At 67.3% G+C, this 57,671-nt stretch carries 52 protein-coding genes (1 of these 52 running past the window's edge); 28 read left to right on the top strand and 24 right to left on the bottom strand.

Annotation, left to right across the window (positions count from 1 at the left end; genetic code table 11):
• Positions 1-183, bottom strand: partial view of a SelT/SelW/SelH family protein gene (locus NWF34_RS19460; RefSeq protein ID WP_096273035.1) — the 5' portion only. The gene continues 96 nt to the left of window position 1, outside the view; the window shows 183 of its 279 coding nt (coding positions 1-183); the start codon lies at positions 181-183; its stop codon lies beyond the left edge, outside the window.
• Between the two features lie 61 nt (positions 184-244).
• Between NWF34_RS19460 and NWF34_RS19455 the strand changes: the two genes are divergently transcribed.
• A complete protein-coding gene (locus tag NWF34_RS19455) occupies positions 245-1,144 on the top strand; it encodes a phosphoribosylaminoimidazolesuccinocarboxamide synthase (RefSeq protein ID WP_258325854.1) in 900 nt (299 codons plus the stop codon).
• Positions 1,141-3,297 (top strand): S9 family peptidase, encoded by a 2,157-nt coding sequence (locus NWF34_RS19450; RefSeq protein ID WP_258325853.1) that lies wholly within the window; start codon positions 1,141-1,143, stop codon positions 3,295-3,297. Before NWF34_RS19455 ends, NWF34_RS19450 begins: the two co-directional genes overlap by 4 nt.
• 71 nt (positions 3,298-3,368) lie before the next feature.
• Here the strand turns inward: NWF34_RS19450 and NWF34_RS19445 are convergent, their stop codons facing one another.
• The 4 genes from NWF34_RS19445 to NWF34_RS19430 all read right to left on the bottom strand — a co-directional run bounded on the left by NWF34_RS19445 (position 3,369) and on the right by NWF34_RS19430 (position 7,426).
• On the bottom strand, positions 3,369-4,916 hold the full coding sequence (locus tag NWF34_RS19445) for a DHA2 family efflux MFS transporter permease subunit (protein WP_258325852.1): 1,548 nt from the start codon (positions 4,914-4,916) through the stop codon (positions 3,369-3,371).
• Positions 4,917-5,057: 141 nt separating this feature from the next.
• Positions 5,058-5,582 (bottom strand): MarR family winged helix-turn-helix transcriptional regulator, encoded by a 525-nt coding sequence (locus NWF34_RS19440; protein WP_159404501.1) that lies wholly within the window; start codon positions 5,580-5,582, stop codon positions 5,058-5,060.
• 108 nt (positions 5,583-5,690) lie between these two features.
• On the bottom strand, positions 5,691-6,494 hold the full coding sequence (locus tag NWF34_RS19435) for a CoA-transferase subunit beta (RefSeq protein ID WP_258325851.1): 804 nt from the start codon (positions 6,492-6,494) through the stop codon (positions 5,691-5,693).
• Complete coding sequence (locus NWF34_RS19430; RefSeq protein WP_258325850.1) at positions 6,491-7,426, bottom strand: CoA transferase subunit A; 936 nt, start codon at positions 7,424-7,426, stop codon at positions 6,491-6,493. Before NWF34_RS19430 ends, NWF34_RS19435 begins: the two co-directional genes overlap by 4 nt.
• A 29-nt stretch (positions 7,427-7,455) precedes the next feature.
• Here NWF34_RS19430 and NWF34_RS19425 point away from each other — a divergent pair, with 29 nt between their 5' ends.
• Entirely contained in the window at positions 7,456-8,361 is a 906-nt protein-coding gene (locus NWF34_RS19425) for a LysR substrate-binding domain-containing protein (protein WP_258325849.1), read from the top strand.
• Here the strand turns inward: NWF34_RS19425 and NWF34_RS19420 are convergent.
• Positions 8,304-9,773, bottom strand: a complete 1,470-nt coding sequence (locus NWF34_RS19420) for an MFS transporter (protein ID WP_258325848.1) — start codon at positions 9,771-9,773, stop codon at positions 8,304-8,306. The two genes, NWF34_RS19425 and NWF34_RS19420, sit on opposite strands and share 58 nt — an antisense overlap.
• A gap of 169 nt (positions 9,774-9,942) precedes the next feature.
• Between NWF34_RS19420 and NWF34_RS19415 the strand changes: the two genes are divergently transcribed.
• The 4 genes from NWF34_RS19415 to NWF34_RS19400 all read left to right on the top strand — a co-directional run bounded on the left by NWF34_RS19415 (position 9,943) and on the right by NWF34_RS19400 (position 12,701).
• Complete coding sequence (locus tag NWF34_RS19415; RefSeq protein ID WP_006435809.1) at positions 9,943-10,425, top strand: glutathione peroxidase; 483 nt, start codon at positions 9,943-9,945, stop codon at positions 10,423-10,425.
• Positions 10,426-10,492: 67 nt separating this feature from the next.
• Positions 10,493-10,732 (top strand): phosphoribosylformylglycinamidine synthase subunit PurS, encoded by a 240-nt coding sequence (purS, locus tag NWF34_RS19410; protein WP_006435808.1) that lies wholly within the window; start codon positions 10,493-10,495, stop codon positions 10,730-10,732.
• A gap of 5 nt (positions 10,733-10,737) precedes the next feature.
• Positions 10,738-11,418 (top strand): phosphoribosylformylglycinamidine synthase subunit PurQ, encoded by a 681-nt coding sequence (gene purQ / locus NWF34_RS19405; RefSeq protein WP_006435807.1) that lies wholly within the window; start codon positions 10,738-10,740, stop codon positions 11,416-11,418.
• A complete protein-coding gene (locus NWF34_RS19400; RefSeq protein ID WP_258325847.1) occupies positions 11,415-12,701 on the top strand; it encodes a M18 family aminopeptidase in 1,287 nt (428 codons plus the stop codon). The genes purQ and NWF34_RS19400 overlap by 4 nt, the downstream gene beginning before the upstream one ends.
• 27 nt (positions 12,702-12,728) lie before the next feature.
• Here NWF34_RS19400 and NWF34_RS19395 read toward each other — a convergent pair whose 3' ends face one another.
• A complete protein-coding gene (locus NWF34_RS19395; protein ID WP_258325846.1) occupies positions 12,729-13,496 on the bottom strand; it encodes a lytic transglycosylase domain-containing protein in 768 nt (255 codons plus the stop codon).
• Between the two features lie 183 nt (positions 13,497-13,679).
• Positions 13,680-14,990, bottom strand: coding sequence for a PQQ-like beta-propeller repeat protein (locus NWF34_RS19390; RefSeq protein ID WP_258325845.1), 1,311 nt, complete (start codon positions 14,988-14,990; stop codon positions 13,680-13,682).
• A gap of 52 nt (positions 14,991-15,042) precedes the next feature.
• On the opposite strand from NWF34_RS19390, the gene NWF34_RS19385 reads away from it, so the two are divergent.
• Positions 15,043-15,519 carry an anthrone oxygenase family protein gene (locus tag NWF34_RS19385; RefSeq protein ID WP_258325844.1) on the top strand — a complete coding sequence of 159 codons (477 nt, stop codon included), beginning with the start codon at positions 15,043-15,045 and terminating at the stop codon, positions 15,517-15,519.
• Between the two features lie 9 nt (positions 15,520-15,528).
• Here the strand turns inward: NWF34_RS19385 and NWF34_RS19380 are convergent, their stop codons facing one another.
• The 4 genes from NWF34_RS19380 to NWF34_RS19365 form a co-directional block, all read right to left on the bottom strand.
• Positions 15,529-17,133 carry an HNH endonuclease signature motif containing protein gene (locus tag NWF34_RS19380; protein WP_258325843.1) on the bottom strand — a complete coding sequence of 535 codons (1,605 nt, stop codon included), beginning with the start codon at positions 17,131-17,133 and terminating at the stop codon, positions 15,529-15,531.
• A 226-nt stretch (positions 17,134-17,359) separates the two neighbouring features.
• Positions 17,360-18,685 carry a VOC family protein gene (locus NWF34_RS19375; RefSeq protein WP_258325842.1) on the bottom strand — a complete coding sequence of 442 codons (1,326 nt, stop codon included), beginning with the start codon at positions 18,683-18,685 and terminating at the stop codon, positions 17,360-17,362.
• A complete protein-coding gene (locus tag NWF34_RS19370) occupies positions 18,682-19,215 on the bottom strand; it encodes an RNA polymerase sigma factor (protein WP_096273049.1) in 534 nt (177 codons plus the stop codon). Before NWF34_RS19370 ends, NWF34_RS19375 begins: the two co-directional genes overlap by 4 nt.
• Positions 19,216-19,255: 40 nt before the next feature.
• Entirely contained in the window at positions 19,256-20,143 is an 888-nt protein-coding gene (locus tag NWF34_RS19365; RefSeq protein WP_096273051.1) for an alpha/beta fold hydrolase, read from the bottom strand.
• Between the two features lie 69 nt (positions 20,144-20,212).
• Here NWF34_RS19365 and NWF34_RS19360 point away from each other — a divergent pair, with 69 nt between their 5' ends.
• Positions 20,213-20,815: a TetR/AcrR family transcriptional regulator gene (locus NWF34_RS19360; protein WP_258325841.1), complete on the top strand. Its 603-nt coding sequence runs from the start codon at positions 20,213-20,215 to the stop codon at positions 20,813-20,815.
• On the opposite strand, the gene NWF34_RS19355 is transcribed toward NWF34_RS19360, so the two are convergent.
• Genes NWF34_RS19355 through betT form a run of 3 tightly spaced genes read right to left on the bottom strand, consistent with a single transcriptional unit; the run spans position 20,812 to position 26,104 of the window.
• A complete protein-coding gene (locus NWF34_RS19355; RefSeq protein WP_258325840.1) occupies positions 20,812-22,389 on the bottom strand; it encodes a GMC family oxidoreductase in 1,578 nt (525 codons plus the stop codon). The genes NWF34_RS19360 and NWF34_RS19355 overlap by 4 nt on opposite strands.
• Positions 22,386-23,900, bottom strand: coding sequence for an aldehyde dehydrogenase family protein (locus NWF34_RS19350; RefSeq protein WP_258325839.1), 1,515 nt, complete (start codon positions 23,898-23,900; stop codon positions 22,386-22,388). Before NWF34_RS19350 ends, NWF34_RS19355 begins: the two co-directional genes overlap by 4 nt.
• The gene (gene betT / locus NWF34_RS19345; protein WP_258325838.1) at positions 23,897-26,104 is read right to left on the bottom strand and encodes a choline BCCT transporter BetT; all 2,208 of its coding nucleotides are present in this window, start codon (positions 26,102-26,104) and stop codon (positions 23,897-23,899) included. The genes NWF34_RS19350 and betT overlap by 4 nt, the downstream gene beginning before the upstream one ends.
• Before the next feature lie 99 nt (positions 26,105-26,203).
• Here betT and NWF34_RS19340 point away from each other — a divergent pair, with 99 nt between their 5' ends.
• The 4 genes from NWF34_RS19340 (at position 26,204) to NWF34_RS19325 (ending at position 31,582) form a co-directional block, all read left to right on the top strand.
• Positions 26,204-26,962 carry a VOC family protein gene (locus NWF34_RS19340; protein WP_258325837.1) on the top strand — a complete coding sequence of 253 codons (759 nt, stop codon included), beginning with the start codon at positions 26,204-26,206 and terminating at the stop codon, positions 26,960-26,962.
• A 285-nt stretch (positions 26,963-27,247) separates the two neighbouring features.
• A complete protein-coding gene (locus NWF34_RS19335) occupies positions 27,248-29,794 on the top strand; it encodes an ATP-dependent Clp protease ATP-binding subunit (RefSeq protein ID WP_024500160.1) in 2,547 nt (848 codons plus the stop codon).
• Between the two features lie 106 nt (positions 29,795-29,900).
• On the top strand, positions 29,901-30,767 hold the full coding sequence (locus NWF34_RS19330; RefSeq protein ID WP_191834719.1) for an enoyl-CoA hydratase-related protein: 867 nt from the start codon (positions 29,901-29,903) through the stop codon (positions 30,765-30,767).
• Between the two features lie 317 nt (positions 30,768-31,084).
• Positions 31,085-31,582: an HNH endonuclease gene (locus NWF34_RS19325; RefSeq protein WP_024500158.1), complete on the top strand. Its 498-nt coding sequence runs from the start codon at positions 31,085-31,087 to the stop codon at positions 31,580-31,582.
• Positions 31,583-31,610: 28 nt separating this feature from the next.
• On the opposite strand, the gene NWF34_RS19320 is transcribed toward NWF34_RS19325, so the two are convergent.
• Entirely contained in the window at positions 31,611-32,303 is a 693-nt protein-coding gene (locus tag NWF34_RS19320) for a DUF305 domain-containing protein (RefSeq protein WP_191834720.1), read from the bottom strand.
• Entirely contained in the window at positions 32,300-33,778 is a 1,479-nt protein-coding gene (locus NWF34_RS19315) for an LVIVD repeat-containing protein (RefSeq protein ID WP_248664847.1), read from the bottom strand. Before NWF34_RS19315 ends, NWF34_RS19320 begins: the two co-directional genes overlap by 4 nt.
• Before the next feature lie 280 nt (positions 33,779-34,058).
• Here NWF34_RS19315 and NWF34_RS19310 point away from each other — a divergent pair, with 280 nt between their 5' ends.
• Complete coding sequence (locus tag NWF34_RS19310; RefSeq protein WP_191834721.1) at positions 34,059-34,310, top strand: hypothetical protein; 252 nt, start codon at positions 34,059-34,061, stop codon at positions 34,308-34,310.
• Positions 34,311-34,317: 7 nt separating this feature from the next.
• Here NWF34_RS19310 and NWF34_RS19305 read toward each other — a convergent pair whose 3' ends face one another.
• Positions 34,318-35,550 (bottom strand): MFS transporter, encoded by a 1,233-nt coding sequence (locus NWF34_RS19305; RefSeq protein WP_258325836.1) that lies wholly within the window; start codon positions 35,548-35,550, stop codon positions 34,318-34,320.
• A 25-nt stretch (positions 35,551-35,575) separates the two neighbouring features.
• On the bottom strand, positions 35,576-36,472 hold the full coding sequence (locus tag NWF34_RS19300) for an alpha/beta fold hydrolase (protein WP_258325835.1): 897 nt from the start codon (positions 36,470-36,472) through the stop codon (positions 35,576-35,578).
• 105 nt (positions 36,473-36,577) lie between these two features.
• Between NWF34_RS19300 and NWF34_RS19295 the strand changes: the two genes are divergently transcribed.
• Positions 36,578-37,270, top strand: coding sequence for an SDR family NAD(P)-dependent oxidoreductase (locus NWF34_RS19295; protein WP_258325834.1), 693 nt, complete (start codon positions 36,578-36,580; stop codon positions 37,268-37,270).
• An 8-nt stretch (positions 37,271-37,278) separates the two neighbouring features.
• On the opposite strand, the gene NWF34_RS19290 is transcribed toward NWF34_RS19295, so the two are convergent.
• Together NWF34_RS19290 and NWF34_RS19285 are read right to left on the bottom strand one after the other, a co-directional pair.
• Positions 37,279-38,694 (bottom strand): amidohydrolase family protein, encoded by a 1,416-nt coding sequence (locus NWF34_RS19290; protein WP_258325833.1) that lies wholly within the window; start codon positions 38,692-38,694, stop codon positions 37,279-37,281.
• A complete protein-coding gene (locus tag NWF34_RS19285) occupies positions 38,691-39,932 on the bottom strand; it encodes a CoA transferase (protein WP_258325832.1) in 1,242 nt (413 codons plus the stop codon). The genes NWF34_RS19290 and NWF34_RS19285 overlap by 4 nt, the downstream gene beginning before the upstream one ends.
• Positions 39,933-39,979: 47 nt before the next feature.
• On the opposite strand from NWF34_RS19285, the gene NWF34_RS19280 reads away from it, so the two are divergent.
• From NWF34_RS19280 to NWF34_RS19260, 5 genes are all read left to right on the top strand, one after another.
• Positions 39,980-41,044 (top strand): enoyl-CoA hydratase/isomerase family protein, encoded by a 1,065-nt coding sequence (locus tag NWF34_RS19280; protein ID WP_258325831.1) that lies wholly within the window; start codon positions 39,980-39,982, stop codon positions 41,042-41,044.
• Between the two features lie 261 nt (positions 41,045-41,305).
• Positions 41,306-42,067, top strand: a complete 762-nt coding sequence (locus NWF34_RS19275) for a crotonase/enoyl-CoA hydratase family protein (RefSeq protein WP_258325830.1) — start codon at positions 41,306-41,308, stop codon at positions 42,065-42,067.
• A gap of 62 nt (positions 42,068-42,129) precedes the next feature.
• A complete protein-coding gene (locus NWF34_RS19270; protein WP_258325829.1) occupies positions 42,130-42,900 on the top strand; it encodes an SDR family NAD(P)-dependent oxidoreductase in 771 nt (256 codons plus the stop codon).
• 99 nt (positions 42,901-42,999) lie between these two features.
• Positions 43,000-44,010, top strand: coding sequence for an alpha/beta hydrolase family protein (locus NWF34_RS19265; RefSeq protein ID WP_258325828.1), 1,011 nt, complete (start codon positions 43,000-43,002; stop codon positions 44,008-44,010).
• Complete coding sequence (locus tag NWF34_RS19260) at positions 44,007-44,468, top strand: MaoC/PaaZ C-terminal domain-containing protein (protein WP_258325827.1); 462 nt, start codon at positions 44,007-44,009, stop codon at positions 44,466-44,468. Before NWF34_RS19265 ends, NWF34_RS19260 begins: the two co-directional genes overlap by 4 nt.
• 21 nt (positions 44,469-44,489) lie before the next feature.
• Here the strand turns inward: NWF34_RS19260 and kstR are convergent, their stop codons facing one another.
• The gene (kstR, locus tag NWF34_RS19255) at positions 44,490-45,140 is read right to left on the bottom strand and encodes a cholesterol catabolism transcriptional regulator KstR (RefSeq protein ID WP_258325826.1); all 651 of its coding nucleotides are present in this window, start codon (positions 45,138-45,140) and stop codon (positions 44,490-44,492) included.
• Positions 45,141-45,276: 136 nt separating this feature from the next.
• Here kstR and NWF34_RS19250 point away from each other — a divergent pair, with 136 nt between their 5' ends.
• The 7 genes from NWF34_RS19250 (at position 45,277) to NWF34_RS19220 (ending at position 54,212) form a co-directional block, all read left to right on the top strand.
• The gene (locus tag NWF34_RS19250) at positions 45,277-47,463 is read left to right on the top strand and encodes an acyl-CoA dehydrogenase (RefSeq protein WP_258325825.1); all 2,187 of its coding nucleotides are present in this window, start codon (positions 45,277-45,279) and stop codon (positions 47,461-47,463) included.
• Positions 47,464-47,582: 119 nt separating this feature from the next.
• Positions 47,583-48,713 carry an acyl-CoA dehydrogenase family protein gene (locus NWF34_RS19245; protein WP_258325824.1) on the top strand — a complete coding sequence of 377 codons (1,131 nt, stop codon included), beginning with the start codon at positions 47,583-47,585 and terminating at the stop codon, positions 48,711-48,713.
• A 4-nt stretch (positions 48,714-48,717) separates the two neighbouring features.
• Complete coding sequence (locus NWF34_RS19240; RefSeq protein WP_258325823.1) at positions 48,718-49,881, top strand: acyl-CoA dehydrogenase family protein; 1,164 nt, start codon at positions 48,718-48,720, stop codon at positions 49,879-49,881.
• Positions 49,878-50,900 carry a bifunctional MaoC family dehydratase N-terminal/OB-fold nucleic acid binding domain-containing protein gene (locus tag NWF34_RS19235; protein WP_258325822.1) on the top strand — a complete coding sequence of 341 codons (1,023 nt, stop codon included), beginning with the start codon at positions 49,878-49,880 and terminating at the stop codon, positions 50,898-50,900. The genes NWF34_RS19240 and NWF34_RS19235 overlap by 4 nt, the downstream gene beginning before the upstream one ends.
• Positions 50,897-51,355, top strand: a complete 459-nt coding sequence (locus tag NWF34_RS19230; RefSeq protein WP_309148649.1) for a MaoC family dehydratase — start codon at positions 50,897-50,899, stop codon at positions 51,353-51,355. The genes NWF34_RS19235 and NWF34_RS19230 overlap by 4 nt, the downstream gene beginning before the upstream one ends.
• Entirely contained in the window at positions 51,355-52,527 is a 1,173-nt protein-coding gene (locus NWF34_RS19225; RefSeq protein WP_006435764.1) for a lipid-transfer protein, read from the top strand. The genes NWF34_RS19230 and NWF34_RS19225 overlap by 1 nt, the downstream gene beginning before the upstream one ends.
• Before the next feature lie 53 nt (positions 52,528-52,580).
• Entirely contained in the window at positions 52,581-54,212 is a 1,632-nt protein-coding gene (locus NWF34_RS19220) for an acyl-CoA synthetase (protein ID WP_258325821.1), read from the top strand.
• An 87-nt stretch (positions 54,213-54,299) separates the two neighbouring features.
• Here the strand turns inward: NWF34_RS19220 and NWF34_RS19215 are convergent, their stop codons facing one another.
• Positions 54,300-55,565 (bottom strand): SLC13 family permease, encoded by a 1,266-nt coding sequence (locus tag NWF34_RS19215; protein WP_258325820.1) that lies wholly within the window; start codon positions 55,563-55,565, stop codon positions 54,300-54,302.
• Positions 55,566-55,583: 18 nt separating this feature from the next.
• On the bottom strand, positions 55,584-57,248 hold the full coding sequence (locus tag NWF34_RS19210; protein WP_258325819.1) for an MFS transporter: 1,665 nt from the start codon (positions 57,246-57,248) through the stop codon (positions 55,584-55,586).
• A gap of 192 nt (positions 57,249-57,440) precedes the next feature.
• Between NWF34_RS19210 and NWF34_RS19205 the strand changes: the two genes are divergently transcribed.
• The gene (locus NWF34_RS19205; RefSeq protein ID WP_258325818.1) at positions 57,441-57,638 is read left to right on the top strand and encodes a hypothetical protein; all 198 of its coding nucleotides are present in this window, start codon (positions 57,441-57,443) and stop codon (positions 57,636-57,638) included.
• Positions 57,639-57,671: the final 33 nt, after the last annotated feature.

Here is a 57,671-nt window from a genome sequence, read left to right as displayed (position 1 = left end):
CTTGCGCTCCCAGATCTGCTTCCCGTCGACGTCGATGTGGAACACGCCTCCGGTTCCCGGGATCAGGGTCACCGAGCCGAGTTCGGTGCCGAAGGTGTTCAGCAACTCCGAGGCCATCCACGACGCCCGCAGCAGCCAGTTGCACTGGGTGCAGTAGGTGATGGTGATGTGTGGTGCGCTCATCGGTCAAGAATGTCAGAGGCTGCCGCCCCCGGTGGACCGGTGACCCTCTAGGGTCGAGTCCATGCGTCCTGAACTGCAGTCCTACCGGCATCTGGCGTCGGGGAAGGTCCGGGAGATCTATGAGATCGACGCCGACACCCTGCTGTTGGTGGCCACCGACCGGATCTCGGCCTACGACCACATCCTGAGCCCCGCGATTCCCGACAAGGGGCGCATCCTGACCGCGATGAGCTTCTTCTGGTTCGACGAGCTCGGCGTCCCCAACCATCTCGCCGGTGGTCCCACCGACGAGCGCATCCCGGGCGAGGTCGTCGGCCGCTCGATGGTCGTGCGTCGACTCCCGATGGTCCAGGTCGAGTGCGTCGCGCGTGGCTACCTGACCGGGTCGGGACTGCTCGACTACCAGGCGACCGGCGCGGTGTGCGGCGTCGAGCTGCCCGCGGGCCTGACCGAGGCCGGCAAGCTGCCGGAGCCGATCTTCACCCCGGCCACCAAGGCCGAGCAGGGTGAGCACGACGAGAACATCAGCTTCGAACGGGTCGTCGAGCAGGAGGGTGCCGAGTTGGCCGAGGCGCTGCGGTCGGCGACCCTCGACATCTACGGACGCGGCGCGGCGGTGGCCGCCGAACGCGGGATCATCCTTGCGGACACCAAGTTCGAGTTCGGACGCGGCCCCGACGGTGAACTCGTACTCGCCGACGAGGTCCTGACGCCCGACTCGTCCCGGTACTGGGAGGCCGCGACCTACGAGGCGGGCAAGGTGCAGCCCAGTTTCGACAAGCAGATCGTTCGCAACTGGCTCACCAGTGCCGAATCCGGTTGGGACAAGGCATCCGACGAGGCTCCGCCGGCCCTGCCCGGCGATGTCGTCGAACGTACGCGGCAGCGGTATATCGAAGCCTACGAATGGATCACGCAGAAGTCCTTCGCCGACTGGCCCACCGCGGAGGTGGTTTTGTGATCGACGAGCGCGAGACCCCGACACCGCCGGTCGCCAAGAAGGTCCCGGCGGAGCGCACCCATCACGGCGACACCTTCGTCGACGACTACGAATGGTTGCGCGACAAGGACGACCCGGAGGTCACCGCCTACCTCGAGGCGCAGAACGCGTTCACCGAGGCGCACACCGGCCATCTGTCGGATCTGCGCAAGCAGATCTTCGACGAGATCAAGAGCCGTACCAAGGAAACCGACATGTCGGTGCCGGTCCGGCGCGGACGCTACTGGTATTTCGCCCGCACCCACGAGGGCAAGCAGTATTCGACGTCGTGCCGGTGCCCGATCGCCGCGGACGACGACTGGACCCCGCCGAAGGTCGACGACGGTGTGGAACTGCCCGGTGAGGAGATCCTGCTCGACAGCAACGTCGAAGCCGAGGGACACGACTTCTTCAGCCTGGGCGCACTGACCGTCAGCGACGACGGGAACTGGCTGGCCTACAGCACCGACGTCGTCGGTGACGAGCGATATACGCTGCGCATCAAGGATCTTCGCACCGGTGAGGTCCTCGACGACGTGGTCACCGACACGTCGGGCAGCGCGGTGTGGTCGGCCGACGCCCGCCACATCTTCTACTCGACGGTCGACGCGGCGTGGCGTCCGGACACGGTGTGGCGCCACGACATCGGCGCCGGCACCGAGGACGTCAAGGTCTTCCACGAGCCAGACGAGCGGTTCTGGGTCGGCATGGGCACCACCCGCAGCGACAAGTACCTCGTCATCGGGGTCGGCTCCAAGATCACCTCGGAGAGCTACGTTCTCTCCGCCAACGACCCGACGGGCGAATTCCGCAGTGTCGCACCGCGGGTCGATGGCGTCGAGTACAGCGTCGAACATGCCGTCATCGGTGGCGACGACTACTTCGTGATCGTGCACAACGAGGTCGTGGACGGTCAGAAGGCGGAGAACTTCGCCATCGACATCGCGCCGGTCGACAACCCGTCGGACCGGCGTCCGCTGATCGCACACGACCCGGCCCGCCGAGTCGAGGACCTCGACGCCTTCGCCGACTACCTGGTGCTGTCGTACCGCCGAGAGGCGTTGCCGCGTCTGGCCATCGCCGATCTTCGTCAGATCGAGGGCATCCCCGCCGAATCGGATTTCCACGAGGTCGAATTCGAGCAGGAGCTGAGTACGGCCGGACTCGGTGGAAACCCCGAGTGGTGGTCGCCGAAGCTGCGCATCGGATACGGCAGTTTCATCGAACCCGCGGAGCTGTTCGAACTCGACGTCGCGACCGGCGAACGCACGTTGCTCAAGCGGCAGCCGGTGCTCGGCGGCTACGACCCCGCCGATTACGTTCAGTCCCGCGAGTGGGCGGTCGCCGACGACGGCACCCGGATTCCGCTGTCGGTGGTGCGCCGCAAGGAGACCGACGCCGCCAAGCCCGCTCCGTTGCTGCTGTACGGGTACGGCTCCTACGAAGCGAGCATCGACCCGTACTTCTCGGTGGCCCGTCTGTCCATGCTCGATCGCGGCATGGTCTTCGTCCTCGCCCACATCCGCGGCGGCGGCGAGATGGGACGCTACTGGTACGAGAACGGCAAGGAACTCAGCAAGAAGAACACCTTCAACGATTTCGTCGCGGCGGGACGGCATCTCGTCGAAACGGGGTGGACGACGCCGCAGCAGATGGTCGCCGAGGGTGGTTCGGCCGGTGGTCTCCTGGTGGGTGCGGTCGCCAACCTCGCGCCGGAACTGTTCAACGGGATCCTGGCGTCGGTGCCGTTCGTCGACGCCCTGAACTCGATCCTCGACCCGTCGCTGCCGCTGACGGTCATCGAATGGGACGAGTGGGGCGACCCGTTGCACGACCCGAAGGTCTACGAATACATGAAGACCTACACGCCCTACGAGAATGTCGACGCGAAACCGTATCCGCCGATCCTCGCGCTGACGTCGCTCAACGACACCCGGGTGCTCTACGTCGAGGCGGCGAAATGGGTTGCGCGACTTCAAGAGAATTCGACGTCGGACAATCCGATCCTGCTGAAGACGGAGATGACGGCCGGTCACGGTGGCGTGAGCGGACGCTACAAGCAGTGGGAGGAAGTCGCGTTCGAGCTGGCGTGGATCCTGCAGCAGTCGGGTGCGCTGGAACGGTCCGGAGACTGACCCCGTGACCAGAAGAGCCCCACCGACCCGCAAGTCGGTGGGGCTCTTCCGGTCAGGTCGCCGAAACCCGATCAGTGCATCATGATCGGTCCGCGGTCCAGATCCTCTTCGGTCAGGGGTGACGCGATCTTCTTGCGGGGCAGGAAGAACGCCGGGATCAACGTGAGCACGATCAGCACGACCGACACCACGAAGGTGTTGGAGAACACGTCGGCCGCGGTGTCGAAGAACGACTCCGGCAGCGGGTTCGGGACTCCCGGCGGCAGCGGCTTGTCGGAGGTGTTCGCCATGATCGCGAGACCCGCCTCCGGCTTGTTCGCGAGACTGCTGGCGAGGATCACCGAGATCACCGCGGTGCCGATCGAGGTGGCCGCCTGCTGGATGACATTCATCAGCGTCGAACCGTCGGGCACCTGCGCATTGTTCAGGGTGGCGAGCGCCGCCGACATGATCGGCATCATCGTCATACCCATGCCGAGACCCTGCACGAACAGCGAACCGCAGATCAGCCAGTACGAGGTCTCGGCGCCGAGCATGGTGAACGAAGCCATGCCGACGAGGATCAGCACGATGCCCACGAGCACGAACTTGCCCGGGCCCATCTTGTCGGTGAGCTTTCCGGCGATCGGCATGGTCAGCATGGCGCCGAGTCCCTGCGGTGCCAGCAGCAGGCCGGCCATCAGGGTGGATTCGCCGCGCACACCGATGAAGTACTGCGGGAACAGCAGCGCCGCACCGAAGAACGCGATCATGAACAGCACCATGGTCAGCACCGCGATGCTCAGCGTGCGGTTCTTGAAGAGCTTCAGGTCCAGCAGCGGGTTCTTCTTGCGCAGCGCGTGGAAGATGAAAGCCACGATCAGCAGTGCGCCGATGATCGTCGGAATCAGCACCTGACCGCTCACGAAGGTTCGGTGCTCGGCACTCGAGGAGATGCCGAACAGGAACAGTGCGAGGCCCGGCGACAGGAGCAGCAGACCGACGACGTCGATCGACGAGCGCGTGGTCTCCGCGTCGTCGCGAAGGACGATCCAGGAGAAGATCAGGGCGCCGATTCCGATGGGGACGTTGATCAGGAAGATCCAGTGCCAGCTCAGCTGCTCGATGAGGACGCCGCCGAGGATGGGGCCCGAGATCGGGCCGAGCAGCATCGGGATGCCGAGGACTGCCATGACCGAGCCCACTCGTTCCGGACCGGCGGCCTTGGTCAGCATCATCATGCCGACGGGCATCAGCATGCCGCCGCCGAGACCCTGGATCACGCGGAACGCGACCAGCGCGCCGATGTTCGGGGCCAGCGCACACAGCACGGAACCGAGGGTGAACAGCACCAGTGAGACGAGATAGACCTTCTTGGTGCCGAAACGCGATGCCGCCCAGCTCGACAGCGGGATGACCGCGGCCAGGGCAAGGGTGTAACCGGTCGCGGTCCATGCCGCACCGGCGGCGTCGGTGTTGAACTCCTGCTGGAAGGTGTTCTGTGCGACGGCCACGACGGTGACATCGAGAATCGACATGATCGCGCCGAGCACGACCACACCGGCGACCATCAGGACGTTGCGGTCCAGCTTGGTGTCCGGCGGACCTTCGTGGAGGTGGCCTCCGGTGGATGATGTCATGCGTGTTCCTATCGGTCGGTCGAGAGACGGCCCTGCGCAAGGGCGGTCTCGATCTACTACGTGCGGGCGACGAGCGGGTGTCGGGAGTTGTTCGCGGTCAACGGGCGAGGAGATTGCCGTGGGGGCGGCCCCGGGTGGGGGTCACGACGCCTCCTGCCTGGTCGGGACCGTCAGGCAGAAGTGGTCGACGGCGTCGTCGACGATGGGTCGCAGCGCCGAACACAGGTTGTCCCGGAGTTCGGCGGGCAGGCCGGCCACGAACCGTCGTACGGTGTCGTGCTGCAGTGCCAGGTGTGTCTCGAGGTAGCGCACGCCGTCGTCGGTGAGCGAGACCCGCTTGATCCGACGGTCCGCCGAGTCCTCACGACGGTCGGCGAAGCCGCTGCAGACGAGCTTGTCGACCGTCCGGCCCGCGGCCGCGAGGGACAGCTGAACCTGCTCGGCGATGGCGTTGACCGGCATCGGACCGTCATGGCTGCCGAGCGCGCAGAGCACCCTCAGCTGCGAGAAGGTGATGTCGGTGGCGGCGAGACTCTCCATTGTCTCGGGCCTGCCGAGGTCGAGGAGCCGGTCGAGGAATGCGACGAGGGCCGCCGAAGCGGACTCGATCGATGCAGAGTCGATCGGGTCGGCGGCGCCGTAGGCGCACGAGGTTTCCTCAGACACCCGAAAATGCTAACTCCGATGCAACTATTGCGGAAACGCAATAGGCGTGACATCGCACATAGTTCTCGACTCGGTGTGGCCCGCGTCTCACCGAGTAGGCCGAACGGGTCAGCGCAGGTACAGACGCACCCGATCGATCTCCTCGCGCAGGAGGCGGACCTCCTCCGCCGACGGTGCCGGGGTGACCGTGACCTCCTCGGCGACCCGTAGATCCCATCCGGTCGCAGCGACGGCGTCGTCCACGGAGACGCCCGCATGCACGCTGGTGAGTTCGAGTTCGCCGAACCGGTCGGGTCGGTGCAGGACGCCGAGGGGCGTGAACACATGGCTGACGCCGTGCCCGCGCGGTTGGATGCCGCGACCCGCGACACGTGCGCGGACCGGGCTCGGCGACGTGCAGAAGTCCAGTTCCGCGGGGAACGACTCGTGGTCGTGGCGCCGCATGATGACGAAGACCTCGTCAGCGTTGGCCATGATCTCAGCGGCGCCGCCGGCGCCGGGCAAACGCACCGCCGGCTGCCGCCAGTCGCCGATGAAGCTGGTGTTGAGGCTGCCGTGGCGGTCGATCTGGGCCGCGCCGAGGAAACCGACGTCGACGTTGCCGCCCTGCAGGACGTAACCGAAGAGCGCTGCCATCGAGAGGACCGACTCGGCGCCGGAGACGAGAACGGAGTCGGCGATGCCCTCGGCCATCTCCGTCGGGTGCGCCCCACAGACGCCCGACTCGTAGACGAGTTCGACGGACGGGTTGTACATCCGCAGTGCGAGATCGACGGCGAGCGTGGGCAGTCCGACGCCGGCGAAGACGCGGCGTTTGCCGGCGAGCTGCCGCGCGGCCACGGAGACGATGGTCTCCGTCGTCGAGGGGATCTCGATCGATTCGATGTGGTGGGGGATGTCCTGGATGGTCACAGTCTGCTCCCGTAGTCGACAGAGCCCGAGGGGCGGGAACCCACTGCGAGGCCGGCCCAGTGGTCGTCGCCGAGTCTGGCGAGATACTCCTCGTGGTCGCGTGTGCCGCGAATCCACTCGTCGATCCAGTTCTGCAGTGCGGCGGGATCTTTGGAGATCGGGGTCCAGTTCCGGTAGAAGGCGCAGTCGCGGTCGTAGTACCCCTGTGCGTAGGACGGGTGGGCGCCGCGCGGGCACACCACGATCGCGTCGACGGCGTGTGCGGGCAGCAATGTGCGATTGGGGTCGGAACGGACGACCTCGTCGTCGACGATCTCCTCCACCAGCACGATCGCGGTCCGTGCCGCGTACACCGCCTCCTGCTGGACGCCGGTGATGCCCCAGACCTGTACGTTCCCGGCGCGGTCGGCGCGCTGCGCGTGGATGATCGTGACGTCGGGAGTGAGTGGCGGCACGACGTAGACCGAGTCGCCGGTGTACGGGTCGGTGGTGAGCCGGATGCGCGGATTGAGCTCGGGCAGATCGCTTCCCGCATACGAGCGCAGCGGGAAGAACGGCAGTCCGGCAGCACCTGCCTGGTAGCGGCAGACCATCCCGTAGTGGCTGTACTCCTCGACCTCGAGGGGTGCCGGATCGTGACGCTCGATGCGACGCCGCAGTTCATGGAGCGAGCCGGCCGAACCGCTGGCGAAGAACGAGGCCACCAGCTTCGACACGCAGCCCGCCGCGACCAATTGGTCGGACACGATGTCCGGGGTCATCCGGCACAGGGTGAGATCTCGACGGCCCTGTCGGATGATCTCGTGCGCCGCCGCGAACGGGATGAGATGCGAGAAACCCTCGAGGGCGACGGTCATTCCGTCGCGGACGTGCGCCGAAATGGCCTCCGCGAGTGTGGTGACCTTGTCGGTGACGGGGACCGTCGTTGTCACGGTCGGACCTTTCGTATCAGGATGGGGTCGTGGAGATCGCGCAACTGAGGGCCTTTCTCGCGGTGGCCGAGGAGTTGCATTTCGGCCGGGCCGCGCAGCGGCTGCATTTCGCGCAGCCCCATCTGAGCCGCACGATCCAGCAGCTCGAGAAGGATCTCGGTGCCGACCTGTTCGTGCGCACGACGCGGAGCGTGCAGCTCACCGCTGCGGGGGTGTCGCTGGTCGAGCCGGCGCGTGCCGTGCTGGATGCGTGCCGCCTCGCCGAACTCGCGGTGGGAACGGCCGGCCGCGGACACACCGGCCGGGTGCGGCTGGGATTCGCCGGCTCGTCGTCGCATGTTCTGGTCGGCAGGTTCGCGAAGCTGGTCCGGCGCACCCATCCGGGCATCGAGTTCGAGCTCGACAGCACCACCTACGCCAGCGAGGCGCTGGCGGAACTGCGTGACGGCAGTGTCGACCTGGTGCTGGCGCGATGGCTCTACCCGCCGCCCGGCATCGCGACGCGCATCGTCCTCGAGGAGGACGTGGTGTGTGCGCTGCCCCGCGAACACCGTCTGGCCGATCGACAGGCCTTGCGGATGGAGGAACTGGCCGACGATCCCTGGGTGGCTCTCCCGGCGGAACCGGGCTCGACGCTGCGCGACTACCTGCATCGTCTCGCCCACGACGCGGGCTTCGCGCCGCGGATCGTGCAGAGCGCCCCGGACTCGGTGTCCGTCTTCGCCCTGGTCGCCGCCGAGGTCGGTTGCGCGCTGACCCTCACCAACGTGGCGCGCAACATCTCCAACCCGGAGGTGGTGGTCCTGCCGATCGAACCGCGACCGGACCCTCTGCAGTTGCGCCTGGCGTGGCGCGCCGACACCCATGATCCCGCGGTTCACGAGGTGCTCCGCTTGTCCGAAGAGGCGCTTCCCACGCCGGCGGGGGTCGACTGAACCTCGACCGCCGGGACGTCGAACTCCGATGTGGCCGCCCGGGTGCCGGCGGTCGCCGTGTCGCCGTGGATGGCCGGGCCGAGTTCGTTCTCGTCGCTGCGTTCGGCGACCGACAGTTCACCCGCGGTGTAGCCGGTGCGCTTGAGCAGTGCGAGCGTGCAGGCCAGCGAGACCACCGCATAGACGCCGCCGGTGATCGCGACCCAGGTGATGCCTCCGGTGGAGTTGAGGATCCACTGCGCGAGAACCGGTGTGGCGCCGCCGACGACCAGTGAACACAACTGGTAGGCGAGGGACAGTCCGGTGTACCTGATGTTGGCGGGGAAGGCGCGGGCCAGCAGGCCGGCGATCGCGCCGTAGAACATCGAGTGTGGGATCGTGGCCAGGCACATGCCGAGTGTCGCGATCGCATAGTTGCGGGTCTCGATGGCGAAGAACATGGCCGGCATCAGGATGAACTCCGGGATCACCATGAGGGCGACCGCTTTTCGCATGTCCATCTTCGAGACGAGCACCGCCCCGAAGGGTTGCACGATGAACTGGACGACCAGCGCGATCGCGATCATCGCCAGGAACGAACCACGTGAATAGCCGAGATCGCTCGTGGCCCAGGACAATGCGAAGGTGTTCTTGAAGTAGGTGACCTGGACCAGCGGCAGCGCGCCGGCACCCAGCAGCACCAGGACCCAGTGCTTGCGCAGCACTTCGGCGATGGGGAGCTTCACGGTCTTGTCCTGCTCGATGACCGCCTTCATCGAGTTCGACTCCTCGAGACGCAGGCGGATGAACAGGCCGAGCCCGATCAGTACGACGGAGGCGAGGAACGGGATTCGCCAGGCCCACGACATGAAGGCGGGGGTGGGGACCGCGGACAGTGCGAAGAACGCGAGCGTGGCCAGGAGGTTGCCGGTTGGCGAACCCTGTTGCGCGAAGGCCGAATACAGGATGCCCTTACCCTTGGGTGCGTTCTCGCTGGCGACGAGGACCGCACCACCCCATTCGCCGCCCACCGCGATGCCCTGGATCACGCGGAGGACCACGAGGAGTATCGGGGCGAGGATACCGACCTGGGCGTACGTCGGCAGCAGGCCGATGCCGAGGGTCGCGACACCCATCATGACGAGCGTGATGATGAGCGTCTGCTTGCGGCCGATGCGGTCACCGAGGTGGCCGAACAGGATTCCGCCGAGCGGCCGGGCTAGGAAGCCGGCCCACAGTGTCACGAAGGCGAGGAGCGATCCGACGCCCGGCGCCAGGTCTTCGGGGAAGAACACGTCGCCGAACACCAGTGCCGCGGCGGTGCCGTAGATGTAGAAGTCGTACCACTCGATCGTCGTGCCGATGTACGACGCGATGCCCGCTCGCCGCGCCTTGCGTTGGGCCTCTCGGGCCTCGGTGTCTGTGTGTGCCATGTCCCGCCTCGTCGCCGGATGTGATCTGGATCTCGACGTGAGATTGCCAGCGCTCACCGTTGCCGTCCAATGCCGAATCCGGCCGGGATTACATGCCTGATTGCATCAATGAATCTGACCAGGATGTGCGGCGGATCACAGGCGTCGGCGCACCCGCTAATCTCTCCCCATGGGCAACATCAAAGACATCCCGGTCACCTCTCTCGACGGCTCCGACGTCTCGCTGAAGGACTTCGGTGGGCCGCTGCTGATCGTCAACGTCGCCAGCAAGTGCGGTCTCACCCCGCAGTACGAAGGTCTCGAGCAGCTCGCCAAGTCCTACGGCGACAAGGGGCTGACCGTCGTGGGCGTCCCGTGCAACCAGTTCATGGGCCAGGAGCCCGGCACCGCCGAAGAGATCGCGACTTTCTGCTCGACCACCTACGGAGTCACGTTCCCGCTGCTCGAGAAGACCGACGTGAACGGCGACGGGCGCCATCCGCTGTACGCCGAGCTGACCCGGCACGCCGACGCCGACGGTGAGGCCGGCGACATCCAGTGGAACTTCGAGAAGTTCCTCGTCAACGCCGACGGTGAGGTCGTCAACCGTTTCCGTCCGCGTACCGAGCCGACCGACCCCACCGTCGTCGCCGCGATCGAATCCGTGCTCTGAGCCGATTTGGGGCACCCGGTAAGCTGACCAGGCAAGAACTGATCAGTAGACATTGAGGAGCGGTGCCATGGCGCGAGTGGTGGTCGACGTGATGCCCAAAGCCGAGATTCTCGACCCGCAGGGGCAGGCCATCGTCGGCGCACTGGGTCGGCTCGGTTTCACCGGGATCGGCGACGTCCGTCAGGGCAAGCGCTTCGAACTCGAGGTCGACGACACCGTCGACGACGTGACCCTGGAGCGGATCGCCGAAGAGTTGTTGACCAACACGGTCATCGAGAACTTCAACGTCTCTCGGGTCGCGGAGTAGGCGGCATGACAGCTCGGATCGGTGTCATCACCTTCCCCGGCACCCTCGACGACGTCGACGCCGCGCGCGCGGTCCGGCTCGCGGGTGCCGAACCCGTTGCGCTGTGGCATGGCGACGCCGACCTGAAGGGCGTCGACGCGGTCATCGTGCCCGGCGGCTTCTCCTACGGCGACTACCTCCGTGCCGGCGCCATCGCGCGTTTCGCGCCGGTGATGGGCTCGGTCGTCGAGGCGGCCGGCAAGGGTATGCCGGTTCTCGGTATCTGCAACGGATTCCAGGTGCTGTGCGAGGCCGGCCTGCTGCCGGGCGCGCTCACCCGCAACGAGGGCCTGCATTTCATCTGCCGCGACGAGTGGCTGCGCGTCGAGAACAACACCACCGCATGGACGACCCGGTTCGAGCGGGGTGCGGAGATCCTCATCCCGCTGAAGTCCGGCGAAGGTCGCTATGTGGCGTCGGAGCGCAAGCTCGAAGAGCTCGAGGGTGAGGGCCTGATCGTGTTCACCTACCCGGAGCGCAATCCGAACGGGTCGGCACTCGACATCGCCGGGATCTCCAGCCCCAACGGGCGGATCGTCGGGCTCATGCCGCATCCCGAGCACGCGACCGAACCGCTCACCGGCCCCAGCGACGACGGCCTCGGACTGTTCTACTCGGTGATCGACTCGGTGCTCGCCTCGGTATGACCGGACCGAGGATCCCGACCAGCGCCTCGGCGTCCGGGCTCGGCGGGTTCATCGACGCGTCGCCGTCGCCCTTCCACGTCTGCGCCACGGTCGCCCGCGAGCTCGAGAATGCGGGATACACACGGCTTTTCGAGGATCAGGCGTGGCCGTCCGCGGTCAGTGCGGCGTCGTCGAAGTCCTATGTGATCCGCGGTGGCTCCATCATCGCGTGGGAAACGGGTGGAGGTCCGGCGTTTCGTATCGTCGGCGGGCACACCGACAGTCCCAACCTCCGGCTGAAACAGCATCCCGACCGTTCATCGGCCGGTGCGGCGATGATCGCGCTCGAACCCTACGGCGGCGCGTGGCTCAACTCTTGGCTCGACCGTGATCTCGGACTGTCCGGGCGACTCGCCTATCGGGCGGGAGATCGCGTGGCGCACACGCTCGTCCACGTGACCGAAGCAGTGGTGCGGGTGCCGCAGCTGGCAATCCACCTGTCGGAGGACCGGAAAGGCGTCTCGCCCGATCCGCAGCGGCACGTCGACGGACTCTGGGGCCTCGACGACGGCGCCCCCGATGTCCTCGGCTGGGTCGCCGAATATGCGGGGATCGACCCCGACACGCTGCTGGGCTGGGAACTGATGACTCACGACATCGCGCCATCGGCGCTGATCGGTACGGCGGAGAATCTGCTCAGCGCACCGCGTTTGGACAATCAGGGCACCTGTTACGCGGGACTGCGGGCGCTGCTCGACGGCTCGTCGTCGGCGAATACCCGCATGCTGGCGCTGTTCGACCACGAAGAGGTCGGCAGCGGCTCCGAGCGCGGTGCCGCATCGGACTTCCTGGCCTCGGTGTGCGAGCGGATCGTGTTGGCGCGCGGCGGTTCTCGCTCCGACTATCTGCAGGCGATGGCGGCGAGCGTGTGCCTGTCCGGAGACATGGCCCACGCGACGCACCCGAACTATCCCGAGCGACATGAACCCGGCCATCGGATCTCGATCGGCGGCGGGCCGGTGCTCAAGGTGAACCAGAATCTCCGCTACGCCTCGGATGCTCTGGGGGAGGCCGTCTTCGCGATGGCCTGCGACGACGCCGGCGTGCCGATGCAACGCTACGTCCATCGGGCGGATCTGCCCTGCGGTTCGACGATCGGACCGATCACCGCGACCCGCACGGGACTGGCGACGATCGACGTCGGGGCTCCGCAGCTCGCGATGCACTCCGCGCGCGAACTGATGGGTGCCGCCGACGTGCCGATGTACTCCGCTGCGCTACAGGCATTCCTGGCGCAGGTCTGACAGCGGCCGCGTCGGCGGCGGTGCGGATCAGTACGACCGGGCGAACCCGAGGACGTTGTTCACGTACTCCATCGAGTTGTTGTACCGCAGGATCGCGGTGGTCAGCGACGCAGGGTTGCGCAGGTCCAGGTGGTCGTCGCACAGGTAGCGCGCAGTGGTCAGCGCCGCGTCGAAGATGTTCTGCGGGTCCGACTTTCCGTCACCGTTGCCGTCGGCGGCGTAGGCCTTCCAGGTCGACGGCAGGAATTGCATGGGGCCGACCGCGCGGTCGTAGGTCGCGTCGCCGTCGAGCTCACCGCCGTCGGTGTCGCTGACGACCTCGTTGCCGCCGAGCGAGCCGTCGAGGACGGGGCCGAAGATGGCACTGCGCAGCACGCCGTCGGGATTGACGTTGCCCTGGTCGGCGTGATGGGACTCGACCTTGCCGATGCCGGCGATGACCTTCCAGTCGGTCCCGCAGCGCGGGTTGGTGTCGGCGATGGTCTTCGCTGCCTTCGTGTAGGCGTCGTAGTTGGTCACGGGGACCGCGCCGGAGGTGACGCTCGCCGGTCGGATGACCGGGGCGGGTGCCGGCTTCGGTGCGGGGGCGACCGGGTGGACGTTCGCCGCGGGGGTGAGGGCCGGGGCCGCCGTGGCCGTCACGCCCTTGGCGGGGATGCTGGGCTCCGGGGCGGCTGTCGGGTGGGACAGCTCGGCTCCTGCGGTTGCCGCGCCCGCCAGGACCCCGACGGGGAGGAGGGCGGTGGCCCACAGCGGTGTGCGTGTTTTCTTCCGTGGCTTGGAATGCTTACCCAAAACTCTGACCTCGCGTGTACTGCTGATGGTTCGTGCTTTCGGAACCGAGCCGACCGTACACGTGGTCGTGAGCAAAGCGTTATCTGTCCGTGACCAATCTAGGTCTGGACAGTTGGACGACTGTGTGTCTTCGCAGGTAGCCGCGGGCGCACTCGCGTCGATGTGAGACGGCCCACACGAGCCTCAATTCGGACGCAGAACGGACATCGTGGCGCCCTCGCTGAGGACGATGTAACCCTCGACGACTTTGATCAGCCCGGGGGAGCCGACGCCCTGTTCCCAGGCCACGGTGTTCTCCGGCGTCAGAGCGGTCAGCTGTCCCTGATTCGAGAGGATCATGGTGGTGTCCGTCGACCCGATGCAGGCCGGATTGGCCAGGATGGGTTGCTCCGGACCGGGCGGCGGACCGCTGCCGATGTGCTTGCCGTCCGCGAGCGCGTACGTCGTCCGCGAACCGTCGAGGCGCCCGAAGTTGACCAGTGAGCCGCAGGCGATGGCCCCTGACTTGGAGAGTTCCCGGTCGCTGATCCGCCACAGAGCGCCCTGTCGGGCCGGGTCGCGGACCTCGTACTCTCCACGGTCGGCGAAGATGCGGTTGGACGCGGTCAGCAGCGCAAGCGTCGACGGCCCGGACTCCACCTGCAGGCCTTCTGAGTCGTCGACAGGGTCCGCGTCGACGCGTCCGTTGACGGTGGCGTAGCTGGTGACCCGCTCGGCGTTGTGGTCCTGGTGCTCGACGGTCACGCCCGTCGGATAGAGGGCGATGTTGCACTGGTCGCAGGCGATGCGGTTGTCGCCGTTCGTCGGGTTCACCAGGTACTGGCTGGCGTCCGCGGTCTTGACGACGACGATGTCGCCGGTGACCTCGATGTCGACGACCGGCGCGGCGAAGGTTCGTGCCCAGATGGTCTTCCCGGCCGGGGTGTTCAGCGAGACCTGGTGGCCGACGCGGTTGACGCGCAGGAAGTTGTTGCCGAGTCCGACGACCTTCTTGGTGTCCAGGTACTCGGAGGTCTGCGTCGGGTGTCCCGCGTCGTCGACGAGATAGAAGCCGTCGTCGAGCGGCGTGCCGAGTTGGACGGCGCAGCCCACCTGCCCGGCCTCGTTGACGGCGCAGTCGCCTTGGCCGGCGTTGATGGGTGAGTCCCAGAGCAGGCGACCGTTGCGTCGGTCCACCATCATGAACGAGCGGCCCAGGCCGGAGGGGTAGGCGATGAGCCAGCCCTCGTCCGAGGTGTCGACGACCTGGATGGTGACCTCGTCGCGATAGTCGGGCAGATCCTCGTGGCCGACGATGGTCCAGGCGATGGACGGCGCCCGGTGGTAGTCGCGCAGTTCCCCATATGCGTACTCGGTGTCGTCCACCTGGTACTTACCACCGGAGAGCACCACGCCGACGGTGACGAGCATCGCTGCGCAGAGGATCAGTACGACGGTCCCGATACCGAACGGCAGGCGCGCCGAAAGCGCCCGGGCGCGGGAGCGTGAGGACATGGGTAAGAGTGAACCATGGCGTTCTGTCGTCACACGCGGTGGACTTGTCGTCGTGGACTTTTTGCAGGACGTACTCGTGACCCTCACCGTCGTCGCCACCGGACTCAGCGCTGGTGTGCTGGCGGGCTTCGGTTACTCCGTCATACCCGGCCTGACCCGCGCCGGCGCCGACGTCGCCGTCCCGGCGATGCAACGAATGAACACTGCCATCCTGAATCCCCTGTTCGCGGTCATCTTCGGTGGTGGTGTGGTGTTCGGCGCTCTGAGTACGTGGGTGGCCTGGAATGACGGCCTGCGCTGGTGGGTCCTCGGCGCGACTCTTCTCGCTCTGCTCGGTGTCGTCATCACCATGACCGTCAACGTGCCGGCCAACAACCGCCTCGACGCCGCCGCCGCCGCGCGTGGCGACGAGGCTGCTCGCGTGTGGACCGAGTTCACGTCGGTCTGGGTCCCGTGGAACATCGTCCGGTCGGTGTTGACGACCGCTGCTGTGGTGGTGCTCGTCGTCGGGTTGCTCGTGGGTCGGTGACAACCCAGGTCAGAAAGGTGGCGGCTCCTTCTGGTCGGCGAGGCGTTGTTTCTTGTTGCGGGCACGTTCGGCCCGCCGGCGTGCGTGTTTGCGCGCGAGCCGGTTGTCGGTGGAGGGAGAGTCGTCTCCCGTGATCACTCGGGGTGTCGGCGGTGCTTGGGGTGGTTGTTCGTAGCGGATGCGTCGCAGGTTGGGGAAGAAGTCTTCGAGGGTTTCGGCGTCGCCGAGGATGGTGAACCCTTCGGGGGTGACGAATTCGGTGACCAGATGACCGTCGTCGTCGCGATATTGCAGGTCGATCCAGTCCCCGAAGGTCTTGTGTAGGTGCCCGAACCGGCACTTGGCGTTGAGATTCTCACTCGACGTCGCCCCGCCCTGGGCGGGGTTGGTGTGGTCGTACTCGGTGACATGATCGAGGTCGCCGTCGAATGATGAACACGGGCAACCGGGTTCGATGCAGTAGCCGTCACGCACCCGCACGAAGTCGGCGCAGGCGGTGGTGGGTCGGTACGGATCGGCGGATCTCGCACCGGGGTAGACGATCACGGCATCGGTCGACGGAGCACTGCTCGGGTTTGGTCCGAGGGGAGTGTCTGACGCGTTTGTCGTGGGTCGTTCTGCGGCAACACCTATGGGTGGTGTGCGGACCGGGGTGACCGGTTTGATGATCGCGTCGGGCCGGTTGGCGAGGTCGCGGATGTGTTCGTCGGAGATGATGCCGTGGCCGTCGACCCAGCCGATGCCGGGGGTGCCGTCGAGGGTGGCGGGGTCGGTGACGGCGTGGATGACGATCTCGGTGCTCACCGACCGGACAACCTCAGCCGGGTCGGGGATGTCGGCGGTGCAGTCCTCCCGCTGGCACTGGCACTCGAAGGCGGTGCCGGTCAACAGTGCGAACATGGCATCAGAGTTGCGCTGGTTACGGTTGCGACCATCATGGGCGCAGACGGTGTCGGCCAACGCTTTCACGGCTTTCGCCGCGATGCGCACGTTCTCGGCGACCATCACGCCGGTGATCTCACCGGTGCCGTCGACGAAATTCTCCGTATACATACCGCGCTTGTCCACGGCTTCACGACGCCGCTCACGCACCGCATCGGGATCATGCCGGAACACCAGGCGATCGACCATGTCGCGGAGCTTCGGCTTCGACCAGGCGCCCTTACGGCTGCGCAGGATGCGTTCGATCTCGGTGTCGAGGTCGGCCATGATCGTGTCGTCGGTGATCAGGTCGGTGCGGGACAGGACGGTCTGGATCAGTGCGCGCGACACGATGCCATCACGCAGGGTGGTCAACACCTTCGGCAGCCGCTCGCGCAGCGCGAGTGCTTCGCCGACCCACTGATCGGCCTGGTAGCGGATGATGGCGTCTTCGCGGCACACCCGGGTGACCATCTCGGTGTAGCGGTCGATGAAGAACCCGCCGGTGCTGTTGATGACGAGTTGGTCGTAGACGGTGGCGATCGACTGGTAGCGACACCACGCCAGGAAGGCCTCGCCGTGGCGGATCGACCGCATCCGTGTCATATGTGTTGCGGTGTCGGATGATTCGGGGTGGGCAGGATCGACCCCGGCGAGGAACTCGGCCGGTAGATCGGTCCACTTGTCTGACACGCTGCCCCCACAACGTCTACAGCCCAACCTGGTTGGCTGAATCTGTTACCGACCAAGGTAGAACACCCCACCGACAAGAACAGATACTCATCCACAGGCGCGGTGGCAAGGGGTTGTGCAGCAATGGGTTACGCGAGAATCGGTCCTTCCACTTCCAGACTTCATCTCGACGTTGCGACTCCGATCGAAGTCGCAACGTCGAAATGAAGTCTGACAGTCAGGCTCCTCAGAACAACTGGCCGAGGTAGAACTGCGCTCCCTGGTCGTCGGTGCACCGCGCGGAGATGCCGTAAGGAGCGGTGCGGGGCTCCTCGAGGACGCTGCCACCAGCGGCGCGGACACGTGCGACCGCCCCCTCGACATCGTCGGTCACCCACATCGGGACCGCCACGGAAGTGTCGGCGCCACCGGCGATCCCGACCTGGGGTCGCACATCGTCGACCTCCCAGCCGTCGTCGATGCGACCGCCGTGGAACGTCCAGCCGAGCACTGATCCGTAGAAGTCCCGGTAGCGCGCGCTGTCCGGCGTGAGCACGGTCAGGTAGCTCATCGCGCCGATACCGCGGGGATGTTGGGCAGGCCGCACGTCGCCGGGCTCGGTGGCGTACACCGCGAATCGCACGCCCTGGGCGTCGACGGCGTCGACGATCCGGTGCCCGTCGGGACTCGACCCGAATTCGCCATGTCCACCGGCTGCGACGATGCGCGCATGGGCTGCCTCGAGATCGTCGACGGCGTAGGCGCAGAACACCGTCGGGTCGCCGTCTGTCTCGAAGATGCCCAGCCGGTGACCGATATTGGTCACACGACGCCCCTCGGGATCGAACTCCCAACCGAGGACCTCGCCGTAGAACCGGCGCGCGCGTGCAGCGTCCGGGGTGTTCAGGGACATGTAGCCGATGTCGCCCTGATGAATGCGGTTGGACAACTGTGTCCTCGACGGTCCGGTCAGCATCCAGCGGTGACCGAACGGGTCGACGATGACCCCGGTCCGCGTGCCGTGCGCCTCGTAGGGTTCACGGGTGACGGAGGCGCCGGCCCGGGCGGTCGTCGCGATGGCTGTGTCGGTGTCGTCGACCGCGACCATCAGACTCACCGACACGTGACCGGGGGCAGGTGCCCGCAGTCCCAGATCCGGGAACTCGGCGGCGAGATAGATGACACCGCCGCCGATCTCGAGCTCGGCGTGACCGATGACGCCGTCGTCCATGACGATCGGCTGCCCACGCAGCCGCGCGCCGAGATTGGCGATGTACCAGTCGATGGCGGCCTGCGGCTCCGCCACGGTGAGGTAGGGGAGTGCGCCGGGGCGTTCGACGATCGCGTCGGATGTGATGGCGGTATCGGTGGTGGTCAGTTCGTCGAATTGTGTTGCTGTGGCCATGATGACTCCTTGCGGTAGGTTCGCCCCGCGTTCGAGGCGGTCGCGCAACGAGGCGGCGAAACCGCGGTCGGGTTCGACGGGATCGTCGAAGCCGGGAGTGTCGGCTGCGCGCAGTACGTGCAGCGGATCCCGTGCCTCACCGAAGCGTGTGCTGTTCCGGGTGCTCATGCGTGACCTCCTCTCCCGCTGCTCTGGGGTTGTGTTTCGGGGTAGGCCGCGCGGAAGGCGCGCTTCGCGCGGGTGAGAAGCGCCTCGGTGGCACCGACCGTGCGACCGAGGATCTCCGCGCATTCGCCGACCGGTAGGTCGTCGACGTAGCGCAATGTGAGGACTGCGCGGTGGATCGGCGTCAGTTGCCTCAGCGTGTGATGGGCGACCATGCGGTCGAGTTCGGTGTCCCACGGGTCGTCCCCGTGGTCGGGGACGTCGTCGACCGGTTCCGGTGTGCGTTGAGCCCGCCGCCAGTGATCGGCGAGCTTGTGCCGCGCGATCCCGATGAGCCAGGGAGTCGTCGGTTCGGTGCCCCGGTGCCGGCGAACGGAGTCCATGGCGGCCAGGAAGGTCTCCGACGTCACGTCCTCGGCGGTTCGGCGATCCGCGCAGCGCCGGACGACGAATCCATACACCGCCGGCAGTGCCTGGTCGTACACCGCCAGCAGTCCCGCTGGTCCGGAAGAATCGGTGTGGTCGCTGCTCACGTATTCATCGTCGTGCGGGGGCCCCGGAATCCGACGCCCTTCAGCGAAGTTTCTTCTCCGACTCTTCCGCGGTGAACGTCGCGATCTCCGCCGCCACCGCATGCGGTTGGTCCAGCGACACGAACGTTCGGGCGTCGGCGATCTCGACGAACCGCGCACCCTCGCCGTCGGCTCCGGTGAAGACCGAGGCGAACCGCCGGCCGTGTTCCAGGGTGAAACACCGATCGTCACGGCCCCACACGAAGCGGACGGGCAGGTCGACCCGCGACATGCGTGCGGTCACGGTGGCGAGCTCCGCGGGGCTGATCTCGCGCAGGAACGCTCTGAAGTCGTCGCGGATGCGGACGTCGTCTTGCAGGGGAACGAACACGGAGGCGGTGAGGTCGGGATCGGGATCGTTGAGCAGCAGGCCGACGCCGAGCGGGGAATGCCGGAGGGTCGTGAGCCGCATCGAATCGACCAGGGGCTTCAGCAACAACCGGTGTCGCATCAATGCGAAGAACAGCCGAAACGGTTGCGGCGGAAACAGATCGAAGGCATCGCAGTTGGTGAACACGACGCGGCTCACGAAGCGGGGATCCTCGTCGAGCGCGAACTGGGTGACCGCGCCGCCGGTGTCGTTGGCCACCAGGGTCGCCGACGACAGGTCGAAGTGTCCGACGAACTCGCGGAGCAGCCGGCTCGCCCCGCGCGGCGAACGATCCGCGTCCGGCCCCCACGGGATCCGGTGCGAACCGAGCGGCATCAACGGGACGAAGCAACGGTGGCCGCGTTCGGCGAGGAGCTCGGCCACCGGTTCCCACAGACGATGGTCGACGACGGCGCCGTGCATGAAGACGATCGGCGGAAGTGCGGTGTCGGCGGGTCCGTACGTGGCGTACTCGATCACACCGGACGGGAGTTCGACGGTCGGCAGCAAGTTTGCCATGGCGAGGTCCGCTTCTCGTAGACTCGGATAACTTACGAACACTGAGTACGAAAGTTACGTGCAGACTGTATGAAAGTCAACCGTCGGACCCAGGCCGAACGCACCGCGGCCACCCGCGCGGCGCTCATCGCCGCAGGTCGCAAGCTCTTCGGTGAACGCGGTTTCGCCGACGTGGGCACCCAGGAGATCGTCGACGCGGCGGGCGTGACCCGTGGTGCGCTCTACCACCAGTTCGGAGACAAGAAGGGCCTGTTCACGGCCGTCTACGACGCGGTGGAACAGGATGTGGTCGCACAGATCGCCGAAGCCGCCGGCGCTCTTGCCGCCGAGGACCCGATCGCCGCGCTCAAGACGGGCATGCGGCTCTTCCTCGAACTCTGCACCGAGCCCTCGGTACACCGGATCACCCTCGTCGAGGCACCGTCCGTCCTCGGCTGGGCGCAATGGCGCGCGCGAGGTGAAGAGTTCGGCTTCGCCCTTGTCGAGGGGTTGATCCAGGCCGCGATCGCGGCCGGTCAGGCCGTCGATCAGCCGACCCGACCTCTCGCCCACGTCGCGATCGGTGCGCTCGACGAGGCCGCCCTGTACGTCGCTGCGGCGCAGGACCGGGAGGCGGCGACCGTCGAGGTCGCCGCGGTCCTCGATCGCATCGTCGACTCGTTCCGGACCTAGCTGCCGGCCACCAGCTCGGCACACCGTTCCCCGACGAGCATCACGGTCAGGTTCGGGTTCACTGTGGTGTGCTCGGGGAAGACCGACGCGTCGGCGACGCGCAGGCCCGCCACGCCCTTGACCCGCAGTTCGGGGTCGAGCGGCGACATCTCGTCGTCCGGCGGTCCCATCCGTACCGTGCCCACCGGGTGGTAGACGGTGTTGTGGGTGCGTCGGATGTAGTCGGCCAGTTCCTCGTCACCGGTGGTGTCCGGTCCCGGATACAGTTCGCGCGCAACCCATTCTCGCAGCGGTGCGGCGGAAGCGATCTCGCGCGCCTTGCGCAGGCCTGCGGTCATGATCGGCATGTCGTAACCCTCGGGGTCGGTGAAGTACCGCGGGTCGACGCGCGGCTTGTCCCGGAAATCACGGGAGCGCAGCTTCACCGTGCCCCGCGATCGCGCGTGGGTGACATTCGGGGTGAGGCAGAAGGTGTTCTCACTGGTCGGGTACCCCTGGCGCAGGGTGTGCATGTCGAAGGGCACGCTGCCGTAATGCATCATGAGGTCCGGCCGATCCAGATCATCGTCGACGGTCGTGAAGATGCCGGCCTCCCACCACTGGGTCGACTCCTGTGTCATGGGCTTTTTCGTCTCGAATCCGATGACGCCCTCGGGATGGTCCTGGAGGTGTTCGCCGACGCCGGGGGAGTCGACGAAGACGTCGAGTTCGTGCTGACGAAGATCATCGGCCGGCCCGATCCCCGAGAGCATCAGCAGTTTCGGGGTGTCGATGGCCCCCGCCGACACGATCACCTCGCGTCCGGCGTCGATCCTGGTCGTCCGGCCGAACGCGTTGTCGGTGATGTCGACGCCGACGGCCCGGAGCTCGCCGTCGATCTTCTCGATGACGATCCGCTTGGCCCAGGATCCGGTACGGATCGTGAGATTCGGCCGATCGAGGTGCGGGTGCAGATAACTCACCGACGACGACGCCCTGATTCCGTCGGGACGTCGGTTGATCTGAAAAAAGTTGGCGCCGTTGACGACCGTCTTCCCGCTGTTGAACTCGGTCCGCGGGATGCCGACGGCCTCACAGGCATCGAGCACGGCGACACCGCACGGGTCGTTCGGCGGCACCGTCATGATGTGGACGGGTCCGCTGCGGCCGTGATGGTCGCCGGGGGCGTCGTTGGTCTCGATCCGAGGGAAGAGTCGATACAGCTCCTCCGAACCCCAGCCTGCACAACCGAAGTCGCGCTCCCAGGAGTCGAGGTCCTCTCGCGGTGCCCAGAACGCGATGCAGCTGTTGTGGGAACTGCAGCCGCCCAGCACCTTTGCGCGGGCGTGCCGCATGAAGTCGTTGCCGTTGCGCTGCGGCTCGATGGGATAGTCCCAGTCGTACCCGGATTCGAGCAGCTCCATCCAACGGTCGAGTCGCAGGATCGCGTCGTCCCCGACATCGGACGGGCCGGCTTCCAGCAGGCACACCGTGACCGACGGGTCCTCGGACAACCGGGACGCCACCGCGGCGCCCGCCGAACCGCCGCCGACGACCACATAGTCGTAGGTCTCCGTGCCGTGCGACTCGCTCACTGCGGCCCCTTCCGGTTCTCGAACCAGCCGGTCACACCCGGCCGGAGGTTCTCGTAGACGTGCTTGGCCTCGCGGTACTCGGCCAGACCCGACGGTCCGAGCTCACGCCCGAAGCCGGACTGGCCGTAGCCGCCCCACTCCGCCTCGGGTAGGTAGGGGCCGAAGTCGTTGACCCACACCGTTCCTGCCCGTATGCGTCCGGCGATGCGGCGGGCGCGGGCGGCGTCGGCCGACCACACCGCCCCGGCGAGACCGTAGACGGTGTCGTTGGCCAACCTCACCGCCTCGTCCTCGGTGGTGAAGGTCTCGACGGTCACGGTGGGGCCGAAGGCCTCGTCGTGCACACAGGCCATCGAACGGTCGGCGCCGTCGATGACGGTGGGCAGGTAGAACCAGCCGTCGTCGAGGCTGCCCGACCCCTGGTCGCCGGTCGCGAAGGCGCCGCCGGTCCGGATCACCGCGCCGTCGGCTCGGGCCTGTTCGACGTAGGCATGCACCTTGTCGCGATGCGCCTCGGAGATCAGCGGTCCGGTCTCGGTGCCCTCGGAGTACGGCAGTCCCAGACGGATCTGCTCGGCGCGCCGGACCAGTTCGTCGACGAACCGGTCGTGCGCCGACTCCTCGACGACGAGTCGTGCGCCCGCGGAACACACCTGACCCGAGTGCAAGAACGCCGCGTTGAGTGCGTTGTCCACCGCGGCGGCGAGCAGATCGTCGGTGGCGCAGGCGTCCGCGAACACGACGTTCGGGTTCTTGCCGCCGAGTTCGAGGGCCACCTTCTTCACCGTCGCCGCGGCCTCGCGCGCGATGACCCGCCCCGTCACCAGTCCGCCGGTGAAGGAGACCAGGTCGACGTCGGGATGCGACGACAGCGGCGCGCCCGCATCCGCTCCGGCGCCGAGTACGAGGTTCGCAACCCCGGCCGGAAGGCCGAGGCCGTCAAGAACTTCCAGCAGGAGGATCGAGGTGTGCGGCGTCAGCTCGGCGGGTTTGAGGACGAAGGTGTTGCCGGCCGCCAGGGCGGGCGCCACCTTCCATGCCGCCTGCAGCAGCGGATAGTTCCACGGCGTGATGAGGCCGCAGACGCCGACCGGTTCGTAGACGATCCGCGAATCGGCATCGGGCGACCCGGTGTCGACGATACGACCGGCGTCCTGCGCGGCCAGCTTTCCGAAATACCGGAAGCAGTTGGCGATGTCGGTCATGTCGATATCCGACTCATACGGACGTTTGCCCGTGTCGAGGGTCTCGGCTCGGACGAATTCGTCTCGGCGCGCATCGATCTGATCGGCGACGCGGAGGAGGAGATCGCCCCGCTCGGCGGCCGGGGTGGCGCTCCACTCCCCGGCGTCGAAGGCGCGCCGGGCAGCGGCGATCGCCGCCTCGGTGTCGTCCGCGGACGCCTCGGCGACCACGCCCACCATGGAATTGTCGGCCGGGCAGCGTATCTCGCGGGTCTTGCCGGATCTCGCGGCGCACCACCGGCCGTCGATGTAGAGAGTCTCGCTCATGGAGCAGGCGCTCCTTCCGGATCGCTGTCGGGTATGTCCGCCTCTGCGACCGTACCGGCGTTCGTGAATCCGGTGCCGGCGACGGTGTCCGGGAGGTCGGCGGCAGGGTCGTGGTGATCGGCGGCCGAGTCACGTAGATGGAGATAACCCAGATGTCGTTCGTACTGATCGAGAATGTCGCCGATGATCTGTTCACGGTTGTACCCCGACAACGAATATCCCTGTGAACCCTCGGTCAGGTATACCTCGCACCGGAAGTACCGGTCGTCGGAACGCTGGCTGCGAACCGCATACGTGGGCGTCGGTGCGGACACCGGCCACACGCAGTACTCGAAGGCCGGGACGTCGGCGAGTTCGACGATGAGGCGAGGCGACGGCAAACCCTCGTTGACCGCCGACTCGTCGACCGTCGCCGTGACGCCCTCCCGACCGAACTGTTCCGCGACCTCGTGCATCGCCGGGACAACCGTCGCCGTGATGTACCTGCGGGTGGCGACCCGACCGGGGAACCGGAGTGTTCCGACCAGGCGTTGTCGCCAGCTGCCGTGTTCGGTCGGCCCGCGTCCGACCGCGATCACCTTCGGCAGCGTCGTACGGAAGCTGTCGAGTTTGTACGACTCGTTGCGTACCGCACGCAGTAGTGACACCCCGATCAGGCCGAGGACGAAGGAGAACGGCAGACCCATGATGACGGTCGCGGCCTGCAAGGTCAGGATCGATCCGTCGCCACCCCCGGCGAACAGCATCGACAGGGTCAGCAGGCCGATGGCGACCGACCAGAAGATGCGAAGGGAGCGTTGGCAATCGGCCATCGGGTCGGTGAGGCGGCTGGTGAAGTTGCCCATCACCAGCGAACCCGAGTCGGCGCTGGTCACATAGAACAGCAGGCCGGTGATGGTCGCGACACCGATCAGCAGCGTTGCCCCCGGGTACTGCTCGAGCAGCGAGTAGAAGCCGGCCTCCGGGGTCGAGGCGGTGGTCTCGGCGAACTCCTGATCACCGCGGGCGACAGCCAGGGCGCTGTTCCCGAAGATCGAGATCCAGATGAGGATGAAGCTGAACGGGACCACGAGGACGCCGAAGATGAACTGCCGCAACGTCCGTCCGCGGGAGATACGCGCCAGGAACAGTCCCACGAACGGCGCCCAGGCCACCCACCAGGCCCAGAAGAACAGCGTCCAGCCGTCGACGAAGGCCCGAGCGTCCTGTCCCGGCGCGGGATTCACCTGATCCCACGCGAAGGTGTCGAGGGTGCGGTCGGCGAACGTCGACACGTAGTCGCCCGCGTTCTGGACCAGACCGTTGAGCAGGAAGCCCGCGTCCTTGGCGACCGTGATGTAGACGAGCATCACGATCGCGAGGATCACGTTGATCTCGGACAACCGCCGAATACCCTTGTCCACACCGGACGTCGCCGATGCGGTGGCGATGACCACCGACAGGGCGATGAGCCCGATCTGGGCGGCCTTGCCCTGCTCGATGCCGAAGATCTCGTTGAGGCCGAAGTTGAGCTGTACGACGCCGATTCCCAGCGAGGTCGCGATGCCGAAGATGGTGCCGAGCACGGCCGCGACGTCGATCGCGTCGCCCCATCGTCCCTCGACGCGCTTGCCGAAGATCGGGTACAGGGCCGCGCGGATGGTCAGCGGCAGGTTGTGCCGGAACGCGAAATAGGCCAGAGCGCCGCCCATCAGCGCGTACATCGCCCAGCCGGTGATCCCGTAGTGGAAGACCGTCCACGTCACGGCTTCCCGTGCCGCGAAGTTGCTCTCCGGGACGCCGGTCGGCGGGGTGAGGAAATGGGTGACCGGCTCGGCGACCGAGAAGAACATCAGGTCGATACCGATGCCCGCGGCGAACAGCATCGACGTCCAGGTGAACAAGCTGTACTCGGGACGGGACTCTTCCGGCCCGAGGCGGTACCGCCCGTACTTGCTGACACCGAGGAACACGACGAGACCGACGATCGCGGTGGCGAGGATGAAGTACCACCAGCCGAACCAGCGGGTGATGAAATCGCGGACGTCGTTGATGACGGTCTCCGCCGCAGCCGGTGCGGCCAGCGCCCAGATCGCAAAGGCGAGCACGATGGCGGCCGACGCGACGAAGACGGTCAGGTTGACCGAACTCGGACGTCGTGACGGTTCCCCGGTGTCCGGGGAGGCGGGAGTGGACGGGACTGCAGGTCTTTCGCCGGCACTCATGACCTGTGACGCTAGCCTCTCCTGATCGGGGCGGTCGGGTGAATTGCCCGACTCGGTCGTGACCGATGAATTCGGCGCCCTCGTCCGGTCAGGATTGGTATGGCAACCGCAACGATCGGCTCAATGCTCCTGTCCAGCGACGACCCCGCACGACTCGCGCACTGGTACGCGACGGCGTTCGAGGCGAAGGTCGAGTCCACCGGCGACGGCGGGCCCGGCTACGACGTCGTCGAACTCGACGGCTTCTACCTCATGTTCGACAAACGCGACGATGTGTCCGGCCCCAACCGCGACGGCGCCCGCTCGATCCTGAACGTGGAGGTCGACGACCCGCGCGCGACCGCTGCGCGCCTGGACTCGCTCGGCGCCGAGTGGATCAGTCCCCTCGAGGAACGCGACGGCAACTTCCTCGGGACGGCCACCGATCCCGACGGCAACTGGATCCAGATCGTCTGGTTCTCCGACGCGGAGGAGATCGCGCTGGGGCCGCCCGCGTCGACGTGCAGCACTTTCGCGGTCCGCGACCTCGACGAGGCCGAGCGCTTCTATCGGGACGTCCTCGGAATGCGGGTGCTGCGCTATCCGATGGGTGTGGCCGGTGTCCGGGTGAGCCGTCAGACGACGGTGATGGTGTACCCGAAGGACGATCACCGGTCGGGGGGGTTCACCGTGCTGAACATCGCCGTCGACGACCTCGCGAAGACGGTCGACGACCTCGTCGGCAAGGGGGTCGAGATCCTGCGCTACGACGGTTTCGAGCACGACGAGCGGGGCATCGTGCGGGGTGGTGACGGGGAGCCGGACATCGCCTGGTTCACCGACCCGTCGGGCAATATTCTCTCGGTCTTGTCGGTCTGAGCCCGGTTCTTCCTCATATCGGGTGATATCGGGTGATCCGGCGGCCCGTTCGCTCTCGGCGTAGCGGACCGGGAACACCGCCCCGGCCTGCGCAGTTGTACAGTGCACATCCCCGCCGTCGCGGTCAATCCGTGCAGTCTGCACGGGCGTTAACTGCAGGTACACCCGAGACGACCTCTAGAGTAGAAGCAGGCTGGTCGTCGCCTACCCGCACCGCGTTGTCCCGACCGGACACACGAGGTGGTTCTCGCGGCGGCCGGGGCGCTAGCAATGTGAGGGAGAACAATGTTCGAACGGTTCACCGACCGCGCGCGACGGGTTGTGGTTCTGGCCCAAGAAGAAGCGCGGATGCTCAACCACAATTACATCGGTACCGAGCACATCCTCCTCGGCCTCATCCACGAGGGCGAGGGCGTGGCTGCCAAGGCGCTCGAGTCGCTCGGGATCTCTCTGGAAGGTGTCCGCAGTCAGGTCGAGGAGATCATCGGCCAGGGCCAGCAGGCGCCGTCCGGGCACATCCCGTTCACCCCGCGTGCCAAGAAGGTGCTGGAGCTCTCGCTGCGCGAGGCCCTGCAGCTCGGCCACAACTACATCGGTACCGAGCACATCCTGCTCGGCCTCATCCGCGAGGGTGAGGGTGTCGCCGCGCAGGTCCTGGTCAAGCTCGGCGCCGACCTCAACCGGGTCCGCCAGCAGGTCATCCAGCTCCTGAGCGGCTACCAGGGCAAGGAACCGCAGGAGGCGGGCACCGGCGGTCGCAGCAGCGAGTCCGGCACCCCGTCCACCTCGCTGGTCCTCGACCAGTTCGGTCGCAACCTGACCGCTGCCGCCGCCGAGGGCAAACTCGACCCGGTCATCGGCCGGGAAAAGGAAATCGAGCGGGTCATGCAGGTCCTGAGCCGCCGCACCAAGAACAACCCTGTTCTCATCGGCGAGCCCGGCGTCGGCAAGACCGCCGTCGTCGAGGGCCTCGCGCAGGCAATCGTCAACGGCCAGGTCCCCGAGACGCTCAAGGACAAGCAGCTCTACACCCTCGACCTCGGTTCGCTGGTCGCGGGCAGCCGCTACCGCGGTGACTTCGAGGAACGCCTGAAGAAGGTCCTCAAGGAGATCAACACCCGCGGCGACATCATCCTGTTCATCGACGAGCTGCACACGCTCGTCGGCGCAGGTGCCGCCGAGGGTGCGATCGACGCCGCCAGCATCCTCAAGCCGAAGCTGGCCCGCGGCGAGCTGCAGACCATCGGTGCGACGACCCTCGACGAGTACCGCAAGTACATCGAGAAGGACGCCGCTCTCGAGCGTCGCTTCCAGCCGGTCCAGGTCGGTGAGCCGTCGGTCGAGCACACCATCGAGATCCTCAAGGGTCTGCGTGACCGCTACGAGTCGCATCACCGCGTCTCGATCACCGACGGTGCGCTCGTCGCCGCCGCCACGCTGGCCGATCGCTACATCAACGACCGGTTCCTGCCGGACAAGGCGATCGACCTCATCGACGAGGCCGGTGCACGCATGCGCATCCGCCGGATGACCGCGCCGCCAGACCTGCGCGAGTTCGACGAACGCATCGCCGACGCGCGCAAGGAGAAGGAGAGCGCGATCGACGCGCAGGACTTCGAGAAGGCCGCCAGCCTCCGCGACAAGGAGAAGCAGCTGGTCGCCGAGCGTGCCGAGCGGGAGAAGCAGTGGCGCAGCGGCGACATGGACGTCGTGGCCGAGGTCGACGACGAGCAGATCGCCGAGGTCCTGGGCAACTGGACCGGTATCCCGGTGTTCAAGCTCACCGAGGAGGAGACCACGCGTCTGCTCCGCATGGAGGAGGAGCTGCACAAGCGGATCATCGGCCAGGAGGACGCCGTCAAGGCGGTCTCGAAGGCGATCCGACGCACCCGCGCCGGCCTGAAGGATCCGAAGCGTCCGTCGGGCTCGTTCATCTTCGCCGGCCCGTCCGGTGTCGGTAAGACCGAGCTCTCCAAGGCACTGGCCAACTTCCTGTTCGGCGAGGACGACGCGCTCATCCAGATCGACATGGGCGAGTTCCACGACCGGTTCACCGCGTCGCGTCTGTTCGGTGCCCCTCCCGGCTACGTCGGTTACGAGGAGGGCGGCCAGCTCACCGAGAAGGTGCGCCGCAAGCCGTTCTCGGTAGTGCTGTTCGACGAGATCGAGAAGGCCCACTCGGAGATCTACAACACCCTGCTGCAGGTCCTCGAGGACGGCCGTCTCACCGACGGTCAGGGTCGTACGGTCGACTTCAAGAACACCGTGCTGATCTTCACCTCGAACCTCGGTACGAGCGACATCTCCAAGGCCGTGGGCATGGGCTTCTCGTCGAAGGACGACACCAAGTCCGGCTACGAGCGGATGAAGCAGAAGGTCAACGACGAGCTCAAGAAGCACTTCCGGCCCGAGTTCCTCAACCGTATCGACGACATCGTCGTGTTCCACCAGCTCACGCGTGACGAGATCATCCAGATGGTCGACCTCATGCTGACGCGCGTGGAAGCTGCGCTGAAGAACAAGGACATGTCCCTCGAGGTCACCGACCGCGCGAAGTCGCTGCTGGCCAAGCGCGGTTTCGATCCGGTGCTCGGTGCGCGTCCGCTGCGTCGCACCATCCAGCGCGAGATCGAGGACCAGCTCTCGGAGAAGATCCTGTTCGGCGACATCGCCCCCGGACAGATCGTCCTGGTCGACGTCGAGGGTTGGGACGGCGAAGGCGACGGCGAGGACGCCAAGTTCACCTTCACCGGTTCGGAGAAGCCGCGTGCGGTTCCGGATGCACCGGTCGAGCTGTCCAAGGCAGGCGACGGCGGTTCGGACGCGAGCTGACCTCAGCTGATCTGACACAGACGGCGGCGTCACCCGAAAGGGTGGCGCCGCCGTTTTGTATCGGCCGCCTGCATCGTCGGTGACGGCTCTCGATAGCATCACCCGTGTGACGAGCGATACATCAAAGGCCGGCCGGAAGGCCACCCAGGCCGAACCCACCATCACCGTCGAGCGCGACGGCGACATCGCGATCTTCTGGCTCAACCGCCCCGATCGTCTCAACGCCTTCATGGTGCAGATGGGCGAGGAGCTCCGAGCGGCATTCGACGAGACCGACGCCGACGACTCCGTGCGCGCCGTGGTGCTCACCGGTACCGGTCGGGCGTTCTGCGCCGGCGCCGACCTGGAGGAAGGCGGGTCCACCTTCGACGCATCCTCGGAGGTCGCCGGCGACGAGGTCCCGGCGGACGAGGGCGGCAAACTGACGATGCGCATGTTCGCCTCGCTGAAGCCGATCGTCGCCGCGATCAACGGCCCGTCGGCCGGTGTCGGCGTCACCATGACCCTGCCCGCCGACGTCCGGATCGCTTCCGAAGATGCCAAATTCGGCTTCGTCTTCGCCGCCCGCGGCCTCGTTCCGGAGGCGGCGTCGAGCTGGTTCCTCCCGCGACTCGTCGGCCTGCCGACCGCTCTGCAGTGGACGATCGGCGCCAAGATGGTGCAGGTCGACGAGGCGCACGAGCGCGGACTGATCCAGCAGGTCGTGCCGAAGGACAAGGTCCTCGAGACCGCGATCGCCGTGGCGCGCGAGATGACCGCGGGCAGCGCCCCCGTCTCGGCCGCACTGACCCGCCAGCTGTTGTGGCGGATGGCCGGGGCGCCCAGCCCGCTCGACGCCCATCACGCCGATTCGAAGGCGATCTTCTATCGTGGCCAGTCCGGCGACGTCTACGAGGGCGTCATGTCGTTCCTGGAGAAGCGGTCGGCGACATACCCGAACACGGTGTCGGAGGACCTCCCCGACATCTTCTGAGATCGGCCCGGCAGGCCGCGAACACACTGTGTTCAGCACGTGAACATCGGCGAACACACGGCTTGAACGGTGGCAGGCTCCGCTGACCGCGGTTATCGTGGCGGACAGCAGACCAGAAGAGAACTGAAAGGAGGTGGCGCAGATGTCGATCGGTATGGCGGTGTTCGTTCGCGAGTGGCGGATGACCGACCTCGGCTGCCGGTACGGGCTACCAGCCCGAACCCGGTCCGGACCAATCACATCCAGCGTCACCAGTTCCTGAGGTCGTGAACCTCGATGGTCGGCGCGCTCACTCGCCCACGCATCGAGGAGTATCCATGACCATCTTCGTCACGAATGCGGGATTACAGATCCTCGCGCGCGTCACCTGGCGGCGCGCTGCCGTCCTGCTGACCACCGAGGTCGCGCGCAACGTCGAGGGCACCCCCCTGGTGCGCGTGGTCCATTCGCCGACGGTGTCACTGCCCATCCACAAGGTGGTGGCCATCAAGCGGGACGCCTACCGTCCGTACGCAGGCAAGACGATGGATTCCTACGCCTCCAACGCGACGATCCTCCGTCGTGACCAGTGGATCTGCGCCTACTGTGACGGTCCCGCCGACACGGTGGACCACATCCTGCCGGTATCCCAGGGAGGGCCCAGCACTTTCGGCAACCAGGTCGCGGCGTGCAAGTCCTGTAACGGTTTCAAGGCCGACCGGACTCCCCGGAAGGCGGGAATGGCGTTGCGGCACGCCCCCTTCGTCTACGACCCGTGGGCGGCGGACCAGAAAGAGGTCTGGGAGATGTTCACGTTGCATCCCAAGACCGACTGACGGCCCAGAGGGGTTCAGTCCAGAAGGTTCAGGTGGGCAGGGGTTCGGCGCCGCGTTCCTTCAGGAGCATCGACATCTGACCGATTTCGTTGCCCTGGTCGCCGAGCATGTTCAGGGCGAGTTGCTTTGTCGCCGGTGCGGAACGGTCGTCGTTGTACGCCGCCTGAGCCATCTCGAGACCGCCGCGGTGGTGCCGGATCATCAACTGCAGGAACAGTTTCTCGGCCTCATCGCCACGCAGTGTGGCGAGTCGGCCGAGTTCGTCGGTGCTCGCCATGCCCGGCATGGGTGGGGTGTCGGGCGTCGCCGCCGACGGCTGGCCGTGTGAATGCGAATCGTCGTGGGGCATCCATGACATCGGCGAGTCCGAGGTCAGCGGCAGCCCGAAGAACTGCAGCCAACCGCGCATCGTGGCGCTCTCCGCGGACTGGGCGACGACGAGCTGGTCGGCCAGTCCGCGGATCGTCGGGTCCACATCGGGGGCGGCGAGAATCGTCCGGGCCATCAGCAGTGCCTGATCGTGGTGCGCCGACATGTCCTGTGCGAAGCCGATGTCGGCAGCACTCATCGTCGTCACGTCGTCCTGCGAACCAGGTGACCACACCGAACCCACGACGATTCCGATCGCCACGAGCAGTATCGCCAGCGAGGTCAGTCCGGCGATCTGCGGCCACGCGGGTCGCTGTCTGCCGGTGCGCCTGTCGGTGTGCCGTTCGGTCATCCGAGGAACGAATCCTGATCCGGCGGCGGGGTGTAGACCCGGCTGCTCAACTCGAGCGCGTAGAAACCGCCGTCGGAGCAGGTGGTGAAGATCCTGTTGCCGCGGAACTCCGGCGGGGAGAAGCACCAGTCGGTGGCCATGTCACCACCCACGACCATGCCGATCCGCGGACCGATCATCTCGTTCAGCTTGGCTCGCCCGTTCGCGAGAGACATTCCGAGGCTGAGGAATTCGATCCCCGGGGCGCCGATGATCGAGCCCAGCACGTGCGGCGAGTTGGGCCGGCCGAGCGCGGTGGCGCCCTTCTGTGCCGGCGGGTTGTAGTAGGCGATCTCCTTGATCGCGGAAAGGTCGCGGATGTCGAACACACGGATGCCGGATGACTCCCACGCACAGGCCAATGCCGTCGGATCCTTCGGACGGTCGACCGCGCAGTAGTGCGGGTTGCTGCCGAACAACGAACCGCCCATGGACGACCGGAACTGGGTGTCCTGATGCTCGGGCAGGTTGATCTCGAGCTTGAGTTGTGCGGCGTACCGCGGTGTGTTGACCCGGGAGACGTCGAAGATCTTCACGCCGCCCGAACCGCCCTCATCGGCGGTGATGACGTGCGGTGTACCCCGATAGGTGACCGGGATCGAGTGCTGGTTGAGCTGGCCGTCGGGCCACAGATACGCGGCCACATGCGGGACCTGCGGGTAGGGTGCACGCCGTTGGACGGCGCTGATGTCGAGGACCGTGACACCCGCCATGTTCGACAGGTACATGCGGTTGCCGTCGGGCGTGATGCCGAAACCATGCCCCAGGAAGCTGTGCAGACCCTGCCAGATCACCCGCGGATTGCGCGGGTCGGAGACGTCGATTGCACTCAGGTGCCCCGGAGCGACCCCCGACGCCCAGTACGTCCGGCCGTCGGGCGACCAGCCACCCTCGTGCGAGGTGAACGGGATGGGGTAGGCGATGCCGCCGCCGCGGGCGTTGAGCAGCTTGGGACGGGTGCAGTCGGAGATGTCGTAGACCGCGAAGAAGCCGGCACCCCACAGAAGCGGAACCCCGGTCGCGGCGAGCAACTTGCGCTTCTTGTTGACCTTCAGGGTCTCCCAGGTGCCACCGCGCATCGCGGTGTCGGTGAGCGAGCCCACCACTCGCGGCTTCCGGGGATCGGAGGCATCGATGACCTGGACGCCCGGCTGAGGCATGAAGTTGTTGCCGGGGAACAGGCTTCCGGTGTAGCTGCAGTGCTCGAACGACGCCGACACGATGCCGCCGCCCGCGGCGGTCACGTTGCCGAGTTTCGTCAGGTTGCAGTGGTAGCCACGCATGCTGCGACCGGACAACCGGTCCTCGGCGCTGACGTCGCCCTGCAGGCCGGGCTCCGGTCGTGAGCCCGGACCGCAATCGGCCTTCGGTACCGAGCTTTCGGAGATGTCCGGGAACCAGTGGTTCGCGGCGGTCGCCGGTGCGGACACCAGCATCGTCGACACGAGCAGCGCCCCGGCGACGAGGCAGGCGACCGCGTGCAGTCGCCGCCGCATCGTGTGAATACCCCATCGATCTGGCGTCATCGCCCCTCCGATCGTGACCTGAGTCACGCTAACCCGGTGAGGTGAGACGACGGGGCACATTCGTCGAAAGACGCACGTCGGCCGACCGAACGACTCCGGGACAGCCGGGGAACATTCCCGACCCGCTCCCGCTCCAAGTACACGAACGCAGCAGACAGCCCGCACCGGCGGGCACGACGAAAGGAACACCATGAGCACCCAGATCCCCGCAGACGGAATCGTGGTCGACACCGACGATGACGGCTACGCCGAGTCGATCGCCTACGACACCAACGACGACTGCGTGATCGACCTGATCGAGGCCGACAGCGACGGTGACGGCTGCACCGACATCGCGGTCGCCGACACCGACTGCGACGGCATCTTCGACACCGCGGTCGACGATCAGGGCAACGTCGAGGTCGGCGACTTCGGCAGCATCGACGGAAGCGACGCCGTCTGAACCAGGCTCAGTCGATGGCGGGTTCGGGCCCCACCCGCGATCGGCTCCTCCGGTCGGCGACGAAGGCGAGGAATGCGGCGGCCAGGCATGCGGCCGCGCCGACACCCAACCCCACCCGCGGATTGGTGGCCTCGATGATCGCGCCGATGAGCGGACCGCCGATCGGCGTCGACCCCATGAAAGCCACTGACCACAGCGCCATGACCCGTCCTCGCATCCGGGGTTCGGAGTTGAGCTGGAGAGTGGCGTTGCCGGTCGACATGAACGTCACGCTGAGCCAGCCCACCAGGAACAGTGCGCAGATGGCGGTGATCAGGTCCGGTGCCAGCGCCGCCGCGGCGATCGTGATGCCGAATCCGAACGCGGCCAGCGTGAGCGGCCGCAGTCCGATGGTGCCGCGCGCCGCGACGACGAGCCCCCCGACGACCGCGCCGACCCCCATGGCCGACGTCATGAAACCGAGAGCCTGTGGCCCACCGTCGAAGACGAAGTCGGCGGCAGCCGTCAGGGTGACCGGGAAGTTGTATGCCAGGGTGCCGACCAGGGCCATGGTGGCGAGGGGAATCCACAGTGACGGGATGCCGCGGACGTAGCGGATGCCCTCGCGCAGCTGTCCTTTCGCGCGGGGGACGGGGGGCTCCTGGGTGATCTTCGTGCCGTCGAGCGCGATGAGCGAGACGACCACTGCCAGGAAACTGACCGCGTTGATCGCGAAACACCAACCCGCACCGACGAGTGTGAGGATGACGCCGGCGACGGCCGGACCGACCGCGCGAGCGGCGTTGACCATCACCGAGTTCAACGTGACCGCGTTGCGGATCAGCGATTTCCCGACGATCTGATGAATGAATGCCTGTCGCGCGGGCTGTTCGAAGGCGTGTCCGAGGCCGAGCAGCACCGCGAGGATCGCCACATGCCACACCGCCACCACCCCGGCGAGAGTGAGTGCGGCGAGCACCGCCGCCAGCAGGCCCATCATCGCCTGGAGGACCGTCAGCAATCGCCGACGGTCGACGCGGTCGGCGATGACACCGGCATAGGGTCCGATCAGGAGAACCGGCAGAGCCTGCAGCGCGACGATCAGGCCGAGGACCGACGCCGATCCACTCAACGTCAGCACCAGCCAGGCCTGGGCGGTTGCCTGCATCCAGGAGCCGGTCATCGACACGGACATGCCGGCGAAGAAGATCCGGTAGTTGGGGACGTGCAGAGAGGCGAAGACGCTGTCGCGCGGGGTCATCGACATCCATGCTAGGCGCGGGGCATCACCCCGGCCCGAGCCCCACCCGCGCCGAGTGCTCGCGGAGAACGTCGTCGATGACGTCCATCAGGGCCAGCGGTTGTTCGAGGGGGATGTGATGACCGGCGCCGGGGAACTCGACCACGCGCGCCGGTTCATCGAGCTCGGAGGTGACGATGTCGATCATCGCCGCCGTCACGACACCGTGCTCGCCGTGGACGACGCTGAGTCGGCAGGCGCTCGGCGGCCGCGGCGGGAGATCCGTCAGATCGTCGGCGAACCCGCGGTCGAACTTCCACCGCCACCCGTCGTCGTCGCGGACGACGGACTGCCGGGCGACATGGTCCTTGGCGTAGTCGAGGCTCGCGTGGTCGGGCACGAGGCGGAACCGTTCGAGCGCTGCGTCGAGCGAGGGATAGTGCTTGCTGCGTCGAGGGATGCCTCCCTCGGGCTGGTCGCGCTGGATCTCGTCCAGCATCTCGGCGTCGAGAACGCGCGAGTCGACGAGCACGAGGTCGGTGATCAGGTCGGGGTGGGCGATCGACGTCCGGATGCCGACGAGGCCGCCGAGGCTGTGTCCCACGAGGACCGCGTGGTCGCCCGCCTCTGCGGCCTCGGCGACGGCGGTGACCTCGTCGGCCCAGGTGTCCAGGGTGTAGGAGTCGCGCCAGTCGCTGTCGCCGTGGCCGGACAGATCGAGGGCGACGACGCGACGTTCTCCCGCATACCGCGGCGCGATGTGGTCCCACCAGCCGGCGTGAGCCGCACCGCCGTGGACCAGGAGGAGACCGGGCGAGCCGGGTTCACCCCAACAGCGGTAGGTGATGCGCGCACCATGGACGGTGACCGACGAGTGCTCGGGTTTCGTCGCGACGGCCGTGCGGAACCACTCCGGGGCCTCGGAGGTGACGTTCGTGCTCATCGACACAGCCTCTCACGCATACGGTGAGATGAATGCACACATTCAGACACCTGCGATAGTGTCGCCGATGTCGAACGAAGTGCGAGAGACAAGGACGGACTGGCGATGGCACAAACGGTGATCGTGTCGGGCGGCACGGGCGGACTCGGTTCCGCGGTCACGACGAAGCTGCTCGACGACGGTTGGCGAGTGGTGGTGCCGTGGGTCGCCGAAGAGGAATTGTCGCGGCTTCCCGAGTCCGATCGGCTCGTCACCCTCCGTGCCGATCTGTTCGACGAGTCGTCGGTGGCAGAGGTCGTCGCGACCGCGGCGGGGGAGTCCTCGGCGCCGGTGACCGCGGTGGTCAACCTGGTCGGCGGGTTCGCGATGGGGGAGCGCGTGGACGCGACGCCGGTCGAGGAGTTCGAGCGGCTGCTCCGCCTCAATCTGCGGCCGCTGTATCTGCTGTCCGCGGCGGCGATCCCGAAGCTGATCGAGGCGGGTGGCGGATCGATCGTAGGAGTGTCGGCGAAGGCCGCGTTCGCGCCGTTCTCCGGTGCTGCGGGTTACATCACCTCCAAGGCCGCCGTCTGGGCGTTCATCAGTGCCCTCGCCGCCGAGTACAAGGACGACGCCATCCGGGCCAACGCGATCCTGCCGTCGGTGATCGACACCCCGGGTAACCGGGATAGCCAGCCGGACTCCTCGCGTAAGGGTTGGGTGTCGCCGCAGACGATCGCCGAGACCGTCGCCTTCCTGGTGTCCGACGCGTCCGCCGCGGTGACGGGCGCGCAGGTTCCGGTGCCCGGCGTCGGCTGACAGCCGGATCATCCCTCACGCCGGTAGGCGATTCGACCGCGGATCATCGTGCAGTGTAATGCCTCCCGGCCGGTCCGCAGTGCTGACTCAAGCGTGTCGTCGAGCAGGACGAGGTCGGCCGGTTCGCCGGTGCGGACCGTTCGCGGCGCTGCGCCCAAGGCGCTCAGCGGCGTCAGGTAACGATCCAACGCTGTCACGCGGTCGAGCTTCTCGTCGGCACCGACCGTGCGGCCGTCCGTGGCGAGACGGTCTGCGGCCGCGGCGATCACTTCCCACGGGTCGACGGGGCCATACGGTGCGTCACTCGACATCGCAAGCGGCACACCGCGTTCGAGGAGGGATGCGCACCGGTAGAGGTCGGGGACGTCCGAGGCGTCGAGGCGATCCAGATAGTCGTCACCGCGTACCGCGATGAATCCCGGTTGGGTGACGACGGCGATCTGCGTGTGGCTCAACTCGTCGACGGTCTCGGCAGCGATGATCGCACCGTGTTCGATCCGATCGTCCGGCCGACGGCCGACCTCGTCGAAGGCGGCGAGGAGCAGCAGGAGGGCTTCCCGGGTCACGCAGTGCGCGGCGACCCCGCGTCCCCGCGAATGCGCGGCGCGGATCCGCTCGCACAGGCTGGGGAAGTCGGGGAGGTCGGAATCGGCCAGCACGATCTTGAACGGGCCGACGGTCACCGTCGGCGGGAGGTCGGGGGTCGCATCGAGTGGGACTCCCAATAGGTGAAGTCGTTGTGGCACAGCCCCGTTCACATGTGACGAGACGAGTGCGTCGAGGGACTCCGTCGACAGTTCCGGCGTGGCGTCGGTGACGCCGGTGATGCCGAGTCGGGCCAGTTCGGAACCGACCTGCGACAGGTCGGGTGGACGGGAGTGGCCCATCCGCTCACGAAGCCAGTCGTCGGCGCGCCACACGCGTCCGGTCGGTGCGCCGGAGTCGTCCCGTTCGACACCGGGATGTTCGGCGGTCCGCAACCCGACGGCCTCGGCCGCGGCGGTGTTGAGGAACCACACCGCGCCGCTGCGGTGCTGGATGCGGACCGGTCGGCGGGAGTGGAGGCGATCGAGGGTGGTGCAATCGAGCAGCCCGGCAACGGTTTCCACGTATCCGACGCCTCGGACCCAGCCGGCGGGGTCGAGATCGGGGGCGCGGTCCAAGGTGGCGGCGAGATCGTCGGAGCTCGTCACCAGCGGCGGACCGCACTGCACCGACGCCGAGGCCGCCGCGAGCGCATGGAGGTGGATGTGATGGTCGTGAAGGCCGGGGATGAGCGCTCCGCCGTCGCCGTCGATGATCTCGAATCCTCTGATCGCGTCGCCTGCGAGATCCACGCCGACCGCTGTGATCACACCGTGGTCGACGGCGACGTCGCGGACTCCCGCGGGGAGGGTCACACGGCGGAACAGCGTCGCGCTCATCGGGTGATCCCCAGTTCGGCGAGCACCGAGTTCGTGTCCCGCCCCGACGGTGCGGCGTCGGCGGAACCGGCCCGTGCCCGGGGCGGATCGAGTGGGACTGTGCCGGAATCGGTGTCGACCACCCACTGATCGCCGTCGCGGTACGCGGGTGGCGGCGGTGGTCCGCCGAGGGTCGAGGCGACCGTGGCGCGCATCGACAGGTCCCACAGTGCGCCGCGACCGGGACCGGGTTCACACATCGCGAGCGCGGCTGCGGTCAGCCCGGACAGCGGGTCGGCGATCGCGTCGCCCACGAACATCAGGCCCGCGTCGTCTCCGGTGACCAGTCCCGCCGACGCGGCGACGTCGTCGCCGAAGCCGATGCGGTCGGAGTCGCGCCCGGCGGCGGTGATGGAGATCCAGGTGGTTCCGGAGGCGACGAAATCCTCGGCGCGCAGGCCGAATCCGCGCAAAGCCCGTGGTCGGGACGCTTCGATCACGATGTCGGCGGCCGCGACAAGTCGTTTCAGCGCGGTCCGTTCGGTCTGGACCGTCGGGTCGAGGACGACCGACTCGTGCCCTGCGTGGAGCAGTCGGTAGAAGTCGGGGTCTCCGCGCCGAGCACCGTCCGGACGTTGCGGTGTCTCGATCTTCACCACTCGCGCCCCGGCGAGACCCAGCAGGTGTGCGCACAGCGGGCCGGCCCACAGGGCACTGAAGTCGACGACGAGCAGGCCGTCGACCGAACGCGGAATGCCATTCGGGCGCAACGCGTCACGTGCCTGACCGGCGATCTCGTCGCCGTGAGCGACACCGCCGCCGGCGATCCCCAACAAGGTGGCGCGTGTGTCGAAATCCGCTCGGGTGTGCTGGGACGTCCACTCGGCGACCGCCGGCCAGACGCTGTCCTCCGTCACCTCGCGTTCGATCAGCGCACCCAGCAGTAGTGGGTCGTCGGGGCGGGCGGAACTCACCGCGACCCAGCCGTCGTCGGCGGGCAGGAGGCGCCCTGATCCGCCGGGGGTGAGGTCGCCCTGCCGAGAATGCCCGGTCAGTGCGGCGCGCTCGGCGAGCAGGGCAGCGCCGTCGATGTCGGCCGCGCCGTTGCTCGCCTCCTGAATCCAGTCGCCGAGTTCCCGCGCGAGAGTCGCTGCCCGCCCGGGTGGGATGAGAGGTGGGCCGTCGGATCGGCCGGTGAGATGCGGGATCCCGCTGGCGGCCCAGTCGCGCACCGGATCATGGGACGCATGGCTGGACACGGGCGAAATGCTACCGTCCGCACGTAAAGCTCAGGAGGTTCACCGCCATGCAGACCCGTCGTATCTCGATCGCCGACCTGGCCGCAGCACCGGTCATCGGAGGTGGGGACCTGCTCGGGGACGGTGCCGCCGTCGCGTCGCCGGTCGCGCTGGTGGACCTCGACACCGTGGACGGCGTGGCCGACGACGACCTGGTCCGGGCGGCCGACCGCGCCTCGGCATCGGACGTCATCCTGGTGGGGACGTCCACCAGGATGATCGATGACGAACTGTTCCCTCTGCTGGATGGCCTCGATCTCACGTATGGCCCACCCGGCACCGACCATCGCGCGGTGATCGGCGTCGACGACGTCGAGGCGGCAATCCGGAACTTCACCGACCCGGTCTCACGCTGCCCGCAGGCCTCGCTCGTCGCCGCGCAGGTGGTGCGCGCAGCCGAGCCGCTCGATCCCGTCCCCGCCATCGATGTCGAATCCCTGGGCTACTCGACACTGCAGGGTGGCGACGAATTCGGCCGGTGGCTGCAGGAGCGTCGCGCCAAGGGGCGCCCGCTTCCGCCGCCCGCCGTCGACGCGGTGCTGCTCGACCGCGACGGTGACACCCTGCGCATCACCCTCAACCGGCCCGAACGCCGCAACGCCTACGGCACCGCGCTTCGCGACGCACTCGTCGAGGCGCTGCGTCTCGCGGTACTCGACGACTCGATCGGCCACGTCCTCGTCGACGGCGCGGGCAGCTCGTTCTGTGCGGGTGGCGACCTCGACGAGTTCGGACACATGCCCGACGCGGCGACGGCCCACCTGATCCGCACCCGCGGGGGAGCGGGTCGACTGGTGGCCGCCCTCGCCGACCGCGTCGAGGTCCGCCTGCACGGTCACTGTGTGGGCGCCGGCATCGAGATCCCCGCCTTCGCAGGCCGCGTCGTCGCCGCCCCGGACACCCGTATCCGTCTGCCCGAGGTGTCGATGGGCCTCATCCCGGGAGCCGGCGGCACCGTCAGCGTGCCCCGGCGCATCGGACGGTGGCGCGCCCTGCACCTGTTCGTGACCGGCGCCGAGATCGACGCCGTGCAGGCTCTGGCATGGGGGTTGGTCGACGAGATCGGTTCCTGAGCTCCGCAAACCCACCCCTTTTCGCCATTTCCCCCCCCTTTCGCGCGGGTGGTGGAAATGGCGAAAAAGGGTGGATTTGCGGCTGAGTTCGTCCGACCTGCGTCAGGTCACCACGGCGACACTTGTCTAACTCAGTTCGTTCATTTTCCCCATTGGGCGGCCCCTTTCTGATTACGATCACTCGTGAGCTGCGGCCGACGCCGCCCGATTCCGCGTGAGCGCGTTCGCAGCGATCGTCGAATCGGTGAGGGGTCAGCGACAATGTCCGACGCAGTTCTCGTGGAGCGCCGGGGGCGCATCCTCGTCATCACGATCAACCGGCCGCAGGCGCGCAACGCGATCAATCACGAGGTGAGTCAGTCGCTCGCCGACGCGATGGACGAGCTCGACAATAGTCCGGAGCTGTCGGTCGCCATCCTGACCGGTGCTGGTGGGAACTTCTGCGCCGGAATGGATCTGAAGGCGTTCGCCGCCGGTGAGTCGGTGGCCATCGAAGGGCGCGGGCTGGGCTTCACGCAGAAGCCGCCGACCAAGCCGGTCATCGCGGCCGTCGAGGGGTTCGCGCTCGCCGGCGGAACCGAACTGGTCCTCGCCACCGACCTCGTCGTCGCGTCGAAGTCGGCGAAGTTCGGCATCCCCGAGGTCAAGCGCGGACTTGTCGCCGGTGCCGGCGGACTCCTGCGCCTGCCCAGGAAGATCCCGTACCAGAAGGCCCTCGAGCTGGCGCTCACCGGCGACAACTTCACCGCCGAGCAGGCTGCGGACTGGGGCTTCGTCAATGTCCTCACCGACGAGGGTGGTGCGCTGGACGGTGCTCTCGCCCTTGCCGAGCGCATCACCGAGAACGGCCCGCTGGCCGTCGCCATCACCAAGCGGATCATCGCCGAGTCGGAATCGTGGAGCGACGACGAGAAGTGGGACCGTCAGGGCGAATTGCTGGCGCCGGTCTTCACCTCGAAGGACGCGATCGAGGGTGCCCGCGCGTTCGCGGAGAAGCGCAAGCCCGAATGGACCGGCGCCTGAGCGTCGTCCGCAGTCAACTGCCCGCTGTCAATCTGACCATGAGATCGATTTGAGGAGAACAGATGTCGTTTGAGGGTGAAGTCGTACTGGTGACGGGCGGTGCCGGTGGACTCGGCGCGGCGACGGTGCGGCGTCTGCATGCCGCCGGTGCGTCGGTCGTGATCGCCGACCTGGCCGACCGGCCGGCGAAGGAACTCGCGGAAGAACTGGGCGAGCGGGCGGTCTACGCGCGCACCGACGTGCTCGACGACGATTCGGTGGACGCCGCGCTCGATCAGGCGAGCGAACTCGGCGTCCTGCGTTATGCGGTCATCGCGCACGGCGGTTTCGGTGTGGCACAGCGGATCGTCAATCGCGACGGTTCGCCCGCAGAGATGAAGGGGTTCGTCAAGACCCTCAACCTGTATCTCACCGGAACCTACAACGTCCTGCGTCTCACCGCGGCGAAGCTCGCCGCCGGCGAGCCCAAGGAGTCCGGTGAGCGCGGTGCGATCGTGATGACCAGTTCGATCGCCGGTTACGAGGGTCAGATCGGGCAGACCGCCTACGCCGCCGCCAAGGCCGGCGTCATGGGTCTCACCCTGTCGGGCGCGCGCGATCTCGGCTCGGTTGCGGTGCGCCTGAACACCATCGCTCCCGGCACGATGCGCACGCCGATCATGGAGTCGATGGGGGAGGAGGCGCTCACCAAGTTCGCCGCGGGTGTGCCCTACCCCAAGCGACTCGGTCTCCCCGACGAATTCGCGGCGCTGGCGCAGCATCTGCTGGAGAACGGCTACATCAACGGGGAGATCGTGCGCCTCGACGGAGCGCAGCGGTTCCAGCCGCGCTGATCACAAACGCCTAACGACGACCGTCTCCGCTTGGGACGTCCCGCCGATCTCGGCTACCTTTGTTACGTCTGAGAACATTGTTAACAAAAGGGGCTACTGGTGCGTTCCTCGTGGAAGAGGCGACTGAGTGTCGTCGCGTGTGCCGTCGCGGTGGCGGCGACCGGATGGGCACCGGCGGCGCTTGCCGCACCGGCGCCCGACCCGAATCGCGCCCGGATCGACACCGTCATCCACGATTCGGCCAACCAGACGACGCTGATCGTCTACTCGGCTGCGATGCGCCGACTGGTCCCGGTGAATGTTCTGCGCCCCAACAACCAGACCAAGCCGCGTCCGACGCTCTACCTCCTCAACGGGGCCGGTGGCGGCGAGGACTCGGCGACCTGGGCGGCGAAGACGCAGTACGCGAAGTTCTTCCGCGACAAGCAGGTCAACGTGGTGACGCCCATCGGCGGTGCGTTCTCGTACTACACGGACTGGCAGCGTGACGACCCGGTCCTCGGCCGCAACAAATGGACGACGTTCCTGACCCGAGAACTTCCCCCGTTGGTGGACAAGGAATTCAACACCACGAGGAAGAACGCGATCGCCGGCATCTCGATGGCCGGTACATCGGTGCTGAACCTCGCCATCGCCGCACCCAGGCTCTACAAGTCGGTCGCCGCCTACAGCGGTTGCGCCCGCACCAGTGACCCGCTGGGGCAGACGTACATTCGGATGGTCGTCGCCGACCGCGGCATGGGCAACGTCGACAACATGTGGGGCCCGATCGGTTCGGCGGGCTGGCGCAAGAACGACCCGTACATCAATGCCGCGAAGTTGCGCGGAACCAAGGTCTACATGACCAGTGGCACCGGACTTCCCGGGTGGTACGACCGTCTCGAGGCCCCGCTGGTCGCCGGGGATCCCTTCACGCTTGCCAGCCAGGTGGTCGTCGGTGGGGTCATCGAAGCCGCGGTCAACGAGTGCACCAAGCAGATGGCGCAGCGCATGCGCGCGCTGAAGGTCCCGCACAAGGTTCTGTTCCGTCCCGACGGCACGCATTCCTGGGGTTACTGGGAGCGCGACCTCAAGACCACCTGGCCGATGATCGCCAACGACCTGAAGTGAGCGAACCCGATCGACTGTGGGCCGACGACCTCGAGGCCGGACAGGTCTTCCGGTTCGGCACGCACCACGTGACCGAAGAAGAACTGCTCGACTTCGCGCGGACCTGGGACCCACAGGACTTCCACACGGACAAGAACGCGGCCGAGGCCGGCGCCTACGGCGGGCTCATCGCGAGCGGACTGCACACGATGTCGATCTACCAGAAGCTCGCCGTCACCTCGGTCCTGTATCGCTGGAAGGTCATCGCGGGCAAGCGTCTTGCCGATGTCGTCTTCCTGCGGCCGGTGCGTCCCGGCGACACGTTGACGGGCTCGCTGACCATCGACGCCGTCGAATTCGACGACCGCGACCGGGCGCTCGTCACGTCCACCTCGGAACTCGTCAACGTGGCCGGCAAGCCGGTGATGCGGACCGTCGTCGAGGCATATGTGCACGCCCGGCCGAAAGCCGCACCCTGAGAGGTCCGTGCCGGGCTCAGCTCAGCTGGCGCGGTCCTTGAGCAGCAGCCGGACGGTCAGTTCGAGACGATTGGTGACGTCGGTGGCCGACGCGCGTCGGGTCAGCCACTGCACGAGGTTCGACATCCACACATCGGAGAGCACGCGGGCGATCGCGAGATCCTCTTCGGTCGGCTCGCCTTCGTCGACGATGGCGCCGGCGAGGAGCCGGTCGATGATGCCGGCGACCTGATCGACCTCGGCGGTCGCCGACGCGTCGGCGAACATGAAGGCCCGGGTCATCGCCTCGGTGAGCAGCGGGTCGCGCTGCATCGCGAACGTGATCATGTCCAGGACGTGGCGCAGACGGTCGATTGCGGTGTCGCCCCGCAATTGTGAGCGGTCGACCTTCGACTCGACGCGCTCGAATTCACGCGCCAGCGCGGTCACCAGCAGGTGGACCTTGGAAGGGAAGTAGCGGTAGAGCGTGCCGACCGCGACGTCGGCCTTGTCGGCGACGGTGCGCATCTGGACGGCGTCGTAGCCGCCCTTGGAGGCGAGGGCGAGAGTCGCGTCGAGGATGCGGCGACGACGTTCGCGCTGCGCGGTGGAACCGGCTTCGGGCGACGCGGCTGGGGTCGAGGTTCCGGTTGGGGTCTCGACCGCGGCATTGCCTGGTGCAGAGCGGGCCATGTGCTTTCGAACATCCTTCACGTGATCGGCGATCGGGTAGGCGAGGAACACGGGTGGCTACCCGATCACCTCCACCCATGGCATATTAGAACAGGTTCTAATTATTCCTCACAACTCGACATACAGAGGATCACTCGTGACAATCGCCACGTCTTCCGAGCAAATCGCGGTATGCCACAGCATCGAGTCCTGGGCGCGCGCCGTGAAGGTGACCGGACTCGTCCGCTCCGACATCGACAAACCGCGCGATCAGTGGAATCAGCTGTTCGGCCGGCTCGCGGAGTTCGGGGTGTTCGCGGCCGCGGTGCCGGAGGCGGCCGGTGGGCTCGGAGCGGGCTTCGTCGACGTGGCGGCCATGGTCGAACAGTGTGGCATCGAGCTGGTCCCCGGGCCCATCGCGCCGACGGTGACCGCCGCGATCGCGCTCTCCACCAGCTCCGATGCGCGGGCGCAGGACCTGCTCGACCGTGTACTCGAAGGTGCGGTCCCCGTGGTGACGCCGATCGTGAGTCACACCGGTGGGGCCGGCGCCCCGCTGTCCGACACGCTCGACCTCGGACTCGTCGGGGGCTACGCCGAAGGGGTTGCGGTCCTGGCGGCGCTCGACGTCCCGGGGCGGAACGGCCGCTGGTGGGTCATCCCGCCGGCAGTCGGCAACGCCGACATCGCGCCGGAGGCACCGCTCGACGGCACCACCTCGGTGGCCCGCGTGCAACTGTCCGGAGTCACGGCGGACGACCTCGTCGAACTGCCCGACGCGCCGCTCGTCGAGGGACTGCTCTCGGCGACGCTCGCGGCGTATCAGAGCGGGGTCACCCGCTGGGCTCTCGACACCGCCGTCGACTACGCCAAGGTCCGTACGCAGTTCGGTGTGCCGATCGGCTCCTTCCAGGCGATCAAACACATCTGCGCCGAGATGCTCTGCCGCAGCGAAGAGGTCACGGCGGTCGCCTGGGACGTGGCCGGTGCGGTCGACGATGTGCTCACCGCGTCCGACGGTGACACCGACTCCGCGCGCGAGCAACTCGAGATCAGCCGGCTCGCGGCCGACGTCGTCGTGGCGGAAGCCCCGGCGGCCACGGCCAAGGACTGCATCCAGGTGCTCGGCGGCATCGGGTTCACCTTCGAACACGACGCGCATCTCTACCTCCGGTCCGCGCTCGCGGCCCAGGCCGCTCTGGACAGCGCGCGTCACGCCGCCACGACACTCGCCGACCGGGGTCTCGCGGGGGCGCGCCGACGATTCGCGCTCGACCTCTCGCAGGTCGAGGACCAGCGCGACGAGGTCCGCGCCACCGTCGCCCGCATCGCGGAGGTCGACGCCGACGACCAGCGGCGCGTTCTCGCCGAGACCGGCTATCTGACCCCGCACTGGCCGAAGCCGTACGGTCTCGGCGCCGACGCCGCGCTGCAGCTGCTCATCGACACCGAACTCGACGCGGCCGGCGTCGTCCGGCCCGATCTCGTCATCGGTGCCTGGGCGATCCCGACGATCCTGTCCCACGGCACCGACGCGCAGCGTGAACGCTTCGTCGCCCCGACCCTCGCCGGCGAGATCGTCTGGTGCCAGCTGTTCAGCGAGCCGGAGGCGGGTTCGGATCTCGCGGCGTTGCGCACGAAGGCGGAGCGCGTCGACGGCGGCTGGAAACTGTCCGGCCAGAAGATCTGGACCTCACAGGCGCACAACGCGCAGTGGGCGATCTGCCTGGCCCGCACCGACGCCGAGGCGCCGAAGAACAAGGGCATCACCTACTTCCTCGTCGACATGTCCTCGCCGGGTATCGACATCCGGCCGCTTCGCGAGCTGACCGGTCGCGCCAACTTCAACGAGGTCTTCCTCGACGAGGTCGTCGTGCCCGACGACTGTGTGGTCGGCGAGGTGGACAACGGCTGGCGGCTGGCGCGCACCACCCTCGCGAACGAACGCGTGGCGATGGGCGGGTCGGGTCTCGGCAAGGAGATGGAGTCACTGCTGCGGCAGGTGCAGGGCATGAGGCGTGAGCTGACCGACGCCGAACGTGCGGCCCTCGGCGGTCAGTTCGCCGATGCCCATGTCGGCCGGGTCCTCGACGCCCGGGCCGCGACGCAGCAGCTCGCCGGACTCGACCCGGGCGCGCTGTCCAGCGTCCGCAAGCTCATCGGCGTCCAGCACCGACAGTCGGTGCCCGATCTCGCGCTACGACTCCTCGGCGTACAGGGCCTGGCGGCCACCGAGGCGTCGGACGCCGTCCTCCAGAATCGTTGCCTGTCGATCGCCGGTGGGACCACGCAGATCCTGAAGACCGCGGCTGCGGAACGCATTCTCGGTTTGCCTCGCGGCTGACCGGTCCCATCGGCCCCAAACCGCAGATAAAACGCGATCTCTACCCTCTGGTGCGGGGACTCTGATACAACTAGAACAAGTTCTAGTTCTGTAGTTCGCGCATGGTGAGGAGACACAGGGTGGACTTTGCCCTGGAAGGTACGGCGGTTGCGGTCCGCGACGTCGCGGAGGACGTGTTCGCACGACGACAACCCGACTGGGAGTCGACCCTCGGCAAGCGGGGTTCCGGTGAGGCGGGTACAGGCGATCAGGTCGGGGGCTTCGACGCCGAGACCTGGCGGGCGCTCGTCGACGCCGGGCTGCTCGCGTTGCCGCTGCCGGCCGACCGTGACGGTGACGAGGTCGACGAGGCGGGACTCCTCCCGCTGTTCCGACGCATGGGGCGTGCCGCCGCGGTGACGCCGGCACTGGGAACACTGACCGCAGCCCTCGTCTTCGCGAAGGCCGGGTCCCCCGAGAACGTTGCCGATGTCTGGTCGCGATGGGGCGAGTCGCTGACGGGTGGCCGGTGGGCGGCCATCGCGATCGGCGAACACGGCGACCCGCTGACACCGACTCCCCAGACCAGCGTCCGGGGTGGGCGACTGAACGGCACCAAGGTCGGGGTCCTGCACGCCGAGGGCGCCTCGGTCCTGCTCGTCACATCCGACGCCGGCGTCGTGGCCGTCTCCCCGGCCTCCGACGGTGTCACGCTCACGCGCACTCCGGCGTCGAGTGGGTGGGGCGAATACACAGTTACCTTCGACGACGTCCCGGTCGACGACGCCGACGTCATCAGCCGTGAGTTGTCGGTCCTGCGGGACCGTTACCGTCTGGCGCTCTGTGCCTACGCCGACGGTCTCGTCGCGGGCGCGACCCGGCTCACCGCCGACCACGTCTCGACTCGCGAACAGTTCGGCAAGCCGATCGCGTTGTTCCAGGCCGTCGGACAGCAACTCGCCGACGTCTACGTCATCGGACGGTCGATGGAGCTGTCGACCACCGCGGCGGCGTGGCGGTTGTCCGAAGGGCTCGACGCCGCAACCGATCTCGGTATCGCCGCCTACTGGCTGGCCGAGGAGATCCCACCGACGCTGCGGACGATGACCCACCTGCACGGCGGCATCGGTGTGGACATCACCTATCCGCTGCACCGGTACTTCTCCATCGCCAAGGACCTCGCCCGCCTGGTGGGTGGTGCCGCCGTGCGGCTCGACGAACTCGCCGACATCACCGAGGGCGCTGCCCCGGCCGACCGAGCACAGGGGTGAGCACATGTTCATCGATCTGACGCCCGAACAGCGCGCGCTACGCGAAGAACTCCGGGAGTATTTCGCCGATCTCGTCACTCCCGACGAGGCGGAGATCATGCTGACCGAGCGCCACGGACCGGCGTACCGCAAGGTCATCAAGCGCATGGGCGACGACGGCTGGCTCGGCGTGGGGTGGCCGAAGGAGTTCGGCGGCAAGGGGTTCGGTGAGATCGAACAGCAGATCTTCACCAACGAGGCCGTCCGCGCCGATGTCCCGCTGCCCTCGGTCACGCTGCAGACGGTCGGCCCGACCCTCCAGGTGCACGGCACCGAGGAGCAGAAGCGGAAGTTCTTGCCCGCGATCCTTGCCGGCGACGTGCACTTCGCCATCGGCTACACCGAACCCGAGGCCGGCACCGACCTGGCGTCGCTCACCACGAGCGCGGTCCTCGACGGCGACCACTATGTGGTCAACGGGCAGAAGATCTTCACCACGGGTGGGCACGACGCCGATTACATCTGGCTCGCGGTGCGGACCGACAAGGATGCGCCCAAGCACAAGGGCATCTCGATCCTCATCGTGGACACCAGGGATCCCGGGTTCTCCTGGACCCCGATCATCACCGCCGACGGCGCCCACCACGTGAACGCCACGTACTACCAGGACGTGAAGGTCCCGGTCTCCATGCGAGTGGGCGAGGAGGGCGACGGCTGGAAGCTGATCACCACCCAGCTCAACCACGAACGCGTCATGCTCGGCCCGGCCGGACGCATCGACGGCCTGGCGGCGCGGCTGCGTGCCTGGGCCCAGCGACCGGGACCCGACGGCACCGTCATCGCCAAGCACCCGGACGTGCGTCGGGCGCTGGCCACCATCGACGCCTACGGCCGGATCAACGAGCTGCTCAACTGGCAGGTCGCCTCCACCGGCGAGGCGATCTCCATGGCCGACGCCGCCGCGACCAAGGTGTTCTCCACCGAGCGCATCCAGACGGTGTGCCGCATGGCCAACGAGATCGTGGGGCGCTACGGCGATTTCACCGATCCGGAGACCGCGGCGTTCGTCGACTGGCTCGACGTCCAGCAGAAGCGCCACGTGGTCATCACCTTCGGCGGCGGGGTCAACGAGGTCATGCGCGACATGATCGCCACCGCCGGACTCGGACTCCCGCGAGCCAAGCGATGAGCGCACCCGAGCCGGCCGGCGACGAGGCGATCCGTGTTGCCGCCCAGCAGATCATGGACTCGGGTGCGAGCGCACCGGTACGTGGACGCGATCCCATCAACCAGCCGATGATCAACAACTGGGTCGAGGCGATGGGTGATGAGAACCCCATCTATGTCGACGATGCCGCGGCACGCGCCGCCGGACATCCGGGCGTGGTCGCACCGCCGGCCATGGCCCAGGTGTGGACGATGCGCGGACTCAACGGATCTCGCACCGCCGACGATCCGCTCGGCCGCGCGACCCAGCTCTTCGACGAGGCGGGTTTCACCTCGGTGGTCGCGACCAACTGCGACACCGTCTATCACCGCTACACCCGACCGGGCGAAGAGGTGTCGCTGTCCGCTGAACTCGTCGAGGTCGTCGGACCCAAGAACACCGCCCTCGGCGAGGGCTGGTTCTTCACCACCCGCAACGTGTGGTCCGTCGAGGAAGAAGTCGTGGCGGAGATGCGTTTCCGCATCCTGAAGTTCCGTCCGGCGGCGAAGGCCGCTGCGCCTGAGCCGGTGCCGTCGGCTCCCGATGACCTCGACCCGGCGAAGCTGCTCAAGCCGAGCGTCTCGCGCGACACGGCGTTCTTCTGGGAGGGCGTGGCCGCGCACGAACTGCGCATCCAGCGCGACGGAGACGGCATTCTGCGCCATCCACCGGTCCCGGCGACCTGGAAGCCGCGCGAGGCCGACGGTTCGGTGCCGGAGACCGACTACGTCGTCGCGTCGGGAACCGGAACCGTCTACAGCTTCGTCGTCCACCGGGCGCCGAAGGTCCCCGGCCGGCAGTTGCCGTTCGTCGTCGCTCTCGTCGAACTCGACGAGGGGGTGCGGATGCTGGGTGAACTGCGCGGCGTCGCACCGGAAGACGTCACGATCGGGATGCCGGTACGGGTGACGTTCCTGGACTTCCCCGCCCGAGACGACGCCGGAACACCGGCGTGGACGCTGTACGCGTGGGAACCGGTGAGTGAAGGGGGAGAATCGTGACCAGTGTTGCCACTCCGGTGGTGAGCGGAGGAACCACGTTGCCGCCGTTGGTCATCGACGCGACCCCGACCTTCGTCGTCGCCACGGCACTCGCGACCCGCGACTTCCAGGACGTCCATCACGACCGCGATCTGGCGCAGGCCAAGGGGTCCAAGGACATCTTCGTCAACATCCTGACCGACACCGGCCTGGTCGAACGGTTCGTCACCGACTGGGCCGGTCCCACCGCCCGAATCCGTTCGATCGCACTGAAACTGGGTGTGCCGTGGTACGCCTACGATTCGGTCACCTTCACCGGTGAGGTCACCGAGATCGCGGACGACGGCCTGCTGACGGTCGCCGTCACCGGAACCAATTCGCTCGGCAAGCACGTCATCTCGACCGTGACCCTCACCATCGGCGAGGGCTCCTCGGCGGCGAATCAACACGCGACGACGCAAGGTGAGGGGCACTGATGGGCGGGCTGTCCGGACAGGCGGCGATCGCCGGCATCGGGGCCACCGAGTTCTCCAAGGACTCCGGCCGGAGCGAGCTGCGGCTCGCGGCCGAGGCGGTGTCGGCGGCGATCGCCGACGCGGGTCTCACCCCGGCCGACGTCGACGGTCTCGTCACGTTCACCATGGACACCAACAGCGAGATCTCGGTGGCCCGTGCCGTCGGAATCCCCGAGCTGACCTACTTCTCCCGGATTCATTACGGCGGCGGCGCCGCATGCGCGACCGTCCAGCAGGCCGCGATGGCGGTGGCGACCGGAGTCGCCGACGTCGTCGTCGCCTACCGCGCATTCAACGAACGGTCGGGACTGCGGTTCGGACAGGTGAATTCGGCGGTCGCCAACCAGGAGAACTCCTCGGGCACCGAGAACGCCTTCAGTTATCCGCACGGGTTGTCGACGCCGGCGGCATTCGTCGCGATGATCGCCCAGCGATACATGCACGACTACGGCGCCACCAGTGCGGATTTCGGCCGGATCGCGGTCGTCGATCGCAAACACGCCGCGGTCAATCCCGACGCCTTCTTCTACGAGAAGCCGATCACTCTCGAGGATCATCAGAACTCGCGGTACATCGCCGAGCCGTTGCATCTGCTCGACTGCTGCCAGGAGTCCGATGGCGGTGTCGCACTGGTGATCGTGTCGGCCGAGCGTGCCAAGGATCTGCCGAACCGGCCCGCCGTGATCTCCGCGGCGGCGGCCGGCTCCGCGGCGGACCAGTACATCATGACCAGCTACTACCGCGACGAGCTGGCGTCGTTGCCCGAGATGGGTCTCGTCGGACGCCAGCTCTGGTCGCAGTCCGGCCTCGGTCCCGAGGACATGGACATGGCCGTCCTCTACGACCACTTCACGCCGTACACGCTGCTCCAGCTCGAAGAGCTGGGCTTCTGCGGACGCGGTGAGGCCAAGGACCTCGTTCGGGAGCCCGGGGCCCTGGAGGTGGGTGGCCGGCTGCCGCTCAACACCCACGGCGGCCAGCTCGGCGAGGCCTACATCCACGGCATGAACGGCATCGCCGAAGCCGTCCGCCAGCTCCGGGGCACCTCGGTCAATCAGGTCGACGGCGCCGAGAAGGTCGTCGTCACCGCCGGAACCGGAGTCCCCACAAGTGGATTGGTGCTGACCGCATGAGCGCCGATCCGAGCACCGAATCACGACTACTTCCGCAACAAGGAGAGCGCACGATGAAGTTCAACCTCGCCGATGTCTTCGAGACGGTCGCCGATTCGGTGCCCGAGCGGATCGCGCTCAGCTACCAGGGTCGCCAGATCAGCTACGGCGAACTCGACCGGCTCTCCAACCAGGTGGCACACCTGTTCGCGGGCGCCGGGATCGGCGCCTTCGACAATGTGGCCCTGTTCCTCAAGAACAGCGTCGAGCACGTCACCAGCCTGCTCGGTCTGCTGAAGGTCCGCGCCGTGCCGGTCAACATCAACTACCGGTACACCAACGCCGAACTCCAGTACATCTTCGACAACTCCGATTCGCGTGCGATCGTCGTCGAACTCCCCGAACATCAGCGCAGCGTCGCCGAGCTGCTCGCCGAGACCCCGACTGTCCGAACGGTGTTCGTGATCGGTGACGTTCTCGAAGAACTGACCGCTGCCGCCGCCGACCTGCCCGACGGCCGCACGGTGGAGATCGTGTCCTTCGCCGACGCGGAGTCCAAGCCGGACAACCGGGACTTCGAACCGCGCAACGGCGAAGAGCTGTACCTGCTCTACACCGGTGGCACCACCGGCTACCCCAAGGGCGTCATGTGGCAGCACGACGACTTCTTCCGCAAGCCGCTCTCCGGTGGTAATCCCTACGGTGATCCCCGCAAGGACCTCGAGGAGATCGGCACGGCGGTCAAGGATTTCCCGTCCATCGCCTTCCTGCTGGCGGCCCCGCTCATGCACGGTGCGGCGTCGTACTCGCTGTTCACGTTCTTCACCCTCGGCGGTCGCCTGGTCATCCAGCGCGACTTCGACCCGGCGGCCATCGTCACCGAGGTCGAGAAGGAGAAGGTCAACATCGTCCTCATCGTGGGCGACGCCATGGGCATGCCGCTCGTGGAAGAACTGGAGAAGCGCAAGGACGACGTGGACCTGTCGTCGATGTTCTCCATCACCTCCGGTGGCGCCATCTGGTCGCAGCACGTGCGCGACCGCATGCTCGCCGTGAAGCCGGATCTGGTGCTGCGCGACAACTTCGGTGCGTCGGAGTCGGGCAACGACGGCGAGATCATGATGGACGACAACGGCAACCTGAAGGTGCCGCCGACCGATCGCATGATGGTCGTCGACGAGCGGCTCAACAAGATCGAGCCGGGGTCGGGCGACGTCGGCTACATCGCGCGCATCGGCAACGTGCCCCTCGGCTACTACAAGGACGAGGAGAAGACCGCGAAGACCTTCCCGACACTGCCGGATGGCACCCGGATCTCGATCCTGGGGGACATGGGAACCGTCGAGGCCGACGGCTCGATCGTCTTCCTCGGCCGCGGCTCGCAGTGCATCAACACCGGTGGCGAGAAGGTCTACGCCGAAGAGGTCGAGGCCACGCTGCACGCGCATCCGGCGATCGCCGACGCGCTCGTGGTCCCGGTGCCCGACGAGAAGTACGGCCAGCGGGTCGCCGCGGTGATCGCGCTGGCGGAGGGTGCCGAAGAACCGTCGCTCGAGGCGATCCAGGATCACTGCCGCGAAACCCTCGCCCGCTACAAGGTCCCGCGCACCGTGGTCTTCGTCGACGAGGTCAAGCGCACCCCGGCGGGCAAGGCCGACTACCGCTGGGCCAAGGCGGAGGCGGCCAAGGAGAGCACCCCGGTCTGACCCGCTCCGCAAACCCACCCTTTTTCGGCAAACGCACCCCCTGCTCAGGGGGTGCGTTTGCCGATTAGTGGTGGATTTGTGGGGGGCTCAGGTGAGCTGCAAAGACACCCACAGCGCGAGCACCGCGACACCCAGCGTCGCCGGGACGGTGATCGCTCCGAGCCGCAGGTACTCCCGCGAGGTCGGGGCGGCGACGTCCCGGTGCATGATCTCTCGCCACAGCAGGTTGGCCAGTGATCCGAAGTAGGCCAGGTTCGGGCCGATGTTCACGCCGAGGAGCATCGCCAGGACCAGGCCGGGATCGTGTGCCACCAGCGGGATCAGCAGCAGCGTTGCCGGGAGGTTGTTGACCAGGTTCGCGAGGACAGCGGCGAGTACGGCGACCAGCAGGATGCCGAGCAGCGTCGACGACGACGGGATGAGTCCGCCGATCCAGTCGCCGAGCGGGCCGTCGCGTACCGGGAGGATGACGACGCCGAGCGTGGCGACGAACCCCAGGAACGGGATGTTCACCGCGGTGATCGTGTTGCGCAGCGTGGCGGCCGGGGAGCGGAACAGCGCGGGCAGCGTGAACAACACGGCGCCCACCCCGGCGACCGCGGCGAGCGGCACTCCGAACGGCTCGGCCACGACGAACGCGACGAGCAGCACGGCCAGCCCCATCAGCAGCACCGTCGGGCGCCGAGCCTGCGGTTGGGGTTCACGGCTCGCCGCTTCGGGTGTGGGACTCCGCAACTCGCCGGCGAAGTACCACCGGAAGATCAGGTATTCGACGACGATCGCGGCGATCCACGGGGCCAGCATCACGCCGGTGAAACCGAGGAAGCCGAGACCGGTGGCCGAGAACGCCAGCAGGTTCGTCAGGTTGGAGACCGGTAGCAGGGTCGACGCGGTGTTGGCCAGATGAGCGCTCGAGAACGCGATCGGCGTGACCCGCGCACCGATGTGCCTGGCGGTCGCGACGGCGACCGGCGTCAGCAACACGATCGTCGTATCGAGGCTGAGGATGGCCGTGGTCACCGCCGCGGCGACGAACACGATGCGCAGCAGACGACGCGGTGAGGATCGGCTCCATCCGGCGAGGACCGTCCCGACCCAGGTGAAGACGCCTTCCCGGGCGCAGACATCCGCGACGACCAGCATCGCGGCGAGGAAGCCGATGGTCGGGGCCATGGTGGTGACCTCGGCGGCCGCGGCGCCGAGGTCCGTCAGGCCGAGCAGGATGAGCAGTGCCGCCACCGGTGCGGCCACCACGACCGCCGGGACACGCTGCGCGCCAAGGGTTGCGATGATCACCACCACGAGGGCAGCGATGCCGGTGAGGCAGCCGGCGATGCTGTCCACGGTGAGCACCGCAGACAGGTTACGCGATCAGTCGCGGGCGAACGTGTCGTCGAGATCGGGACCGCGGTCACCGGTGCGGACGATGATGACGGGGCCTTCGACGACGCGGCGTGGCGTCAGCCAGAACAGAACTGCGGAACTCACGAGCATGATGCCGCCGAGAATCAGTGACGCCTGCTCCATCGGTGCGTCGAAAGCGGCCCGGCTGCCGTCGGCGATCTTCTGCGCGAGTTCCGCGGACTGTGCGGAGAGCTTGTCGACGACGACGGTGGCCTCGGCGAGAGACCGCTCGATGAGAGTGCCTGCTTGTTCGGCCTGGGCGATGGTGGCCTGCCCGCCCGTGGGATCACCCGCGGCGATCTGCTGTTGTCCGGCTGCGGTGAGCTGCTCGCGGGCGAGGTCGGCCGTGGGCCCGATCCTCGACTCGTATCCCGCGGCGACCATGGACCCGGCGATCGCGATGCCGATGGCCGCCCCGATCTCGCGGGCGGTGTCGTTGATCGCCGACCCGACGCCCTGATTGTCCAGCGGGGTGTTCGACATGATGGCGGTGGTGGCCGGCGCCGATGCGAGGCCGATCCCGATCGCGATCACCGCCAGGATCGCGGCCAGCGTCCAATAGTTGTCTACCGGGATCAGACCCAGCGCAATCAGGCCGGCACCCGACAGCAGTGCGCCGGCCGCGATCACGTACTTGAGCGAATCCAGTCGCACCGCCACCCAGTTCGACAGCAGTGAGAACACTCCGACGCCGGCGACGAACGGCATCAGCGCGACCGCCGACTGCAGCGGCGAGTAACCGAACACCAACTGCAGTAACTGCAGGACCAGGTAGAACATGCCGAACGAGGCCAGGAACTGCACGGCCACCGACAGCGAGCCCGATCCGAATGCCCGGTTGCCGAGCAGACGCACGTCGAAGAGCGGTGAGGCCGAACGCAGTTCGACGAACACGAAGAGTGCGGCGAGGAGGATGCCGCCGACCAGGCAGATGAGGACGAGAGGATCGGCCCACCCGCGGTGTGGGGCCTCCAGGAGGCCGAACACGACGCCGGCGATCGCCAGGACCGAGCACAGGCTGCCGGGGATGTCGAAGCGTCCGGGATCGCTGTCCTTCGACGATCCGATGGTGAAGCAGAGGAGAACGGCCACCGCGGACGAGGCGGCGAAGGTGATGAAGATCGAATGCCAGGAGAAGAACTCGAGGAGCACACCGGTCACGAGGAAGCCGGCGATCGCACCGCCGCCGGCGACGGCCGACCAGATGCTGATCCCGACGGCCCGCTGGCCGTCGGGCATCCCGGAGGTGATGAGCGACAAGGTCGTCGGCATGATCAGGGCGGCGGCCGCACCGGCGAGGCAGCGCGTGATGATCAGTTGGGTCGGCCCGTCGACCCAGATCGCGGCCAGTGATGCCAACCCGAAGAACACCAACCCGACGATGAGGACCTCGCGACGACCGAAACGGTCACCGATCGCCCCGGCCGGCAACAGCAACGCGGCGAGGGCGAGGGTGTAACCGTCGATGATCCAGGTCATCTCGGCCGAATCGGCACCGGTGTCGATGGCGATGTCGGGGAGGGCGGTGTTGAGGGCCGCCATCGCGGCGACCACCATGCTCACCGACAGACACGAGACGAGGACGAGCCAGGCGGAGCGTGCGTCCATCCGGATGTAGTTCGGCAATCTCATGATCCGCCCCCGATTTCAGTGTCTGGCTCGTAGGATTGCAGGGTTGCCGATTTCCGTGTTGCGGTTTCGTTATCGCGACACGCGTGGGGTGAACCACCGCAACGTGGGTAACTTGTGACACATTTATCACTGCAGTACCTGAGGCTGTAAAGGTCGATGTTGGCCCCGGACAATCGAAAGTGGTGACAGGTCATGGCCTCACCCCACATCGCGTCGAACTCCGTCGCGTCCGCCGCTGCAGTACCCAGTACCGGCGCGACCCCGATCGCTTCCACGAACACCACCGATGTCTCGCCTGCGCGCCTCCACGTCTGGCGTGTGCTGTCGATGCTGGCGGCGCTCATCGGCGTCATCGTGACGCTCGTCGTCATCGCGTCGTCGGCGGGGTGACCGCCCACGACGCGTGACGGGGGGTCTACCCCG

Source organism: Gordonia sp. GONU (genome assembly GCF_024733855.1).
Classification (GTDB): Bacteria; Actinomycetota; Actinomycetes; order Mycobacteriales; family Mycobacteriaceae; genus Gordonia; species Gordonia amicalis.
The sequence above is the reverse complement of the archived record's forward strand: the minus strand, read 5'-3'. Positions and strand labels throughout refer to the sequence as shown.

Excerpts from the sequence above, each read along its gene's own strand:
- purS (WP_006435808.1), top strand. The coding sequence starts at position 10,493 with ATGGCGCGAGTGGTGGTCGACGTGATGCCCAAAGCCGAGATTCTCGAC.
- NWF34_RS19270 (WP_258325829.1), top strand. The coding sequence starts at position 42,130 with ATGTCGTTTGAGGGTGAAGTCGTACTGGTGACGGGCGGTGCCGGTGGA.
- NWF34_RS19300 (WP_258325835.1), bottom strand. The coding sequence starts at position 36,472 with ATGAGCACGAACGTCACCTCCGAGGCCCCGGAGTGGTTCCGCACGGCC.
- NWF34_RS19320 (WP_191834720.1), bottom strand. The coding sequence starts at position 32,303 with ATGACCGAACGGCACACCGACAGGCGCACCGGCAGACAGCGACCCGCG.
- NWF34_RS19375 (WP_258325842.1), bottom strand. The coding sequence starts at position 18,685 with ATGAGCACCCGGAACAGCACACGCTTCGGTGAGGCACGGGATCCGCTG.
- NWF34_RS19350 (WP_258325839.1), bottom strand. The coding sequence starts at position 23,900 with ATGAGCGAGACTCTCTACATCGACGGCCGGTGGTGCGCCGCGAGATCC.
- NWF34_RS19445 (WP_258325852.1), bottom strand. The coding sequence starts at position 4,916 with ATGACATCATCCACCGGAGGCCACCTCCACGAAGGTCCGCCGGACACC.
- NWF34_RS19210 (WP_258325819.1), bottom strand. The coding sequence starts at position 57,248 with ATGAGATTGCCGAACTACATCCGGATGGACGCACGCTCCGCCTGGCTC.
- NWF34_RS19240 (WP_258325823.1), top strand. The coding sequence starts at position 48,718 with ATGTTCATCGATCTGACGCCCGAACAGCGCGCGCTACGCGAAGAACTC.
- NWF34_RS19455 (WP_258325854.1), top strand. The coding sequence starts at position 245 with ATGCGTCCTGAACTGCAGTCCTACCGGCATCTGGCGTCGGGGAAGGTC.
- NWF34_RS19295 (WP_258325834.1), top strand. The coding sequence starts at position 36,578 with ATGGCACAAACGGTGATCGTGTCGGGCGGCACGGGCGGACTCGGTTCC.
- NWF34_RS19400 (WP_258325847.1), top strand. The coding sequence starts at position 11,415 with ATGACCGGACCGAGGATCCCGACCAGCGCCTCGGCGTCCGGGCTCGGC.
- NWF34_RS19390 (WP_258325845.1), bottom strand. The coding sequence starts at position 14,990 with ATGTCCTCACGCTCCCGCGCCCGGGCGCTTTCGGCGCGCCTGCCGTTC.
- kstR (WP_258325826.1), bottom strand. The coding sequence starts at position 45,140 with ATGGCCCGCTCTGCACCAGGCAATGCCGCGGTCGAGACCCCAACCGGA.
- NWF34_RS19415 (WP_006435809.1), top strand. The coding sequence starts at position 9,943 with ATGGGCAACATCAAAGACATCCCGGTCACCTCTCTCGACGGCTCCGAC.
- NWF34_RS19335 (WP_024500160.1), top strand. The coding sequence starts at position 27,248 with ATGTTCGAACGGTTCACCGACCGCGCGCGACGGGTTGTGGTTCTGGCC.
- purQ (WP_006435807.1), top strand. The coding sequence starts at position 10,738 with ATGACAGCTCGGATCGGTGTCATCACCTTCCCCGGCACCCTCGACGAC.
- NWF34_RS19360 (WP_258325841.1), top strand. The coding sequence starts at position 20,213 with ATGAAAGTCAACCGTCGGACCCAGGCCGAACGCACCGCGGCCACCCGC.
- NWF34_RS19225 (WP_006435764.1), top strand. The coding sequence starts at position 51,355 with ATGGGCGGGCTGTCCGGACAGGCGGCGATCGCCGGCATCGGGGCCACC.
- NWF34_RS19205 (WP_258325818.1), top strand. The coding sequence starts at position 57,441 with ATGGCCTCACCCCACATCGCGTCGAACTCCGTCGCGTCCGCCGCTGCA.
- NWF34_RS19275 (WP_258325830.1), top strand. The coding sequence starts at position 41,306 with ATGTCCGACGCAGTTCTCGTGGAGCGCCGGGGGCGCATCCTCGTCATC.
- NWF34_RS19305 (WP_258325836.1), bottom strand. The coding sequence starts at position 35,550 with ATGACCCCGCGCGACAGCGTCTTCGCCTCTCTGCACGTCCCCAACTAC.
- NWF34_RS19420 (WP_258325848.1), bottom strand. The coding sequence starts at position 9,773 with ATGGCACACACAGACACCGAGGCCCGAGAGGCCCAACGCAAGGCGCGG.
- betT (WP_258325838.1), bottom strand. The coding sequence starts at position 26,104 with ATGAGTGCCGGCGAAAGACCTGCAGTCCCGTCCACTCCCGCCTCCCCG.
- NWF34_RS19290 (WP_258325833.1), bottom strand. The coding sequence starts at position 38,694 with ATGAGCGCGACGCTGTTCCGCCGTGTGACCCTCCCCGCGGGAGTCCGC.
- NWF34_RS19235 (WP_258325822.1), top strand. The coding sequence starts at position 49,878 with ATGAGCGCACCCGAGCCGGCCGGCGACGAGGCGATCCGTGTTGCCGCC.
- NWF34_RS19310 (WP_191834721.1), top strand. The coding sequence starts at position 34,059 with ATGAGCACCCAGATCCCCGCAGACGGAATCGTGGTCGACACCGACGAT.
- NWF34_RS19365 (WP_096273051.1), bottom strand. The coding sequence starts at position 20,143 with ATGGCAAACTTGCTGCCGACCGTCGAACTCCCGTCCGGTGTGATCGAG.
- NWF34_RS19280 (WP_258325831.1), top strand. The coding sequence starts at position 39,980 with ATGCAGACCCGTCGTATCTCGATCGCCGACCTGGCCGCAGCACCGGTC.
- NWF34_RS19340 (WP_258325837.1), top strand. The coding sequence starts at position 26,204 with ATGGCAACCGCAACGATCGGCTCAATGCTCCTGTCCAGCGACGACCCC.
- NWF34_RS19315 (WP_248664847.1), bottom strand. The coding sequence starts at position 33,778 with ATGCTGGTGTCCGCACCGGCGACCGCCGCGAACCACTGGTTCCCGGAC.
- NWF34_RS19325 (WP_024500158.1), top strand. The coding sequence starts at position 31,085 with ATGACCATCTTCGTCACGAATGCGGGATTACAGATCCTCGCGCGCGTC.
- NWF34_RS19220 (WP_258325821.1), top strand. The coding sequence starts at position 52,581 with ATGAAGTTCAACCTCGCCGATGTCTTCGAGACGGTCGCCGATTCGGTG.